Source organism: Salimicrobium halophilum (genome assembly GCF_900100295.1).
Lineage (GTDB): Bacteria > Bacillota > Bacilli > Bacillales > Halobacillaceae > Salimicrobium > Salimicrobium halophilum.
The window spans coordinates 1-46,531 of sequence record NZ_FNEV01000014.1 but is presented as its reverse complement, the minus strand read 5'-3'; the positions used below and the strand labels follow the sequence as shown (position 1 = coordinate 46,531).

Sequence of the window (46,531 nt, the reverse complement as noted above, 5' to 3'; positions counted from 1 at the left end):
ATGCACCGCGCCGTTCCATTCCTGGTCCGGATGCTGAGTGGGTGGCTAACGGATTTGCTGGACACTCGGACAAGAGATCCCCTCTTGAACGGCGCGCAAACGCGGCACTGGGGTGATTCCACTTTTCCATATAAAAAACAGGCATCTGCCACGTATGACATCTGCCTGTTCTCTGTAAACTCTCCCGCTATTAGGAAAGGTTGTATTTTTTCTTGAAACGGTCTACACGGCCACCAGCTTTGTCCGCTTTCTGTTTACCTGTGTAGAACGGATGAGATGCAGAGCTTACCTCTACACGGATCAATGGGTACGTGTTACCGTCTTCCCATTCGATTGTCTCATCAGAAGTCTGAGTAGATCCTGTTAGGAACTTGTAGTCAGAGCTTGTGTCTAGGAATACAACTTTTTGGTATCCTGGATGAATATCCTGCTTCATTCTCTTCCACTCCTTTTTGCCCTGAGCCCTTTTTCAGCACAGAGTTATTGTAAGAGCCGTTTCGGGTGCACGTGGCACCTTGACTGAAACTCACATAGAGTGATTATATCAGGTCCCCTACGTTAATGCAACAGCTAATAATTCTAGCGGTTTCCGGCTCCCTGGTTCATTTCTTTGTCCATCAGATCGAAGAATTCCTGGTTGTCTTTCGACTTCTTCATGCGGCGCAGGAAGCGTTCGTAGAAGTCCTGAGACCCGGACATCGCCTGGCGAATCGCCCACATTTTGTCGAGTTGTTCTTTCGAAAGGAGCAGTTCTTCTTTCCTCGTTCCGGAACGCTTCAAGTCGATGGATGGGAAGATGCGTCGCTCAGCAAGAGAACGGTCGAGATGGAGTTCCATGTTGCCGGTACCCTTGAATTCTTCATAAATAACGTCATCCATCCGGGATCCTGTATCGACGAGAGCCGTTGCCAGAATCGTCAGGCTTCCGCCTTCCTCAATGTTACGCGCCGCTCCGAAGAATCGTTTCGGACGGTGGAAGGAAGCGGGATCGATACCACCGGAAAGGGTACGCCCACTTGGCGGAATGACAAGGTTGTAAGCTCTCGCCAGACGCGTGATGCTGTCCATCAGTACGATGACGTCACGCTTATGTTCCACCAGGCGCATAGCCCGTTCGAGTACAAGTTCAGAAACTTTGACATGGTTCTCCGGCACCTCATCAAAAGTGGAGGACACCACGTCGACGTCTGCCGCGACGGAGCGTTCGATATCCGTCACTTCCTCCGGACGCTCGTCCACGAGAAGAATGATCAGTTTCGAATCCGGATGGTTCTTCGAGATACTGTTGGCAATCTGCTTGAGAAGCATCGTCTTCCCGGCTTTCGGCGGCGCAACTAGAAGACCGCGCTGTCCATATCCGACAGGTGCCATGACGTCCATGATCCTTGTCGCAAGCTGGTTGTGCGCTGTTTCCAGTCTCATGTGGCGTTCCGGATAGAGCGGTGTGAGTGCAGGGAAGTGCACCCGTTCTTTCGCCGTTTCCGGGTCTTCTCCATTTACGGCATCCACGTGCAGCAGTCCGTAATACCGCTCATTTTCTTTTGGTGGACGTACTTTTCCGGATACTTTATCCCCGTTTCTCAGATCAAACCTGCGGATCTGGGAAGCGGAAATGTAGATATCTTCAGCACTCGGGGAGTAATTGATCGGACGAAGGAAACCGAAGCCTTCCGAGGGAATGATCTCGAGGATCCCGTCCATGAACAGGTATCCATCCTTTTCCGCCTGCGCTTTCAAAATAGCGAAAATGAGCTCGCGCTTCGTCAGTTTCGAATAATAGGAAACTTTGTATTCACGCGCTTTATCGTACAAGTCTTTCAATTTCAACGTTTCTAAGCTGGAAATATTCAATTCAGCCACAAAATCACCACTTTATATAAATTTTGGAATCATATATGTCTCGAAAGCTCTGTAATAGGAAGTTAGATAGTGAAGGTTTAGAGAAGCAAACTTTCTGAAGCTTACCGAGGCTGTAAACAAGCTTATTCTACATCTTAACACATCTCAGTTCAATAGGAGGTTTGTGAGACTTTTAGCATGTTGTGTGAGTTTCGAGCGTGTTCCGATTGAAATTCAGCATGCTGCCGTGAATTTCGGTCATGTCTTTGCAAAAATCGAGCAATCAACCACCCACGGTATCATACCAATAAAAGAAAACTCAGGGGAGACACGTCCCCTGAGTACTATTATGAGTTCTGGAATTGTTCTTTCTCCAGTTGGGACATTTCTTCGTACCAGATATTAGCTCCCAGATTATTCAGTTTCTCGACTATATTCTCATACCCACGTTCGATATGTTCGACGCCGGTGATTTCCGTCGTTCCTTTCGCCATCAGTCCGGCAATGACGAGCGCCGCACCTGCACGAAGATCGGACGCTTTTACACGGGCCCCGTGTAAAGGAGTAGGTCCCTGTATAATCGCAGAGCCGCCTTCTCCCTTGATCTTAGCGTTCATCCGTCTAAGTTCATCCACGTGTTTGAAACGGGACGGATAAATCGTGTCCGTCACCACCGCGTTTCCTGTAGCATTCGTCAGAAGGGAGGTGAACGGTTGCTGCAGGTCCGTCGGGAATCCTGGATGAACGAGCGTCTTGATGTCGACGCTGGTCATTTTCTCAGGAGGTCGGATGTACATCTGATCATCTTTCGTCTCGATCGTTACTCCCATCTCCCGGAGTTTCGCAAGTAGGGACTCGAGGTGCTGCGGTATGACGTTATCAAGAATGACTTCCTCTCCTTGAGCCGCTGCTAAAATAGCATACGTCCCTGCTTCTATACGATCCGGAATGATCGTGTGCAGGCAGCCGGACAGACGCTCCACTCCTTCGATACGGATGACATCTGTTCCAGCCCCTTTGATCTTCGCGCCCATGTTGGTCAGAAGCGTCGCGACATCGATGATTTCCGGCTCTTTCGCCGCGTTCTCGATGATCGTCTTCCCTTCGGCACGGACTGCTGCAAGCATGATATTGATCGTCGCCCCGACACTTACCATATCCAGATAAATGCGTGCTCCTCTCAATTTCTCCGCCCGAAGATAAATGGCTCCCTGCTCATTCGTGACTTCCGCTCCGAGCGCTTCGAACCCTTTGATGTGCTGGTCGATCGGCCGTGGCCCCAGATGACAGCCACCCGGAAGACCGATCACCGCTTTATTGAAGCGACCCAGCATCGCCCCCATGAAATAATAGGAGGCGCGCAATTTCTTTACACGTCCGTTCGGAAGCGGCATATCTTCCATTTCGGAAGGATCGATGTATACCGTCCTCCCCTCCTGGGACACACTGCCTCCGATTTCCCTTAACAGCTCTGACAGCGTTCCGACATCCGAGATATCCGGAAGGCCCTCGATCGTCACCGGGGAATCCGCCAGAATGGCTGCCGGAAGCAGAGCTACTGCACTATTCTTCGCACCACTGACACGCAAGGTCCCCCGAAGCGGCCTCGCGCCTTCTACCATTAGTTTGTGCATGCCTAACTCCTCACTTTACACATTCTTATGCTGTTAGTTTACGCAATTCCCGGAACCTCACTCACTTATTCGTCGCATTGTTCCAATCGTTCAGGAATTTCTCGATTCCCTGATCGGTAAGCGGATGCTTCACGAGCTGATTCAGGACTTTGAAAGGAATCGTCGAAATATGCGCTCCGTGTAGAGCCGCTTCATGTACATGCATAGGATGACGTACGGAAGCTGCGATGATTTCCGTATCGATTCCGTGGCGATCGAACACTTCAGCGATCTGCGAGATCAATTCCATTCCGTTATGGCCAATATCATCAAGACGCCCGAGGAAAGGAGACACGTAAGAAGCACCGGCACGAGCTGCAAGCAGCGCCTGGTTCACCGAGAATACAAGCGTCACGTTCGTTTTGACATTCAGATCGGAAAGCTGCTTCACTGCCTTTAACCCTTCCATCGTCATCGGAACTTTCACCGTGATGTTCGGAGCGATGGCTGCCAGTTCCTTCGCTTCTTTCATCATACCTTCGACATCTTCTGAGACAACTTCCGCACTTACTGATCCATCGACCTCCGTAGTGATTTCACGAAGACGATCGTGGAACGATACGCCTTCTTTCGCCACAAGACTCGGGTTCGTCGTCACCCCTGCCAATAACCCCAATGCATTCGCTTCTTTGATTTCGTCAATATTCGCTGTATCAATGAAAAATTTCATGCGACTGTCTCCCCTTTTCGAAGTTATGATTGCGTTTTCAAAAGCATATAGAAAGGAAACCGCTACTACAGTAACGGCTTCACTTTTTCCTGAAAAAACTTACGCCTGGTTGGAAGAACCGAATTCGCGCATTTTGCCGATGACGGTTTCTTTGATTGCGTCACGTCCAGGTCCTAGATATTTACGAGGGTCATATTGCTCAGGCTGTTCCGCAAGAACTTTACGCACCGCGTCGCCTTGAGCGATCTGGTTTTCTGTATTCACATTGATCTTCGCTGTACCGAAAGAGATTGCTTTCTTGATATCAGCAGAAGGAATGCCTGTACCGCCATGAAGTACAAGTGGCTTGTCGACAAGTCCCATGATTTCTTCCATGCGGTCGAAACCAAGGTTCGGTTCTCCTTTGTAAGGGCCGTGAACAGAGCCGAGAGCCGGAGCGAATACGTCTACGTTCGTTTCGTCTACGAGCTGTTTACACTCGGAAGGAATCGCGTACGCTGCTTCCGCGTCATCTACGATAAGATCGTCTTCCTGACCACCGACACGGCCAAGTTCCGCTTCTACGGATACGCCGTGGATGTGAGCAAGCTCTACGACTTTCTTCGTAACGGCAATGTTCTCCTCAAGCGGATCATGAGAAGCATCGATCATTACGGAAGTGAAGCCGGCATGGATCGCCTGGGCACATTTCTCGAAGCTGGATCCGTGATCGAGGTGGATTGCTACCGGTACGGTTGTACCATAAGCGGTCATCAGTGCTTTCACCATATCAACGACTACGTTGAAACCACCCATGTAGCGGCCTGCACCTTCGGATACACCAAGAATTACCGGGGACTGTTCTTCTTCTGCAGCCTGAAGAATAGCTTGTGCGTATTCCAGGTTGTTCAAGTTGAACTGACCTACGCCGTAGCGATTCTCTTTAGCTGTTTCAAGCATTTCTTTCATCGAAACTAAAGGCATGAAAGGGTTCCTCCTTATAACTATTACAAGCATGACGGCAGAGCGACTCTGAAATCACACACGTTCGTTTATTTACAACTATAAGAATACCAGTCCCTTTCTGAAGGTGCAATACTGCCTGATCAATGTTTACGCTTACATATAAAAATTATTTTCGGTAGTCACTAATTGTTCTGCTAAAGAGAAAATTTCTTCCAGATCAAAAGGTTTCTCCATAACTCCTTTCACCTGCTTGTACTCAAGCGTGTCTTTGATTTCTTCTCTGGAAAAACCGGTAGTCATGATCACCGGCCTGTCCAATTTCCTTTCGTCCATGAACGAAAGGAGTTCGCCCGCGCTTCTTTTGGGCAGATGGTAATCCATCAGTACAACATCATAAGCAGCGTCCGCAAGCATTCGTTCCGCTTCCAGGCCATTGGTCGCCGCTCTCACTTCCCAATCCTTCGATTTGAAGAAGTGTTCCAGCATAAGCTGTATACCTGATTCATCGTCAATGACTAATACCGTCGCCATTCTTTCTTTCACCTCTACTGCACATATTTCTCTCCCATCCCTTTTATTTCCACGCGAAATGGTTCAATTCCTGCCGGGATGGGGAGAAAATTATTACTTGGGGGTCGTTCACGAGCGTGACTCCTGCCCGAGCGTCCAGCAAATCCGTTTGCCTCCCACTCACAAATGGGAAATAGGCTTGAACGGCGCGGTGCATACAATTGCGCGACACTCAGGCGTAACGCTCCGACTTGAGCGTCCCGCAACCCACCTCGGCCGTGCTCCAAGATCTTGATTGCCCTTGGGCGCCGTTCATAGACATGATTCTTGCACGAGCGTCCAGCGAATCCATTTGCCTCCCACTCACGCACGAGATAGAGTCTTTAACGGCGCGGTGCATAAAAAGCGCGACACTCGGGGACCGGTGCTCCGGTGTGAATGTCGCGCAAAATCTTCATAATAATTTTTTAAACGAAAGTCGCTCCGATGAATCCATTGAACAATTCCTGTGGACGCGTCGGGCGTGATTTGAATTCCGGGTGGAACTGGCTGGCTACGAACCACGGGTGGTCTTTCACCTCGATGATTTCCACAAGACGGCCGTCCGGGCTTGTCCCGGAGAATTGGAACCCTTTCTCTTCCATCTCTTCGCGGTAGTGGTTATTGAATTCGAAACGGTGACGGTGACGTTCATAAATCACTTCGTCCTGGTACGCTTCCATCGCTTTCGTTTCTTCTTTCAGACGGGATGGATAGATTCCAAGGCGCAGTGTTCCGCCAAGGTCCTCTACGTCTTTCTGTTCCGGAAGAAGGTCGATGATCGGATGTTCCGTCGTCGGATCGATTTCCGCAGAGTGCGCGTTCTCGTACCCGAGTACGTTACGTGCGAACTCAACCGTAGCGAGCTGCATGCCAAGGCAGATGCCGAGGAACGGAATCTTGTTCTCACGGGCATGGCGGATCGCTTCGATTTTCCCTTCGATTCCGCGGTGACCGAAGCCTCCCGGTACGAGGATGCCGTCCGTGTCTGCAACGAGCTCGGAAACGTTCTCCGCCGTAACTTCTTCCGCGTTCACCCATTTCACTTCTACATCCGCATCATGCTGATAACCGGCATGCTTCAATGCTTCGACGACCGAGATATACGCATCCGGCAGCTCGACGTATTTTCCGACAAGAGCGATCGTGCGCTTCTCCTTCAGATTCTTCACACGGTCGACGAGTTCATTCCACTCCGTCATCTCCGCCGGCTGGCAGTTCAGGCTGAAGTGATCGCACGTGAGCTGGTCGAGTTTCTGTTCCTGAAGCGTGAGCGGCACGTCATACAGCGTTTCCGCATCGATCATTTCGATGACCGCTTCTTTTTTCAGGTCACAGAAAAGAGAGATCTTCTCTTTCATGTCTTCGGAGATTTCCGTTTCCGTACGTAGCACGATGACGTCCGGCTGAATACCGAGAGAACGCAGTTCTTTGACACTGTGCTGTGTCGGCTTCGTCTTAAGCTCTCCTGCTGCGCGGATATACGGCACGAGCGTACAGTGCAGGTACATCACGTTGTCACGGCCGATGTCGCTCTTGATCTGACGGATCGCTTCAAGGAATGGAAGAGATTCGATGTCTCCCACCGTTCCGCCGATTTCTGTAATGACGACGTCCGCATTCGTTTCGTGTCCGGCACGGTAGACGCGCTCTTTGATTTCATTCGTGATATGCGGGATGACCTGGACGGTTCCACCGAGATAATCGCCGCGACGTTCTTTCTTGATGACGTTGGAGTAGACTTTTCCGGTCGTCACGTTCGAAAATTTGTTCAGGTTGATATCGATGAAACGCTCATAGTGGCCGAGGTCAAGGTCCGTTTCCGCACCGTCATCCGTTACGAAAACTTCTCCGTGCTGATATGGACTCATCGTACCCGGATCCACGTTCAAGTACGGGTCGAACTTCTGAATCGTTACGCTCAACCCTCTGTTTTTCAGAAGGCGCCCGAGTGAAGCCGCCGTAATCCCTTTTCCTAATGAAGATACTACACCACCAGTAACAAAAATATACTTTGTCACATTCATCCCTCTTTCCTTGTTGATTTGCCTTAAGCTTCTGTCCCATGTATGAAATAGAGAAAGGGCGGGTTTGAAGCCGCCCTGGTCTTACAAAAAAGAAAAGCTCCCCAACCGAAATTGGGGAGCTTCTCGAAGGTCGTTCTTTTTTAAGAGCCCAAATAGAATTATAAAAAGGTTCGACCGCAAAGTCAAGAATCGGAAAAAATTATTGGTCGTCGTCATCCTCATCTTCATCACCGATGAAACTTGTGTCCTCGCTGACCATTTCTTCTTCCTCTTCATCCAGGTCATCTTCTTCATAATCCCCTTCGAAGTCGTCATCGTCATCCAGGTCGAGGTCTTCATCTGTCAGATCGAGGTCTTCCATGCCATCTTCGTCATCATCAGAGTCATACTCGGAAACGCCAAGTTCGTCTTCAAGCAGCTTGGACGGTTTCTTTTTCTTCTTCTTTTTCTTACGTACCTTCGGAAGGTTCGCAATGTCTTCTTCCATCTGTTCAATCGGGTACCACTTACGAAGACCCCACTGGTTCGTACCGGTCGTCGTAAAGCGTCCGTCCAGGTTCATGTCCGTATAGAACTGGGCAATCGCGTCTTCTTTACGGGCCTCGGAGAACCCTTTCATGTCCGCAATCTGATGGAACAGATCATTGAAATCATAAGTCTGATGCTGGTCTTCCAATACTACATAAGCCATTTCAAGCATCGATGTTTCGTCTATTTGTTGTTGGGTCAAATCTTTTAAACTCAAGCTTCAGCACTCCTTTGTACAAGCGTAATCACATACGACTCTCATTGTAACCATACCCTTTATTATAGAAAGAACGGGAGGAAAAATCAATAACAGAGATTTTTTTGGAATTCCCTCGCTTTTTTTCGTACAATATGAACAGAAGCCTTAGCGAAGGAGAGACACTCAATGAAGCATAAAATGAAGTTGCACCGATTAAAAGAACTGCATCCGGTGACCTGGACACTGATCGCTTTCATCGCCGTGATGTTCCCGACATGGATGTATACAAGCTACGGCATGATCCACGAAGAACACCTCACGGAAGCGACCGTATCCGAGAAGTATCACGAAGAAGAAGATTATTATATCGTTGTCGACGACCAGAAAATCAAAGTGAAAGATACAAGTAAGTGGATGCTCGTCGAAGCCGATGAAACATACGAGATCACATATGAATGGTATGGAACGAAAACGCCTCACGTAGTGTCCATCAACCAGGCTCACGATGACGATAGCGTCGGTGGCAGTCACTAAGTAAGGATAATGTTTATCTCAAATTTTCAGAGTTTGTCTCAAAAAGTGGCGCGTTTATCTCAACTTTTTCCGTTTTATCTCAAAAAGTTCAGCGTTTATCTCAAAAAGTTCAGCGTTTATCTCAAAAAAGGAGACACCTTCCGATCGGGAGTGTCTCCTTTTCCTGTTACTTCAAAAATCTCCATAAATCGGCGGCGACTCCAGCGGGAACAGCACGAGCTTAAGATCCATTTGATCAGGTGCCTTTCCTGGTCAAGTTAGCTTAAGCCGTGCCCGCGGAAAGCGTCCGCCGATTTTATGTTTGTTCTGCTATGATTCTAAAGTTTCTAAGCGGTGCTTCTCCGCTTTTCTTGTCTAGCTGCGACATCCAGAAACTCGAGCCATAAGCAACTCGGATTAAAGAAAGGAAAAAGCACCTTTGTCTGACAGTCCTGCTTATGACTAAGGTTTCTAAGCGGGGTAGCTCCACTTTTGTCCTTACATATTCCGTCGATACTGCCCACCGACTTCGTACAACGCGTGGGTGATCTGGCCGAGGCTGGCGACGCGGACGGTGTGCATGAGTTCTTCGAAGATGTTGCCGCCGGAGGTCGCTGTTTCTTTCAGGCGTCTCAACGCTTCATCGGCTTCACTCTCATGCGACTGCTGGAAGTTCCTGAGCTCTCTGATCTGATGCTCCTTTTCTTCCTTCGATGCACGGGCGAGTTCCATGGAATCGATGTCTTCCTCTGACGTCGGATTCGGATTCAAATAAGTGTTCACGCCGACAATCGGCAATTCGCCGGAATGTTTCTTCCCTTCGTAGTAAAGAGATTCTTCCTGGATTTTGCCACGCTGGTATTGGCGCTCCATGGCTCCTAGCACTCCGCCGCGGTCGTTCATCCGCTCGAATTCCTGCAGGACGGCTTCCTCCACGAGATCCGTCAGTTCTCCGATGACATACGATCCCTGCAGCGAGTTCTCGTTTTTCGTCAGGCCGAATTCTTTGCTGATGATCATCTGGATCGCCATCGCACGGCGCACCGATTCTTCGGTCGGCGTCGTGATCGCTTCGTCATAAGAGTTCGTATGGAGCGAGTTACAGTTATCCTGCAGGGCAATCAGTGCCTGCAGCGTCGTGCGGATATCATTGAAGTCGATTTCCTGCGCATGCAGAGATCGGCCGGAAGTCTGGATATGATACTTCAGCTTCTGGCTGCGCTCATTCGCTCCGTATTTATTTTTCATGACGATAGACCAGATTCTGCGGGCTACCCGGCCAAGCACCGTATACTCCGCATCCAGACCGTTGGAGAAAAAGAACGACAGGTTCGGCGCGAATTTGTCGATATCCATGCCGCGGCTCAGGTAATACTCGACGTATGTGAACCCGTTCGCAAGCGTGAAAGCGAGCTGCGTAATCGGGTTCGCTCCTGCTTCCGCGATATGATACCCGGAAATCGACACAGAGTAATAGTTACGCACGTCATGATCGATGAAATACTGCTGGATGTCCCCCATCATACGAAGCGCAAATTCCGTGGAGAAGATACACGTATTCTGCCCCTGGTCCTCTTTCAGAATATCGGCCTGCACGGTTCCGCGGACGACGTGGATCGTTTCTTCCTTGATCCGCTCCGCTTCTTCCGCTGTCGGCTTCCGACCTTCGTTGTCTTCGAACTTCTGCAATTCTTTATCGATGGCCGTGTTGAAATACATAGCCAGGATGATCGGCGCTGGACCGTTGATCGTCATGGAGACGGACGTTTTCGGATCGACGAGATCGAAGCCATCGTACAGCTTCTTCATATCCTCGAGCGTACAGATGTTCACGCCGCTCTCGCCGACTTTCCCGTAAATATCCGGACGCTCATCCGGGTCTTCCCCGTACAGTGTCACCGAATCGAATGCCGTACTCAAACGCTTGGCATCATCGCCTTCCGATAGATAGTGGAAACGGCGGTTCGTTTTCTCCGGAGTCCCTTCTCCGGCGAACTGTCGCTTCGGATCTTCCCCTTTCCGTTTGAAAGGAAAAACGCCTGCCGTGAACGGGAAAGCCCCCGGCACATTTTCTTTCATCAGCCACTGGACCCGGTCGCCCCAGTCCATGTATTTCGGAAGCGCCACTTTCGGCACCTTCGTTCCTGAGAGACTCTCGGTCGTGAGGTCCATCGTAATCTCTTTATCCCTGACTTTGAACGTGTACGTGTCGCCCTTATATCGTTCGTGAAGCGCGTCCCAGTCTTCGAGCTTCTCTTTCACATCTCTGTCGATGTCACGGACTATGCTTTCCTTTGCTTCGGTAACGGCTTCCGTTTCCCCGATCATGTTCTCGGTTCCTTCAAGCTGATACCATTTGCGTGCTTTGTCCGCCTGTTCAGCGGTGAACTCATGATAGCCGCGCACTTCTTTTACGATATCCCTCAAATACTGCTTACGGTCGTTCGGGATGATGACATTCTGCTTCTCGACTTTGGACACGCGCTCAAGCGATGTCTCATCATCCCAGCCATAGCGTTCATTAATAGTATCAAGAAGCGCTGCAAACAACGTATTCGTACCCGGATCGTTGAACTGGCTGGCAATCGTACCGAAGACAGGGAATGATTCATGGTCTTCGTGAAAACGCATATGGCTACGCTCATACTGCTTCCTTACCTGCTTCAATGCGTCCTCTGAGCCTTTCTGTTCAAACTTGTTGATGACGATGAAATCAGCGAAGTCGATCATGTCGATTTTCTCGAGCTGCGAAGGAGCACCGAACTCTGCCGTCATGACATACATGGACAGGTCCGTGATTTCCGTAATCTCCGCATCACCCTGACCGATTCCGCTCGTCTCGACGATGATGAAGTCGTAGCCGGCCTGTTTCACAATCTGGATCGCATCCTGGACAGCAGTCGATATCTCGGTCCGGGCATCACGCGTCGCGAGGGACCTCATGTAGACATTCGGGTGGAAAATCGCGTTCATCCGGATGCGGTCGCCGAGCAGCGCTCCCCCGGTCTTTTTCTTCGTCGGGTCGACGGACAGAACCGCGACTTTCTTTTCAGGGACTTCGTTCAGGAAGCGGCGGATCAGTTCGTCCGTCAGGGAACTCTTCCCTGCTCCTCCTGTTCCGGTGATACCGAGCACAGGTACGTCTTTATCCGAATTCCACTTTTCCCTCCACTTCGAAAGCTCCGCTTCACCCAGGCTCTCCGCCTGAGTGATCATACGGGCGATGGTCGTCACTTCTCCGTCCCCCGTTTCCATGCCTTCTTTTACCTGGGGAAGAAAGTCAGCTTCCTCCATCATGTGATTGATCATGCCCTGAAGCCCGTGTTCCCGGCCATACTCCGGAGAAAAGATGTGAGCGACACCGTAGTCGTGCAGTTCTTTGATTTCACGAGGCAGAATCACTCCACCTCCGCCTCCGAACACGCGTACATGCGAAGCACCTTTTTCGTTCAGAAGATCGATCATGTATTTGAAATATTCCACGTGACCGCCCTGATAAGATGAAATCGCGATTCCCTGCGCATCTTCCTGGATGGCGGCATTCACCACATCCTCCACGGACCGGTTATGGCCGAGGTGGATGACTTCCGCTCCGGTCGCCTGCAGAATACGGCGCATGATATTGATCGATGCATCGTGACCATCGAACAGACTGGAAGCGGTTACAAAACGAACGGCATGTTTCGGTTGATATACGTCCAACGCTACTCCTCCTTGCTTTTTGTAAATGACTGATGTTCCGATACTCCGTAAAGCAGTACATTCACCTGATGATCGATGTATTCTTCAAGGGAAAATGAGCGCTGCAGGATCCATCTCCGGAAGCCCCACATCTGGCCTTCGACGAAAATATTGTTGGCGATGACAGCGACTTTCCCCGGCGGCATGTCAGGCAGGCTATGGGATATGACTTCTTCGAGCATCCCTACCATTTCCCGCTCCTTTTCCAGAATGTAACTTTTCGCTTCTTTCGGCAGGGCTTTCACTTCCTGATAAAGGACGATGACTTCTTCCTGAAGCTCATCCATCAAGTGGAAATAAGCGCGCACCGCTTCTTCGAGAGGGGTCTCCCCGGGAACAGAAGCGATGACGACCTCCTTCATCCGGACGTTCACCTGCTCATAAATCGAATCGCAGACGAGGAAGAGGACGTCCTCTTTCGTACGGATGTATTCATAAAGTGTGCCGATGCTGAAGCCGCTCGCCTTGGCGATTTCGCGTGTCGTCGTTTTATGGAACCCTTTTTCCCGGAAAAGGGAAACGGCTCCCTGGATCATCTGGTCCCGCCGCTTTTCGACGAGGGCTCTGTTTTTGATTGAGGAAGGAACCTGTTTACTCTCCATCGCTACTCTTCCTTTCCTTCTTCCATTCGTCGAACCAATGCTTCGCGAGGGCATATGGATCATAGGACTGCTGATTAAGCTCGGCGGTGCGACCGCCTTCTTCCACCCATCGCTTCACGTCGCGCCAGATTTCTTCGCGGATGAGTTCGTACACTTCCATTTCGCGCTGAAGCCGTTTTTTCTCCTGGCCGGAAGCGGTCTCTTCGAGGTAGGTTCTGTGACGCTTCATCTCTTCCCACATTTCGGGGAGACCCGTTTTCTTCGTGGATACGGTTTTGACGATCGGCGGATACCACCCCTTCGGATCCGCGATCATCATGTAGTCTTCAAGTGTAATCTTCAGCTTCTCCACATCCGGAAGGTCCGCTTTGTTGATGATGAAAAGGTCAGCGATTTCCATGATGCCTGCTTTGAATATCTGCAGAATATCTCCGCTGTTCGGCGTCAGCACGAGTCCCGTCGTATCGACGACTTTCATGACATCAAGCTCGGACTGACCGACGCCTACCGTTTCGACAAGGACGACATCAAAACCGGCGGCATCACACATCCGTATCGCATCTTTCGTCGCACGGGCCAGGCCCCCGAGACTGCCGCGGGTCGCCATACTTCTGATGAAAATACCGGGATCGACGAAATGCTGATGCATCCTCGTCCGGTCCCCGAGAATCGAGCCGCCGCTGAACGGACTCGTCGGATCGATGGCGATGACCGCTACCGTTAAGTGCTGCTCCCGTAGAAGGTGGAGAAGCTCGTTGATGAGCGTACTTTTCCCTGCGCCGGGTGAGCCGGTAATGCCGATGTGATGCGCATTCTTTTCCATGGAAAAGATGTCGCTCATGAGGGAAAGTTTTTCTTTATCTTCCCGTTCTGCGAGGGTGATCGCTCTGGCAAGGGCCCGGCGATCTCCGTTTTGAATGCGTTCTGCCAGCGGATGCATCGAATCGTCCTTTCTTCTGTCGGATGAAAAGTTCTTTTTTTGCGATAAATGGCTCAAAAGTTACGATAAATATGCTTGCCCATAAGAATTTGAGATAAACACTTGATTTTTTGAGATAACTCGCGCATTTTTTGAGATAAACCAAAAAAATTTGAGATAAGCTTTCAACTTTTTGAGATAAACCTCTAAACGGCGCCTGCCACTTTTCTTTGTCCAGTTCCAGGCACCAGAAATTCGTGTCATAAGTAGCCCGGATCAGAAAAAAGAAAGATCGCTTTTGTCTGACCGGTCTACTTATGCCAGTATTTCTAAACGGCGCCTGCCACTTTTCTAGCTAGTCACCATTCTACCAATAACAAGACGCTGAATCTCGTTCGTGCCTTCGTAAATCTGGGTGATTTTCGCGTCGCGCATGTAGCGTTCGACCGGGTAGTCTTTCGTATAGCCGTAGCCACCGTAGACTTGCACCGCTTCTGTCGTCACGTCCATCGCTGCGTCGCCGGCGAACAGTTTCGCCATAGCCGAAGCCTTGGCGTACGGTTTGCCTTCAGATTCCAGATAAGCGGCCTGATACGTCAATAAGCGTGCCGCTTCCACATCGGTAGCCATGTCGGCGAGCTTGAAAGAGAGGCCCTGGTGCTTGGCGATCGGTTTGCCGAACTGCTCGCGTTCTTTCGCATAGCCGATGGATTTATCGAGAGCCCCTTGAGCGATACCGACAGCCTGGGCTGCAATGCCGTTTCGTCCACCATCAAGCGTCTGCATGGCGATTTTGAATCCTTCGCCTTCTGCACCGAGAAGATTGTCTTTCGGTACACGGCAATTTTCGAAAATGAGTTCCGTCGTCGGAGACGAGCGGATACCGAGTTTCTTCTCTTTTTTCCCGAAAGAAAAACCTTCCGTCCCTTTTTCTACGATGAAAGCACTGACTCCTTTGTGCCCTGCCTCCGGATCGGTCTTGGCGAAAACGATATAGATATCCGCGACGCCGCCATTGGTGATCCATACTTTGTTGCCGTTCAGGATGTAGTCGTCGCCGTCTTTTTTCGCCTGCGTCTTCATGGAAGAAACGTCACTTCCTGCGCCCGGTTCGGACAAAGCGTAAGCACCGAGCGCTTCCCCGGTCGCGAGACGAGTCAGGAAATTCTTCTTCTGCTCCTCACTGCCGAACGTGAAGATCGGCCAGCTGGCAAGAGAAATATGAGCGGATAACGTCACGCCCGTAGATGCACAGACGCGGGAGAGTTCTTCTACCGCAATCGCATAGCTTACGAAATCCGATCCGATGCCGCCGTACTCTTCCGGCCACGGAATCCCTGTCAGCCCGAGCTCGGACATCTGATCGAAAATCCCCCGGTCGAACCGTTCTTCTTCGTCGCGCTCCGCGGCTGTCGGTTCCACTTCGTTTTCCGCGAAGTCACGTACCATTTTCTTCAGCATCTGCTGTTCTTCTGTCAATGTAAAGTCCATGTCGCTTTCCCCCTTTTATTTCATCAGGTGATTGCCGATGACAATCTTCTGAATTTCACTCGTTCCTTCATAAATTTCACAAACTTTCGCATCCCGGAACAGGCGCTCCACCGGATAGTCTTCAGTGTAGCCGTATCCCCCGTACACCTGCACCGCTTCGATGCTCGTATTCACGGCAGCTTTCGAAGCCCACAGCTTCGCCATCGATACTTCTTTGCCGCACGGCAGCCCTTCCTGCTGAAGACGGGCCGCTTCATAGACTAGGAGCCTTGCCGCCTCTACTTCGGTCGCCATATCGGCGAGTTTGAAAGAAAGACCCTGATGTTTGGCGATCGGTTTGCCGAACTGCTCGCGTTCTTTCGCATAGGAAACGGAGTACTCGAGAGCCGCTTCCGCAATCCCGAGCGCCTGAGCTGCAATGCCGATGCGTCCGGTGTTCAGGTTCGCCATCGCAACCGAGAATCCTTTTCCTTCTTCACCTAGCAGGTTCTCTTTCGGCACCCGGCACTGATCGAAGTTGATCGTACATGTGCTGGACCCGTGCATGCCCATCTTCCGCTCCACACTGCCGACGGAGAATCCAGGCATGTCTTTTTCCACGATAAACGCACTGACACCTTTACTTCCGGGTTCATCCGGATTCGTACGGGAGAAGACGATGAACGTATCGGCCGCTTCCGCATTCGTGATGAAGGCTTTCGAACCGTTCAGGATGTAATCGTCCCCGTCTTTCACCGCACGGGTCTTCAGACTTGCCGCGTCGGACCCGGCACCCGGCTCTGTCAGAGCGAAGGCACCCAGATATTCACCGCTTGCAAGCTTCGGCAGATATTTCTCTTTCTGCTCTTCGGTTCCGAAGTAAAGAATCGGGTTCGTACCGACGGAGGTGTGGACAGAAAGGATGACCCCTACCGTCGCACTGACTTTCGACAGCTCATTGATTGCAAGGATGTAAGACGTGAAGTCCATTTCCGACCCGCCATACTTTTCAGGAATCGGAACACCCATCAATCCAAGCTCTCCCATCTTTCTGACGACTTCGATCGGAAAGCGATCCTCTTCTTCCATGCGCTCCACCGCCGGAGCCACTTCCTTCTCTGCGAAATCGCGAACCATCTTCCTCATCATCTGCTGTTCATCTGTAAAAGCCATGAGCCTCTCTCCTATTCGTAGATGTAAAAGCCGCGGCCGGATTTCTTCCCGAGCCAGCCTGCTGCTACGTATTTTTTCAACAATGGACATGGACGATATTTCGAATCGCCGAATCCGTCAAAAAGAATCTCCATAATCGACAGACATGTATCGAGACCGATGAAGTCCGCGAGTTGCAATGGTCCCATCGGATGATTCATCCCGAGCTTCATGACCGTATCGACGTCTTCTTTCGACGCGACTCCCTCATAAACGGTAAAAATCGCTTCGTTGATCATCGGCATGAGCACACGGTTCGAAACGAAGCCAGGATAGTCATTCACCTCGACCGGAGTCTTCACGAGCTGCTTGGCGAGTTGTTCTACCCGTTCGTATGTTTCATCACTCGTTTGAATCGCACGGATGACTTCGACAAGTTTCATGACCGGTACCGGATTCATGAAATGCATCCCTATGACCTGGGATGGCCGGTTCGTCACAGCCGCTACATCTGTGATAGGGAGCGAAGACGTGTTCGTCGCTAGAATCGCATGCTCCGGCATGATTTCATCGAGCTGACGGAACACTTTCTCTTTGACGTCCATATTCTCGACGACCGCTTCAATGGCAAAATCACAGTTCGACGCATCCTCAAGGGTTGAAGCTGTTTCCAGATGCGCTTTGGCCTGTTCCGCTTCTTCCTGGGTCATCCGTTCTTTTTCCACGGAACGGTCGAGACGTTTATGAATGCCTTCCATTCCTTTTTGGAGTGCTTCCTGGTTTACATCGAACAGTTTCACGGAAAAATTGTGCGTTGCGAATACTTGCGCGATCCCGGCACCCATCTGGCCGGCACCGATAACGAAAATATACTTCATGATTACGCTCCCTCCACTTCAATCAAGACTGCGTCACCCTGGCCGCCTCCGGAACAGATGGCAGCAATACCAAGTCCGCCTCCGCGGCGACGAAGTTCATACGCTAGTGTCAAAAGGATCCTTGCGCCACTGGCTCCGATCGGATGACCAAGAGCGACCGCTCCGCCGTTGACGTTCACTTTCTCTGTCTCGAGTCCGGCGATTTTCCCGCTGGCGAGCGAGACGGCAGCGAAAGCTTCATTCACTTCGAACAGATCAATGTCTTCAAGTTTTTTTCCGGTTTTTTCTAGAAGTTTGTTGATGACAAGTCCCGGTGTCTCCGGAAAGTCCTGCGCTTCCACCGCGATTTCATCGTGAGCGAGGATGGTCGCAAGAGGCTTGATGCCGTCGCGCTCCGCTTTTTCATCAGACATGAGAACCATCGCACACGCCCCGTCGTTGACGCCAGGTGCGTTACCCGCAGTGATTGTGCCGTCTTTATCGAAGACCGGTTTCAGTTGGGACAGGCGTTCGACCGTCGTATCGAGACGTGGTGCTTCATCGGTATCGACCTTGATCGGATCGCCTTTTCGCTGAGGAATCTCGACAGGAACGATTTCTTCTTTCATCACTCCGGAATCGATCGCCTTGCCGGCAAGCTGATGACTACGATATGCCCAATCATCCTGCGCTTGGCGGGTGATGTCGTGATTGTTGGCGGTGCGGTTTCCGTACGACCCCATATGCACGCCTTCAAAGGAACAAGTCAGTCCGTCGTGGATCATCATATCTTTCACGGCGCCGTCTCCCATCCGGAATCCGAAACGGGCTTTCGGCATGAAATAAGGAGCACTGCTCATGCTTTCCATTCCTCCGGCGACGATGATCTCTTCTTCCCCGAGACGAATGAACTGATCCGCCATCGTGACACTTCGCATGCCGGACGCACACACTTTATTGACCGTTTCCGTTTTCACATGCCACGGAATACCTGCATTCCGTGCCGCCTGTCTGGATGGCAACTGTCCCTGGCCACCCTGGAGCACGGTACCCATGATCACCTCGCCGATGTCCTTGCCTTCAATTCCGGCGCGTTGCATCGCTTCGGCAATCGCTTTGCCTCCGAGCTCGGAAGCGGATAAAGAAGCAAGGCTTCCTCCAAGTTTCCCAAATGCTGTACGGGCTCCTTCCACAATCACTGTTTTCGTCATACCTGATTCCTCCTTTTATTTGATAACGCTTTCAAAATTGGCTATCGAACGCTCGCTCAATTTCTCTTCATAAGGAAAGTGTACAAAACTTTTTGTACACTTTCCACTGTTTTCTTCCAATTTGTTTTTTGTTATGGGACATTCTTAAGTAATCAGATTGATGAAAGTATCGCATAATATTTGATATGCGATACTTTCTTCTTCACTTTCTATCAAAAGCATCGGATATCTTTATTTATGAAATGCTTTCTTCTCTTTTCTTCTGAAAAACTGTCGCATAACCAGATACCTGACCTGGTTTCTAAACGGCCTGCTCCGCTTTTTCTTTTTCAAATATAGATTTAGCAAGAATCTCTGCGATATCCATCGTGCTTACGGTTTCTTCGACTTCCTTCGCTTTCGTTCCGTCAGACAGCATCGTCAGACAGAACGGACAACCACTCGAGATCATCGTAGGTTCCACTTCAAGCGCCTGTTCGGTACGGGCGAGGTTGACGCGGTTTCCGGATTTCTCTTCCATCCACATCATACCTCCGCCGGCTCCACAGCACATGCCGTTCGAGCGGTTACGCTTCATCTCGACGACTTCGACGCCCGGAATCATCTCAAGCACTTCACGCGGCGGCTGGTACACTTCGTTGTAACGGCCGAGATAGCAGCTGTCGTGATAGGTGATCTTCTCGTTGACCGGTGCTTCCGGTTTCAGACGACCTTCCTCGAGCCATTTCGCGAGCATTTCCGTATGGTGGTACACTTCCGCTTCGAATCCGAAGTCCGGATATTCGTTTTTGAAAATGTTGAACGCATGCGGATCGATCGTAATGATTTTCGTTACATTGTTCTTTTCGAACTCTTTGATATTCTTCTCGGCAAGCTCCTGGAAGAGGAATTCGTTCCCCATACGGCGAGCCGTATCTCCGGAGTTCTGTTCTTTGTTACCGAGGATGGCGAACTTGATGCCCGCTTTGTTCATAAGCTTCGCGAAATCCATCGCGATTTTCTGACTGCGGTTGTCGTACGATCCCATCGAGCTTACCCAGAAGAGATACTCGAATTCTTCGCCTTCTTTCTTCAATTCTTTCACAGTAGGGATGTACGCATCCTCATCAAGCTCACGCCAGTCTTCGCGCTCTTTCTTCGATAGTCCCCAAGGGTTCCCCTGGCGTTCGATGTTCATAAGGGCACGCTGACCATCCGGATCCATTTTTCCTTCTGTCATCACAAGATAACGGCGCAGGTCGATGATTTTATCGACGTGTTCGTTAAGTACCGGACAAGCATCCTCACAGTTACGGCACGTCGTACAAGCCCAGAGTTCTTCTTCTGTGATCACGTCACCGATGAGGTTCGTTTCGTTGACACGATCGACTGCCTCATTCTGTTCACCGCGGGCCATCGAAGCGAGCATGTTCCCTTCCGTTCCGGAGAAGGCATAGGAGGGTACCCACGCTTCCCGACCGGTAACGGCAGCTCCTTTATGCGTCAGGTGATCACGGATTTTAACGAGAAGGTCCATCGGAGACAGCATCTTCCCGGAACCGGAAGCCGGACACACATTCGTACAGCGTCCACATTCCACACAGGCATACAGATCGATCATCTGCAGCTGGTCGAATTCTTCCACTTTTCCGACCCCGAAGGATACTTCTTCTTCATCCGTTTCGTCATCGATATCGAAATTGATCGGCTTCAGCTTGCCGGGTGCGTCCTCACGACTGAGGAATACGTTGACCGGTGCTGCGATAAGGTGAGCGTGCTTCGACTGCGGCACGTAAACGAGAAACGACAGCAATGCCAGCAGGTGGATCCACCACATTACGAAAAACACGGCAGCGGCCCCCGTTTCAGGAAGCCAAGTGAATGCGAGCGCAATAGTACTTGCCACCGGTTCAAATAACGTCGGTTCATGGCCATGCCAGAGGATATTCATCGCGTTTCCGGCAAGCACTGTCACCATAAGCGTTCCGATGAAAATAAGTACAAGTCCTGCTTTGAAACCGCGCTTCAGGCGTACAAGCTTCTCTATGTAGCGACGGTAAAACGCCCACACGACCGCTACGAGAATCATGAGTGTCACAAGCTCCTGGAAAAATGTGAATGCCGGATAAACCGGACCTAGCGGCAGGTGCGAATCAGGCGCAAGTCCTTTCCAGATGAAATCGATCGCTCCGAACTGGACGAGCAGAAATCCGTAGAACATCATTACATGAATCGCCCCGGATTTCTTATCTTTCAATAATTTTTTCTGACCAAAGACATAAATCCCGATTTTTTGAAGACGACGCTTGATTTTTCCATCGAATTCAAATTTTTTCCCCATCTTAATATAAGCAATTCTCGTCTGCACGATACGGGCGAATAAATACACGCCGTAAAACGTCACACCGAGGAACAACAGCCAGTTGACCAGCAATAAAGGATCCATTCCTTCTCCCCCTCTTTCTGTTTTGAAACCCTTTTCCTGTTTTGAAACCCTTTTCATAATACGTTATCTATACTATAAATTATGAATGAGCATTCAGTCAACAACTTTTGACTTTTTCCCTGCTTCTTTGTGACTTATCATGAGTGTAGACACCTTTATTCGGGTACACACCGATATGGGTAGTTATGGAGGTGGAAGGTTGAAAGCACTGAAGATATTCCTAAGCTTACTGACGTGGGTGGTGCTGGACGTTTTTATCGGAAAACAACAACACAAAAAACACCACCGGACGCTCGTCTTCGATGAAACGAAAGGGGACTATCGTTTCTACAAGAACGGCTCTCCCCTGTTCGAGGATATGTTTGAAGAAATTACGCAAGCCCAGTATCAGATCGATGTTTACTTTTATCAGGTCCGACGGGACAAGTTCAGCCGGAAGTTCCTCGACCTTTTGAAAATGAAAGCGGAAGAAGGGATCCAGGTTCACCTGTTGGTGGATCAGATGGTGAGTGCCCCCGTCCGCTTTGAAATGGATGCACTTGAAGAAGCCGGTGTTCATATCGGATTCGCTGAAACACCGAGTTTCCCTTCGTTCTTTTATACGTTGAACCGCAGGAACCACCGCAAAATGGTCGTGATTGACGGAGTGATCGGCTACGTAGGTGGGTTCAATGTCGGCCGGGAATATATCGGTAACAGCTCAGAGTTCATGGACTGGCGGGATTATCACCTACGATTGACGGGATCGATCGTCCGTGATCTTCACCGTATCATCGTCGATGACTGGAGCTATAACACAGGAGATGTCATTCCTTCTGTGTCGTACAGAGAAGGCGGCTCTTACCCATTCCAGATCGTGGCCTTCGATGGCATAGGTGTAGAAAATACATTCCTTACGATGATCCGAAAAGCGAAGCAGGAGATTTTGATCGGAAGCCCTTATTTTATTCCTACTCGCAAGATTCACCGCGCCCTGCTCGATGCTCTCGACCGGGGAGTGGCAGTTCATGTTCTTGTGCCGCGCAAACGTGATCACGCGCTTGTTAAAGAAGCAGGGTTCCCTTTCAAGAAGGAACTGGTTGATAACGGAGCTTATATCCACTATTACAATGCAGGTTTCTATCACGCCAAGCTTGTGATGGTTGATAAGGAAGCCACGGATATCGGCACCGCGAATTTTGACAGAAGAAGTATGTTCCTGAATAAAGAAGTCACGATTTCAATCTTTGATCCAGCGTTTGTTCAACACTTGCGTGAAGAGTATTTCAAAGATATCGAGAATTCGCTTCCTTTCGAGGAAGTGGATGCTCATTTGACTTTTGGAGAGAAACTGAGAATTCAGATATCCAAACCGTTCCGCGGTATTCTTTAAGTTAAAAGACCGCCCTATTCACTGGTGTGAAAAGGGCGGTCTTTTTGTTGATTCTTCAGGTTTTGCGCGACACTCAGGTTGCGGCTATTCGCATGAGTGTCCTGGTACGTCCGTACGTGGTCGTTCCTGGGGTGAGGCTTTGCGTGAGCGTCCAGGAAACGAATTACCGGGACACTCGGGAAAGGAACGGCCTTCTGAACGTCTCGCCGGACAGTTGCGGGAGCATCCTTTGCAGAATTGAGCCTTTGGAAACTCCCGCTTTCAGGTTGAACGGTTCGTTTATTCAGAAACGCACCGTTCATGCTGGGTAACTGAGTACTGAATGGTTCATTTCGCGATAATTGAACCGTTCGTGTGAGAACTTCGTTTCATGAACGTTGCCAAAGACTATTATATGGACTTGGCTCCTCCGCCTAAGTTCGGACGGAAGAGCGTATATGAAGGACAGAAGCCCGAAATGACTGAGGTTTCTAAGCGGGCCTGCTCCGCTTTTCGTGATCTAACTGCGACACCTAGCCCTTAGCGACATAAATGAAAACCATCCTTAAAGAAGTAGAGCGCTTCTTTAGGCTGATTTTCACTTATGCGAGAAGGGCTGAGCAAGGTGTCTCCGCTTTTCACTCCATGTCTAGTTGCGAAGAACAGAAGCCCGAAATATAAGCGGCCAACCCTGCTTTGAGAAAAACCACTCAAAGCTAGGCTCGTCCGCTTATATTTGAGCTTCTGAACGTTCTTCTTCACTTTCCTTTTTTACATCTGATCAGGAGCCTGCACACCTACAAGGGCCAGAGCGTTTTTGATCGTCTGTTTGACGGCTTGCATGAGTTGGATACGGGATGCCGTGCGCACCGGGTTGTCTGCGTCGAGTACTTTTTCCGCGTTGTAGAAGCTGTGCAGGTTCGATGCGAGATCGAAGGCATACTGGGTGACGCGGTGCGGTGTACGGTTCACGGCTGCGTCATCTACAATTTGCGGGAATTCTCCGAGACGCTTCAGAAGGTCGATTTCTTTTTCCGAGGTCAAGAGACTTCCATCGAATCTTCCGGTGTGAAGGCCTTTTTCCTCTGCCTGTTTCAGCATCGTCGCGATACGGGCATGGGCGTACTGGATGTAGTAGACCGGATTCTCGTTCGATTCGGAACGCGCCAAGTCCATATCGAAGTCGAGATGAGAGTCGCTCGAACGCATAGCGAAGAAGTAGCGCATCGCATCGACACCGACTTCATCCATCAGCTCACGGAGCGTCACGGCTTTTCCGGTACGTTTGCTCATCTTCACTTTCTCCCCGTTTTCGAACAGGTTCACCATCTGGATGATTTCCACTTCGAGCGTGTCTTCTTCGTATCCGAGCGCCTGGATGGCCGCCTTCATACGAGGAATATATCCATGGTGGTCCGCTCCCCAGATGTTGATCAGCGTATCAAAGCCGCGGTCGAGCTTGTTCTTGTGATAAGCGATATCCGGAGCCAAATACGTGTAGGATCCATCATTCTTCACAAGAACGCGGTCTTTGTCGTCGCCGAATTCGGTCGTCTTGAACCACGTGGCGCCTTCTTCGTCATAAACGAGACCTTTTTCCGTAAGGACGCCGATCGCTTCCTGGATGTTATCTCCTTCATAGAGCGATGTTTCGGAGAACCACTCATCGAAGGTCACGCGGAAGTCCTGAAGGTCCGTTTCGATTTTCTCGAGAGCATAACGAAGTCCGGTTTCGCGGAAATGACGATGACGTTCCTCTTTATCTGCATCCGCCCACTTTTCCCCGTCGACTTCGACGAGTTTTTTGCCGAGCTCGATGATATCCGCGCCGTGGTAGCCGTTCTCCGGCATGTCCCACTCTTTGCCGATCGCCTGCATGTAACGGGCTTCTACGGAATAAGCGAGATTAGTGATCTGATTACCGGCATCGTTGATATAATACTCCCGCTCCACGTCATATCCGGCAGCATCAAGAATGTTACAGAGAGCGTCTCCGATGGCAGCACCGCGGGCATGGCCGAGGTGAAGGGTACCGGTCGGGTTCGCAGAAACGAACTCTACCTGGATCCGTTCATTGCGCTTCTCCCCGCGCTTACCATAGGTCTCGGCCTCCTCAAGAATCGACGGTACGAGATCAGCAAGATACGTATTGTTCATGCGGAAATTGATGAAACCGGGCCCTGCGATTTCCATGTCTTCAATAGAAGCTTTCGATTTATCGAAATGCTCCACGATATCTTCTGCGATCTGACGAGGGTTCTTCTTGGCGATCCGTGCGAGCTGCATCGCCATATTCGTCGCGTAATCCCCGTGCTGCTTATCCTTCGGTTGTTCGAGCACGACCGATGGCATGTCTTCCGGAGATGCAAGCTCTGCCGCTTCTACGGCACGAACGATTTCCTCTTTGATTCTCGCTTCCGTCTTCTCTACAATGTTCATTCCGTTTCCTCCTCCAGTGTCAATTTCAGCTTATGCTTCTGCGTGACATCCTCATTGACTGTCAACTGATACTCGATGAATAGTTCGCCGCTTGCTCCGGCATCAGGAGCCTGGTACTCAAGCGAATCTGTCCATGTCGTCATAAACATTTTCCCGTACTCGTGTACGTACGTATTCTGCGTTTCTGCCTGTGGTTCAAACAGCTGGCGCATCTCTACGCCTCCGGAACGTTTGATACTCACGTGGCCCGGCTTGATCGTAACCATCGTATCCACCGGATCCCGTCCTTCCGGATATTCCGTGAATGTCACAACGTCCATATTCCCTTTGGTGAAAAACCGTCCTTTTTCCGTAAAAGCCATCCGCTCGGATTCTTCTCCGTCCCGGATGTATGTCTCCAACGTAACAGCTACGTCCGTCATGCTGTAATCGCTCCTTTTTCGTTCCATCTATAACTTATCCATTATAAGAAGAGTCCGGAAAAAACTCAAGACACTTCCCATAAATAGTCGATCGTCTCTTTCAATTCCGCGTGGATGTCCATATGGGTACTGATGCTGAATATTCCATAAAGAACAACCAATCCTAACGTAAATCCGATATAGGCCCCGTAAGGAACTTTGTTCCGGAACGGTCGGTGTTCTTTATGCAAAGCGAAAAGGACAAACGGCAGAAGCGCCCCGATCAGAACGATATCCTGATTCCACTGGTCATGCTCGCGGTTGTTGGCAAGAGACGCCTGAAGTGCCTGGTTCACATGTTCTTCGGCGCTGACTTCCCACGTCTCTCCTTTATACGTCACGGTCCACGTGTTGTCTTCGATTGTGTGATCATAAGGAATCGGGGTGTACGAAAACCCGATCGTAGCAACGAGAAGAATTCCCATAATCAACGCATACACGGCGGGAATCCATAATAATTTTTTATTCATCATGTCTTTCCTTTCTTTGGTCGGGCTGCTCAGATACTATGAGCCAAAAGCCTTCTCCGACAAATATCCTGTCACCCCACCCATTCTAGCATGAGTCTTCTTGAGACCAAAACGTTTAAAAATACTACGTTCATCCATACTAACAAGAAGAAAGATACAAAGGATGGGAATGCGATGATGAAGTGGTGGAAACGGATCTTCCGATTGATGGTACTTCTGCTTTTGGCAGGAGCAGGAGCGTTTGTCTACCTGCTTTCTCTCGGCCCTCCCTCTCTCGAAACGGAGCAGACGACCGTCTATTACGATAGCAGCGACGAACAGATAGGGGAGGACCACGGGACCGAAGAGCGTTACTGGATTCCGCTCAAAGAAATGCCGGAATCGATGATTTCTGCCACCATCGCCATCGAAGACCGGAATTTCTATGACCATTTCGGCTTCGATTTCAAACGGATGGCAGCAGCTATGTGGAAAAACATCTCCTCTTTCCGTCTCGAAGAAGGAGCGAGTACACTGACCCAGCAATACGCGCGTAACCTTTTCCTGACTCATGAGAAGACATGGACGAGGAAAATGAAAGAAGCGGTGTATGCTGCCCGGCTCGAGCTATTCTACTCGAAAGATGAGCTGTTAGAAGGGTATCTGAATACTGTCTACTACGGGCACGGCGTGTATGGAGTAGAAGCGGCGAGCCGCTATTTCTTCGACAAACCGGCAAAAGAACTCTCGACGGCCGAATCTTCCATGCTTGCAGGCATTCCGAAAGGGCCGACGTATTATTCTCCGCTCAACGATAGGAAGCGGGCGAAGGATCGTCAGGAGCTCGTACTGAAAGCGATGAAGCGGAATGGTTGGGATGGGGACGTAGAGAAGACGGTCTTAGAGTCTCTTGCGTATCGTGAGGAAGAGGATACGTCTGAAGAAATCGCCTCTTATTTTCAGGATGAAGTAGTCAAGGAAGCGGCCCGCGTTCTTGAACTCACGCCGGATGAAGTCGAGACGAGCGGTCTTCATATATACACGACGCTGAACCGGAATCACCAGCAGGCCCTCGAGAAAAGCGTCCAGGAAACGATCCCTTCCCATTCCGGGGTCCAGACGGCAGGAATGATCGTCGATCACGGAACAGGCGCCATCACAGCGATTCTCGGAGGCAAAGACTATGAAACAAGTCCTTTCAACCGGGCGACCCAGGCGAAGCGTATGATCGGTTCCGTCATGAAGCCATTCCTCTACTATACAGCTCTGGACAGGGGATACACCCCGCTGACCATGCTTGAGAGCAAACCGACAACGTTTACCTTAGCAGACGGAAAAGTATACGAGCCTTCGAATTTTCAAGGATACTATGCGGACCGCCCCGTCACGATGGCGCAGGCCCTCGCCGTCTCCGATAACATTTATGCGGTTAAAACCAACATGGACATCGGTCCGGAAGCTCTCGTCCAGACGTTGCATTCTTTCGGAATGGACGGGGACATTCCCGCTGTTCCTTCACTTGCCCTCGGATCCGCTTCGATTCCACTTAAAGAGGTGAGCGAAGGATTCGCCAAGCTTGCTTCCGGTAGTGGGGACAACTATGTTCATACGATTTCCAGAATCACGGATAGAAAAGGGAACGTCTTATACGAATATGCCCCGACCTTCGAGAAAACGAACGTCGATCCGATCCGTTCATTCATGGTCACCCATATGATGACAGGCATGTTCGACACCAACTTGAGCAGCTATATGAGTGTCACCGGTTCCGGCATCAAGGATGAACTCACCCATTCCTACTCCGGCAAATCGGGAACAACGGAATCGGACAGCTGGATGGCCGGGTCGAGCACGGATGTAACGACCGTCATCTGGAACGGATATGATGACGCGAGGAATCTGGAGATGCATGAGCATTTCGCCAAAGATATATGGGCGAAAGCCATGGAGGACATTCACTCAAACCTGGAAAACGAAGGATTCCGTCCTCCTCCCACGTTGCGCGGGGTATATATAGACCCGGAATCAGGAAAACGATCCGCCCCGGGATGCGGCGCAGAAAGACTCGTCTACATGCGCCCGCAAAACGTCCCGACCGCCACCTGCAAAAACGAAATCATCGACGAAGACACCGCCCGGGAAGACCCTTGGCTTCATAACATTGCGGATTGGGTTTTTTAGAATGAAAAGCGAAGAAGGCCCGTTTAGAAACTCAGTCATAAGGAGAACTGTCAGACAAAAAGCGCTCTTTCTTTTTTTCTGATCAGTTCTCCTTATGGCTCGGGTTTCTGGCCTTCGTAGCTAGACATGAGAGCGGAAAGCGGAGAAGAACGTTCAGAAGCTCAAATATAAGCAGACGGCTCTGCTTTCGAGTGATCTTTTTCGAAACAGAGGTGGCTGCTTATATTTCGGGCTTCTGTTCTTCATAGCTAGACAAGGAAAGCGGCAGGCGCCGTTTAGAAACACTGGCATAAGTAGACAGATCTTCCCTAACCGCTCCTTCGCCCGAACTTGGCGGAGGAGCAGTGCATTTGAATGCCCTTAGGCACCGTTCACCAAGCTGATCTCCCGCACGAACGGTTCATTTATGGCGGAATGAACCGCTCGACCCGCGTTCCTCCTGCATGAACGGTGCATTTCTCAATAAATGAACCACTCAACCTGAAAACCAAAGGAACGAACGGTTCTATATTCCTCTTAGGAGCCACCACCTTCTGCGCGACGTTCAAGCTGGCACTACTGCGCCGAGTGTACCGCTATTACGTTTCCCACCCATTCCGGCCAGAGAAATTTTCTGAACGTCGCGCTATCCATTTACCGGAACACTCACTCATGACACACCGTCATGAGCGTCCAGCAAAAACTCAGCACAGAGGAACCACGACCTATTTTTCCCATGAAAAAGACCGGCTGACGAATCAGCCGGTCCTTTCCTGTCCTAGTAAAAGCATTTGTCCATGCCTTGTTTAAATATATTATCAGATGCCGTTTTTTTCAAGTCGGGAGCATCCATAAAAGTGAACATTCTGTGACATCATATCGTCACATCTGTGATATCGCTCCATGCGAGTTCGTACGTCTCTTCTCTATTCAAGGCACGACACTCGAGCGTCTGCTTCTGTTTGTGAAGACGCAGCGGAATTACTTCGTGGATCTCGAAATCGAATCCGTTGTGGACCTTCACTTGCACGGGTTGCTTCTCATTGACTGCGTGTTTCAAAACAAAATCGATGCCGGCCGCCTGCTGTTCTTCCATCCAACCCCGCTCGACCCGCTCATCTTCTTTCCATAAATTACGGAGCATATCGACATGCTCCGGCAGCATCAGCGAGGTCCATTTGATAGAACCACGATCTTTCGGTTCCTGCTTCATTGCCATCCCTCCGAATACGAACGTTTGTTCTCATAATACCACAACCTAATCACCTTTGCACGTGGAAATATCAGGAAACAGGACGCATCTCTTGGATGAAAGCCCAGGCTTCTTCGAGTTCCTCCGGCTTGTAGTTCTGCTTGCTTTTCACCGTATAGATTTTCTCTTCAATTTCATCTTTCGGCAGATGCTCGAAGAATAACATCGTCGAGACCAATTCAAGGAATCTGGAACTCTTTTCGTTCATCCCGTCGATATAGCCTTTGAGTTCAGGGAGGTCGATGTCCGAGTGCGACAGGAAATCATTCCCGGCGTCTGTCAGCTTGTACCGGTACTGATAGTAATTCTTCTTCTCTTCCATCGCTTCCGATATGAACCCGAGGTTGCACATCTCTTCGATACGTAGCGTCAGTTCTTCTGAGTAAGGGCCGTAAAAATGGAACTCATAGCGCTCTTCGAAGTTCACCCCGCACTTCTTCATAATGTACACCATTTTCTGGAGACGTTTTCGTCCCACCACTTCATCGCAGCTGGCGAAAAAATGCATCAATTTCGCGTGGTTCTCTAACATTACTGCTCCTCCTTGCCATACAAAATACCCAAAATCCGCTGTTTCACTTCACTATCTTCAGGCATGCGCCTCAGTTCATCTGCAGGAAAATACAGTTTATGATCGGTCCGCTTCTTCCCGGAAATCGATTCTACAATGTCCGACAGACGCGATAATTCTTTCAGTTCCTTATTCGGCTGCAGCAGGTGGATCGGAAGTCTTTCCCCTTCTTCCCCGGGCCTGTAAAAATCGTAAGGGAGATCGGAACTCGAATCGACCTCCAGGTAATATCGCGGGTTCAGATCCGCTTCCCTGAATAGTTCATAAAGCTCCCGCCACTCATTCATCTGAAGGTTCGGGTTGAATTCGATATATTTGAAAAGACGCCTGTTTACGAAGCGTTCACACAAATCACTCAGAATCGGATCATCCTCATCCATCCACGTCTGGAAATAGTACATGACTACATTCTCATCCAGTGCCAGGTACTCCTTCAACGTAGGAGAGCCTTCGAAGAAAGAGAGGAAATGGACAGGTTTCAATTTGAATTCATAATGGTTCTGGTACAACTCCTTGGCGCGGTGAAGGATTTTCGATAAAATCACTTCGGCACTCCGGGTCACCGGGTGGAAATATACTTGCCAATACATCTGATACCGACTCATTATGTAATCCTCGACCGCATGCATACCACTTTCTTTTATCACGACCTGGTCCTCCATCGGGCGCATCACCCGGAGAATCCTCTCCATGTCGAAATGCCCGTAGCTCACACCTGTAAAGTACGCATCCCGCTGCAAGTAATCCATCCGATCCGCATCGATCTGACTCGAGATCAGGCTGACGACGAGTTTATCGGAATATGTCTTATTGATGACGTCCGCCACCTTCTTCGGAAATCCTTCTTCCACATGCGTAAGAATACGGTTCACTTCGGTATCACCCAGAAGAATCTCCTGAGTGAAGTCTTCATGGTCGAGCTTGAAGACCTTTTCGAATGAATGGGAAAACGGTCCATGGCCCAGGTCATGTAAAAGAGCCGCACACAAGCATAACAAACGCTCTTCTTCATTCCAATGCTCACGATCACGGAAATTCTCCAGGATCCGACGGACGATTTCATAAACGCCCAGAGAATGATTGAAGCGGCTGTGCTCCGCTCCGTGAAACGTAAGGTACGTCGTTCCGAGCTGCTTCACACGGCGCAGTCGCTGGAACTCACGGGAACCGATCAAATCCCATATAACACGGTCCCGCACATGAACATAGCGATGGACCGGATCTTTGAACACCTTTTCTTCTTCTAATTTTTCGTCGCGATAAGCCATTGTTCTGCTCCATTCCTTTTTGTTCAGTATATCCCCTTCTCGTCTGGAAAAAAACGTCTTGACAACCGCAAGAAACAGCAGACTCCGCTTGTCTTCCCCATCCTCCCCGAAACAAAAAATTTTTTGCTATAATAAGGCCAGACTGAACGAAGAAGGAGAACGTTTCATGACACCATCTATTTTATATCAGCCAACCTATCGAATCGTCGACCACAGCGATCCTGATGTCCATACATCCGCCCTGCCCTCTTTCGCCTATGACGACACGCTCGCCACCTCTGTCGGAGAAGGAGAAAGCCCTGCTGTCGCCAGACTATGGGTTCATCCGAAAACCGTTGTGCTCGGAATTCCGGATGCCCGCCTCCCCTATATCCAGGAAGGCATCGACTACCTGCACAGTCAGGGGTATGATGCTGTCGTGCGTAATTCCGGGGGCCTTGCTGTCGCCCTTGATGAAGGGGTCCTCAACCTGTCGCTCATCTATAAAGAAACGAAAGATGTGAACATCCACGGTGGATATGACGTGATGGTCGATTTCATCCGCTCGTTGATTGATACCGACATCGACGTGTATGAAATTACACGCTCCTATTGCCCGGGAGACTATGATTTAAGTATCAACGGAAAGAAATTCGCCGGAATCTCCCAGCGCCGCGTCAAAGGCGGGTTTGCTGTGCAGATCTACCTAGATGTAACCGGAAGTGGAAAAGAACGGGCAGAGCTGATCCGTTCCTTTTATGACATAGCGAAAAAAGAGGAAGAGACGAAGTTCACCTACCCGGATATCGACCCGGAAGTCATGGCTTCTTTGAATGAACTGCTCGACGAACAGATGACGATGGAAACGATCATCACCCGTATTACCGACAAACTACGCGACTACAGCGAGGAAATCGTCTCTTACCCCCTCACGGAAAAAGAGGAACAGTGGCTCGACAAACGCACGAAGCAGATGGTGGATCGTAACAAAAAGTTTTTGGAAGAATAATTAAAGCAAAGTCCCCGCTCAGAAGCATCTATCGTAAAAACACAAAAAGAGCGTGATACCAGCCTATCAGGTGCTGACATCACGCTCTTCTATTATTCAATATTATTCAGCAGACTGCGCTGCCGTAATAATAGCAAGCTTATATACATCGTCTGCATTACAACCACGGGACAAATCGTTCACCGGCTGGTTCAATCCTTGAAGAACCGGTCCAACCGCGTCGAAGTTACCGAGACGCTGGGCAATCTTGTACCCGATGTTCCCTGCTTCAAGACTCGGGAAGATGAACGTATTCGCCTGGCCTTCCAGCGGGGATTCCGGTGCTTTCTTCTCGGCTACAGATGGAACGAATGCTGCATCGAATTGGAATTCACCGTCGATAAGAAGGTCGCTTCTCTGTTCTTTCACGATGCTAAGTGCTTCTTCCACTTTTTCCGTTTCCGGAGATTTCGCAGAACCTTTTGTGGAGAAGCTCAACATAGCGACACGTGGATCCACATCGAAAAGCTTCGCCGTATCCGCACTTGCCATTGCGATTTCCGCGAGATCCTGGCTGTCCGGGGAAATGTTGATGGCGCAGTCGGCGAAAACATATTTCTCTTCATCGCGTACCATAATGAATACGCCAGATGTCTTCTTGATGCCTTCCTTCGTCTTGATGATCTGAAGCGCCGGACGTACCGTGTCCGCTGTAGAGTGGACCGCGCCGCTCACAAGACCATCCGCTTCGTTCATATAAACGAGCATCGTACCGAAGTAGTTGCCGTTTTTCAGGATGTCTCTCGCCTGTTCGTCGGTCGCTTTTCCTTTACGGCGCTCTACGAAGCTTTCTACCATCGCATCGAATTTCTCGTAATTGTCAGGATCTACGATAGTCGTGTTGCTGACGTCGACTCCATACTCTTCTGCTTTCTGTGTCACTTCTTCTTTATTTCCGACTAGTACAGGTTCTACATAACCTTCCGCTCCAAGTTTACTCGCAGCTGCCAAAATCCGCTCATCCATCGCTTCCGGGAAAACGATACGCTTTCCCTGACCTTCGATTTTCCCTTTCAATGTATCAAAAAGATTACTCATGTGTACCCCTCCTGTTTTGAACTCTGTACCATATGATAAAACCTGCAATCCAAAAAGAAAAGCGATTCACTGTGACTTTTTCAAAGCAAACGGTTCCAATTTTCTTATTCCCTACTACTGCTTCATATATGTGACAGAAAACGGAAAACTTCTTTACAGAAAAGGTCTTCACATGCCTCACAGGAACAGGTGTGTTATATTGGAGAAGGATTAAAGGATTATCTTTTTAAAAGGAGCGATTCGACTATGCCAGAACCGGTAGTGACAATGGATGGCTGGTACGCCCTGCATGATTTCCGTACGATGGACTGGACAGCTTGGAAATATGCCAGTGCCGAAGAGCGGGATCAGGCCATCAGCGAATTCCAGGCACTTATAGAGGAATGGGAAACGAAAGAAGAAAACCGCGAAGGAAGCCATGCGGTTTATACGATCGTCGGTCAGAAGGCCGATCTGATGATGATGGTTCTCCGTCCGACGATGGAAGAACTGAATGACATCGAGACAGCTTTCAATAAATCGAAGCTCGCAGAATTCATGACGCCGTCGTATTCCTACGTTTCCGTCATTGAGCTCTCGAACTACATGGGTGGCGACCAGAATCCGGAAGACCCGGAAATCGAAGGCCGCCTGAAGCCGAAACTCCCGAAATGGGAACACATCTGCTTCTACCCTATGGATAAACGACGTGAAGGAAATGACAACTGGTACGTGCTCGAAAAAGACGAACGCGCCAAGCTTATGTATGAACACGGCATGACCGGACGACAGTACGCCGGGAAAATCCGCCAGTTCATCAGCGGCTCCATAGGTTTCGATGACTGGGAGTGGGGCGTTACGCTATTCGCCCACGACGTGCTTCAGTTCAAGAAGCTCGTATACGAGATGCGTTTTGACGAAGTGACTTCCCGTTACGGGGATTTCGGTTCCTTCTATATAGGAAACCTTCTGACAAAAGAAAGAGCGGAGTCGTTCTTCGCTGTATAAATGAATGAAGCCTGAACAATCGCTACGCGGTTGTTCAGTTTTTTTGTGCTCATAGTAGGATGACTCATCGTTATTTGAGATAAATCCTTCACTTTTTGAGACAAACGATGAAGAAGTTGAGATAAAAAGAATTTTTTTGAGATAACGGACAAGAAATTTGAGATAAATCCAAAAAAATTGAGATAACCCAGCCAGGGTTTCTCCGCTTTTCTTTGTCCAGTTGCGACACCTAGCCCCCAGCGACATAAGCAGGCCGGTTTCTGAGAAAGGAAAAGCGCCTTTCGTCTGACCGGCCTGCTTATGACAGAGTTTCTAAGCGGGAATCTACCGCTTTTCTTTTCATATCTCCCAAGCAGGGTCATATACATACAAGAGAAAGGGAGGTGACCGGATGGCGGTTGTCCCTTACAACGAAGCTGACGTGAAGTTGCTGGCAAGACTGATGCGGGCAGAAGCGGAAGGCGACGGGAAGCTCGGGATGCTGATGGTCGGTAATACCGGCGTCAACCGGGTACGGGCGGACTGCACGGACTTTGGCGGAATCCGTTCGATACGGAACATGGTCTATCAGAGTCCGGGCGGGTTTGAAGCGACGCAGAAGGGATACTTTTATCAGCGGGCCCGCCAGCAGGATATCGACCTCGCCCGTCAAGTACTCCGAGGCGGAAGATACCACCCGGCGACCAATTCTCTCTGGTTCTTCATGCCGTCAGGAAGTTGTCCTGCCCAATGGTTCGGGCAATGGAACACCGGGCGCTTCAAGTCCCACTGCTTTTTCGCACCGACCGCGGCCGAGTGCCCGCGGGTATTTTGACGATAAGGAGGACGAAACATGGATCCGATGTATTATGGGGGGTATCCGAACTATCCGGGAGGCTACCCTTCCCAGCAGAGCATGGGTATGAGCATGGGGCAAATGCCTCAAGGTCAGCCCCCTCGAGAAGAAGAGTCGTATATCGAGAACATTCTTCGCATGAACCTGGGTAAAATAGCGACCGTGTACATGACGTTCGGAGAAAGCGAGAAATGGAACTCGAAAATTTTCAAAGGGCGCGTCGAAGCAGCAGGAAGAGACCACCTGATTCTGAGCGATCCTCAGACAGAGAAACGATACCTTCTTCTCATGATCTACCTCGACTACATCACATTCGATGAAGAAATCAATTACAGCTATCCATACAATAATACCCCGAGGTGAAACCGATCCACTCGAAATTGGAAGAATGGCAGGGCTTCCTCCTTCTATTCATCGGGGCTGGAAGCATTCTTGTCATCTTCAACTGGAGAACCCTGTGGTTGTACGCCCTGCTTTTCTATACCGTCAGTGTGAGCATCGGGCTCGACGGTCTGTTCCTCTATCAAAAAAAACAGCTGAACGGAAGTATCCGTCAGCTGCTCCAGGCGTTCCTGCTGTTTCTTTTTACGACCCTTTGGTTTCTTACAATACTTTTATAGCTGCGTAACCGAGAAGTACCCAGCCGATGAGAAAAGCGACACCACCGAACGGTGTAATCATCGCCAATGTCTTCACGCCGGTCAGCGCATAGGCATACAGGCTTCCGGAGAACAGAAGGATGCCTGCGAAAAACAGCCAGCCGGCACCCGTAAGCATGCCACTCGCTTCTTTACCGAGAAGTAGCGCGGTGATGAACAGGGCCATCGTGTGGAACATCTGATAGTTCACCGCTTTCTCCCATTGGCCGAGACTCTTCTCTGATAGTTTCCCTTCGAGGCCATGTGCCCCGAACGCTCCTAGCGCCACAGCCAGAAAGCCGTTGATTGCTCCTAGTAATAAAAACAGTTTCATGTCCTATCCCCCTAACTCGGCTTCACGCCGAGAGCTTCAATTGCACGTATGCAACAGTTCTTGTTAAAAGTCTAATAGAGAAGATCCGTTAGCGTCGTCATCGTCCGGGTCTTCTTTTTTCTTTTTCGATGACGGAGGGTCTCCGCCCATCATTTTCCGGATTTCGGCAGCTGTCGGTTCCGTGTTGCTCCCGCTCGTGATGGATGTCCCTTTTTCAGAAGAAGTGCTTTCTTCCTCTTCCAAAAGCAGATCGCACAACATTTTCACCGCACGGACATGCTCCCTCATCCGCGAAGTGTCCCCGTGCTTCGCCATCGCTTCCTGCACTTCTTTATTCATACGTTCAAGCATTTGCTGATTTGAAATCGTCACTTGTGACACGCCCTTTCCTACGACATTTTATCATATTGGAAAAGCGGAAGCACCCCGTTTAGAAACCTCAGTCATAAGTAGACAGGTCAGACAAAAGTGATCTTTCTTTTTTCTGATCCTGTCTACTTATGGCTCGGGTTTCTGGGTGATGTAGCTAGACTGAGAAAGTGAAGACACCTTGTTCAGCTCTTCTCGCATAAGTAAAAATCCCTCTAAAGAAACGCTCTTTTTCTTTATAAGGGATTTTTACTTATGTCGCTAAGAGCTAGGTGGCGCAACTAGATTGGAAAAGTGGAATCACACACAATCACCCATCAAAAAAATGCCCTCTCTATTGAAGAAAGGGCATCTCTTTTTCACCTATTACAAACTGCTGACGAAAATGATCAGGATCACGACCGGAACGATGAATTTCACAATCCCGTACCAGGTGCTTCCCATCAGATCGTCCTTCAGGTCCACAGCTTTCAAAGCAGTGGCCTTCTTGAAATACCAGCCTACGAACAATGCCATCGATAGTCCCCCGAGCGGAAGTAGGATATTCGAGGCGATGTAGTCCATCGAATCGAGAATATTCTTCTCTCCGATCGGCGTTACGTCTGACCAGATCCCGAACCCGAGAGAAACGAAGATTCCGAAGAAGAACATGATGGAACCTACGATGATGCTGGATTTCTTCCTTGACCAGCTGAACAGTCGCATGAAATAAGCTGTCGGTACTTCGAGAATCGAAATCGCCGAAGACAACGCAGCCAGCGATAGCGCGAAGAAGAAAATCAGTCCTACGATTCCTCCAAGCGGCATCTGTTCAAATATCGTCGGCAGTGTAATGAATACGAGAGGCGGTCCCGAAGAAGGATCGATGCTGAAAGCAAAGACCGCCGGGAAAATCACGAGACCGGAAATAACAGCGAAGAATGTGTCCATCAGTCCGATACCGACAGCGGCTCCCGGCAACTTTTTATCATCCGAAAGATAACTTCCGTACGTCAACAACGCCCCCATCCCCAGACTAAGGGAGAAAAAGGCCTGCCCCAGCGCCTGAACATAAATCGACGGCTGGGAAAACGCGGACCAGTCCGGCTGGAACAAAAACGCCAGTCCTTCCATCGCTCCATCGAGAGAGAGACTGAAAACAGCAAGCACGATAAGAAGAAGAGCCAGCAGCGGCATGAATATCTTATTCGCCGTCTCAATTCCCTTCTTCACCCCACTCACTACGATGAAGATCACCATCGCCATGAACAACGCCGTCCAGAACAGCGGCTGCCATCCCTGGGAAATGAATCCTCCGAATACTGCACCGAAACCGGCCTCGGCAGGAGCCTCGAAGAAATTTCCTGTTACATAATTAAAGAAATAATACAGCGACCATCCGGCGACGACCGCGTAAAAACTCAAAATCAAAAAGGCACTGAAAATCCCGAAGAATCCGGTGAAGAACCACGGCGTTTTCGGTGCGAGCTTCTGATAGGACCCTACGACATCACTTTTCGCTTTGCGTCCGATACTGACTTCCGTCAAAAGAAGCGGAATTCCGATCAGGAAAACACAACCTAAGTATAAGAGCAAAAAAGCTCCGCCTCCATTGTTACCGGCGACAAACGAAAAGCGCCATATATTTCCTAAGCCTACAGCCGATCCCATCGCTGCAAGCATGAACCCGAGTTTCGTTCCCCATTGTTCACGAGCCATATGAAACCTCCTCCACAATAAATATGCCTCATCATACCACACATTTCCCCCTGTTACGACACGTTTCAGATAATTTCAACTACTTCCTTTTTCAGGGTATTAAAGGTTTGGACAAAAATGCCGATACTAAGACTCAGGTAGGAATAATTATATAAGCCAAAAGATATAAGGGGGACGTTTGTATCATGTGGAAAAACTTGAGCATCGGGAAAAAATATGGCATAGGGTTCACCATCACCATCGCTCTGTTCGCCATCGCTATCATTCTTGTATTCATTCAGCTCCAATTTGCAAAAGACGAGGTGACCATCCTCAATGAAAAGGGGATGACGGCAGTAGAGGTATCTGAAATGGCTTCCCTCGCCCGCTCCAAAGACATTCGGGTGGCTGATTACATAGAAAGTCCTTTGCAGGCATATGTCAACCAGTTTGAAGACAGACGGCAGACCTTCAATGAATTGCAAGCGGAGTACCAGAGTTTTTATGAAGGTACCGACCTCGAGGATGTATTCAATAATATCAGCGACATGGATTCACAAGTGAACAACCTATTCCTGAATAAAATCGTCGGCAACTTGAGCAATGAAGGGGAAGTGGAAGCAGCCCGGGCCAGAATCCAGACGCTACGAGGGAATCTGGTGGAGCAACTCAATACCCTTCAATACGCTGCAGAGGAAGATATGGCCAATGCGAATACCTCCACAGGAAACGCAATTCAGTCGACCCTTATGACGCTGGTGATTGCAGGAATCATCGCCCTTGTCATCGGATCGCTTATCATGGCAGTCGTCTCACGCATGGTCCGCAAGAATATGAATGCTCTTGTTCAAAAAGCCGATCAGATTGCAGATGGAGAATTGTATCATGAAGACTTCGATTACGACAGTAAGGATGAAATCGGACAGCTCGGGGCTTCCATCAATGCTATGAAAGGAAACTTGCAGCAACTGATCCGTGAAATCTCCACTCTTTCCAATCAAGTCGAAGAACAGAGCCGCGAGCTAAGTCACTCGTCTGCAGAAGTGAAAGAAGGGTCGGAACAGATTGCTTCCACGATGCAGGAGTTGTCTTCAAGTTCCGAGCAGCAGGCCTCCGATGCTTCGAACCTTTCCGAAATGATGTCCACACTCACAAGGAAGATCCGAAGTGCCAATGACGAAAGTTCCAAAGTCTCCACCGAAGCGAAAGGTGTGCTGGATAACTCGAATCACGGGAAAGAGCTGATGGATACGTCCGTTACTCAGATGAGAGAAATCCACTCCGTTATGCAGCAGGCGGTCGAACGCGTGCATCGTCTGGACAAACAATCCGGCGAAATCTCGAAACTCGTTCAGGTGATCCGGGATATCGCTGACCAGACGAATCTGCTCGCCCTGAACGCAGCGATTGAAGCGGCGCGCGCCGGAGAGCACGGAAAAGGATTCGCCGTCGTTGCAGAGGAAGTGCGCAAATTGGCAGAACAGGTGTCGGATTCCGTTGGTGAAATCACCGGTATGGTAGACGGCATCCAGACAGAATCCAAAGAAGTCTCACAATCTCTTGAAACCGGCTATAATCAGGTGGAAGAAGGGACGACGCACATGGAAGAAACAGGAGCCACCTTCTCAGAAATACAGACGTCGATCGGGGATATGGTTGCGAGTATCGATGTCATCTCTTCCAACCTTGACGATATTGATGAAAGCACATCGAATATGAATCAATCGATCGAAAGCGTCGCTTCTTCTTCAGAGGAAGCGGCAGCAGGCGTCGAAGAAACGACCGCCTCCGTTGAACAGTCCAACAGCTCCATGGAAGAAGTCAGCAGGAGATCCGGAGAACTTTCGGATATGTCCAATCGTCTGAGCGGGCTTGTCGGCCAGTTCCGTCTTGATGACTCGAACGCTTCTATAGAAGAGCAACCAGAGGAAGAAACAGAAGAAGATGAAGAAAAATGGGATCATCCGGCTTAAGAAGTGGTGGTCACGGTAGTTTATCCGGCATAATTTCAAACGCACAATCAGGAAACCGTCACATAAAATCCGTTATGCACCACTTCCTGTGACGTTCCATCACCTAATACGTCATAACTATTTTTATCAGCTTTAGGCGAGAAGACTCCCTCCTCAACGACGTAGGGGGGAGATGAATCGCCTTCGGACGAGGAGACATCTTTGATGGTATCCGATGTCCGACAGAAATATATTTTTTTGACCTAAAAACGAACATACATTCTCGTTTTTGGGGTATATACCTCTATCAAGCATTCACGCTAGAGGAGAAGGAGGCAGCGATATGGTTCACAAAGCATATAAGTTCCGTATCTATCCGAATAAAACGCAGGAGATACAAATCGCAAAAACCATCGGCTGCTCTCGCTTTGTCTTCAATCATTTCCTCGAAGCATGGACTACGACCTACAGGGAAACGGGTATAGGGATGTCTTACCGTGCCTGTTCGAAACAACTGCCAGCTTTGAAACAGGAACGTCCCTGGCTGAAAGACGTGGACAGTATCGCTGTCCAGACCAGTGTCCGGCACCTGGCCGACAGTTTTCAGCGCTTCTTCAGGAAACAAACCCAAGCCCCACGATTCAAATCCAAAAAGAACCCGGTGCAATCCTATACGACGAAACATACGAATGGCAACATCGCGATTCTAGACAATAAAATCAAGTTGCCAAAGTTAGGGCTCGTCCGTTTCGCCAAAAGTCGGGAGGTGGAAGGACGGATCCTGTCCGCGACCATCCGACGGAACGCTGTTGGTAAACACTTCGTTTCTATTCTTACAGAAACGGAGGTCGAAGCGTGGCCGAAAACCGGGACCACCGTCGGGATTGACGTCGGTTTGAAAACCTTCGCCGTTCTTTCGGATGGGACCATCCATGAGATCCCCCATGTCTTCAGATCGTTGGAGATGAAACTGGAAAAGGCGCAGAAGAAATTGTCCAGACGCTATGAACAGGCGAAAAAAGATGGAAAGCCCCTGCATGAAGCGAAGAACTATCAGAAACAACGACGGAAGGTCGCTCGTATACACGAAAAAATCAAAAATATCCGCACCGATGTCCTGCACAAGTTCAGTACCGACATCGTCAAAAACCACGACGTGATCGGGATCGAAGACCTGCAGGTAAGCAGCATGGTGAAAGACAAGAACCTGGCCAGAGCCATCAGTGACGTCAGCTGGTCTACCTTCCGTGACATGCTTGCCTACAAAGCAAAATGGTACGGGAAACATCTCATCGTCGTGGGAAGAACCTTTCCTTCCAGTCAATTATGTTCTTGTTGTGGCTATCAGAACAAAGCAGTAAAAGATCTAGGGCTCCGGACATGGGCATGTCCTTCCTGCGGGACCCATCATGACCGGGACCTGAACGCAAGCAGGAACATCGAGGCGGAAGCGATCCGCCTTCAAACTCTAACCGGTGGGACGCCGGGGTTCGCTTAGGTGGCATCTGTTCGATAGAACGGAGGTTCTAAGAATCCCCCACCTCTTAGCGAATGCGTAGGTGGGGGTAGTTCAACAGGGATTTTGTAGTAAGGGATCTCTAAAAACATTCCATAACATACCCAAGAAACAAAAGAAGCTGTCTCTCCTATCTAGGAAAGGCAGCTTCTTTTCACTATCTTATACCCCTGTTGTCGGAGGACCTTCGTCTTTCTCTTCATGAAGCTTCTCCAGACGCTCCACGCGAGCTTCGAGCTCCCGGTAATCTTCTTCCGGGACAAATCCCAATTCCTTCACACGTTCCTTCATCATCGCTCGTGACTGATTCGTCCAGTCCCTGTCGACGGATTCTCCTTTTCGGACCCATTCGTCCATGAGCGATTTCGCCTCTTTCGGAGTCATCTCTCCTTTGTCGACCATATCCTGCACCATTTTCTCAAAACGTTCCTTCCCACTGACAGCGGCACCGATCCCTAAATGGAACCCGCGCTTCAAAAGATTGTTCATCATACTACCATCCTCCTACGTAATATTTTTGATCATCCTTACATGCTTCATGGAAAACAATAGCGTCCCGGCGAAACCGAGACCGGAAATGGTGTAGAACACCCAAACGGGAACCTGTTCCCAGGCCGGTGGCATAAGAAAAGACAGGAAGAGAGTCACAAAAGCAATAACAAATGAAATCCCGGCATAAAAGAAATAGTAGTGGTGTAATAACTGATGCTGCTGTTTTGTTCTCTGCCACTCCCTTTCTCTGTCTCCGTCTTCGAGATACTCGATGATAGCCCTCGGAAGAGACAGAAGGGGTTGAGAGGTTTCTTTGACTATGTTTTTATAAAAACCGAATTTCGACTGGTTCCCTGTCATCCATTCATTGATGACAGGTTTTCCCCAGGCTACAACGTCCATCTGTGGATAGACGACCATGAGCACTCCGAGAATCATCGACATCGCCCTACCAAGAAATGCGTAGTCAGCAGGTAGCTGGATCGGCTGTCCTTTTACGAAATCCTGAAGATCCTCCAGTATTTCGTTCATGACCGTAGCATCCATATTGCTCATATCTTCGCTCAAATACATGGAGAGGAGGCGGCGCATCATTTTCTTCATCGCTTCGGTATCAGCGTCATCCAAAAGGAAATCCATATCTCTGAGAGAATCGACGACCCGGTCGTAATCGTCCATGATGAACCCTTCGATCATCGAACGAATGGCATCGACATCTTCCCTTTTCACCTTGCCGACCATACCGAAGTCGAGAATAACGACTGTGCCGTCTTCTTTTACCATTATATTTCCCGCGTGGGGGTCTGCATGAAACATACCCGCATTGACGAACTGTTCCACACATAGATCGAAAAGCGTCCGTGCAAGTCTCTCCCTATCAAGGTTATGTCTTTTCAGGAAAGATATATCCGTGATTCTTGCACCTTCCACCCATTCCATGACCAGGACACGCCCGGTAGAAAACTCCGTGAAATATTCCGGAATATAGACGTTACTATGATCCTCGAATCGCTTCCTGAAATAGTTCCCGTTCTCAAGCTCCATTGTGAAGTCCAGTTCGTTACTCATCACCGCAACGACTTCTTTGTATAGAGAGGGGAGATCAGCTTTCTTTCCGAAGATAGTGAAACGATTGAGCATCCAAAATACTACCCTCATCGCTTTGAAATCGGTCTGGAAGATTTCCCTCACCCGATATCGCTGGACTTTAACAGCGACTGGAGTGCCATCATGCAAGTACGCTTTGTACACTTCTCCGATGGAAGCTGAAGCGACAGGCTCTTCCTCAATAGAAGCGATACTGGACTCGAGGGATTGTTGCCAATCTTCTTCTATGATTTCTTTGGAATAAGAAAACGGCACAGGCTGCACCCGGTCGACCAATCCTTCGAGTTCCCGTATAAACGAGGCAGGAAGAAGGTCTCCCCGAGAACTCAGAAACTGTCCGAACTTAATAAGCAGCCCTCCGAGATAAACGGCGCGCTGTCTATATTCCGTGGCCATATCCTTCAATAGGACTTCCCACTTTCTTTCCGTTTCCTGATCCCAGATACGATTCAGCTTCTGGAACCAGAACATTTTCCATAAAAACTTGAACGTCATCCAGATGATGACATACATGCGGTAGATTCCTATGTATTTCTTAGACTCCACTCTGTATCCCCCTTCCCCTCTCTATCTGTGTATCTTACCCTCTTCCCTATTCTCATCTCATTCAACCGTAAAAAAACTTCAAATTGAATCATCCGATCTTATTTTTTACAGTATTTTCTTTTTTGTGAGATGAAGGAATCACACATTCTTCAAATTTCCATCTTTTTTTATGGTAAAAAAATCCTCACCCCTTCATCACAAGGTAATTACTGGTACTTTTTGATTATTGATGGAATTTTGATAATTTTTAAAAAATTATTCATAATAGGTTTCGCATTGAAAATTCTTACAGGGGGTTACAGGAATGAGGAAACTATCCACTTTATTGACTGCCGGTGCGCTATCGCTGGCGCTTGCTGCTCCGACAGTGAGTGCTGAAACCGATTCTCCGGACTATGAGAATTGGAACAAAGATCGCTACAGCGATAAGATCGACATCGACGGAGCGCTGCAGAAGAAATCCGAACAGGAAGGATTTGAGCAGCAAGCGATCGAAACGATCAAAGAAAATGCAGAAAACGTCAATTTCAACGAGGAAGAAGGTTCTGAAGAAGGAAGCGGTGATTCCCACTTTACATACGACGGGGGGACGAAACAGTTTCTGGACAGAGACCTCGGTTTCAAGGAATACACCCTGCGCAGCGTAGGGGATCATGCGGAAGTATGGGTAGCGAACGACCTTTCCTTCCCTGAAGGGGATCCACGCTCAGCTCATACGATTACACAGGAACAGGTCGATAAACTTACTGAGGAATTCGACTCCAACATTTATCCGAAAGCTACGGATTTCTTCGGGAAGCAGGACCCGCTTGATGGCACAAATGCTGTGCTTGAAGATCTCGGCGTCGTGCCTGAAGGGTATTATGCAACGGAAGACGATGAAAAAATAACGATTCTCGTCAACAATATCAAAGACGATAACTATAACGATCCGGAGTATCCGTTCTTTGTCGCCGGTTACTTCTGGCAGACGGTTGAAATGTATACGGACCGCAATATCATCAACATCGATTCCCGCGACTGGGACGAGCGTCTGGAGGAAACGTTCTTCTCTACGACGATCCATGAATTACAGCATCTGATCCATGCGGATTATGATAGTGACGAAACATCCTGGCTCAACGAAGGGATGTCCACCTTCTCCGAATACCTGGGTGGTTATGGAGTGAGCACTGGATCGGTCAACTTCTTCCTCGATCATCCGGAAAACTCGCTCACCGCTTGGGACGAACATGTGAATGCCGAGACAGGACCTGAAACGATCGCCGACTATGGTCTTGTACAGCTGTTCACCCTTTACAATTACGAGCAGTTCGGCCAAGAGTTGATCCGCTCTGTTGCTACAAGTGGCGTCAACAGTATCGAAAGTTTTGAACAGGCGTATGAAGAATTCGGTATCAACAAAACGTTCGAAGAAGTATACCAGGACTTCACTTCCGCACTCGTCATGGATGATAACAAATTCAAAGGCGGTAAGTACGGATTCGAAAACGTTGACCTTCGTGAACTTCCGACTGAAGACGGTGTACGCGGGGAAACTGTGAACTTTGAATCCGCGAAGGATTTTGAAAAAGAAGGCGTTCCTGCCTGGGGTACGGACTTCAAAGAGTTCAACTTCGAGCCGGGAGACAACGTGAAATCCTTTGATTTCAATGGTGTCGACTTCCTTCCATTCCAGTGGAAATCGACAGAAGATCCGCTGAACGAAGGAAATAACGTGTTCTACAGTACGAAAGGCGATGAAATGGACAACGCGATGATTTTCGAAGCGGACCTTACCGGTCTATCGGAAGCGACGCTTTCTTTCGATCACTACCTTCAGATCGAAGAAGGCTGGGACTTCGGTATGGTACAGATATCCACCGATGGCGGCGAAACGTGGACGTCCCTATCCAACGAAAACACGACAAGTGATGTTGTGGAACAGGGATATCCGAAAATCAAGGAGAATGTACCAGGCTTTACTGGAATGACAGACTCTTTCCGCAACGAAACGTTCGACCTGTCTGAATATGCAGGAGAAGAAGTACTCGTCTCTTTCCGCTACCTGACAGACTGGGGCCATATGGAAGAAGGCTGGTATCTCGATAATATCGAAATTCCTGAAGCCGGCATTTCCTACACAGGAGACAGCACGGAAGACTTCACTTCCCAGGCAGAACTGGATGAAGAATACGTGAACTATGGCGTTTCTTTCTTCAAAGAGAAGAACAACGGGAAATATCAGGTCGTCCATGTAGATCCGTTCAATATCACAGATGAAGATGCACTTGAACTTCAACAGGTGTTCCGTCCGGGTAAAACGTACATGACTACTCATTACGCAGCACCACAGGACAGCACGGAATACGTGGATTTCGAATACGAAGTGAGCTACAAAGAAAACGGCAAGAAGAAATAAGCTGAGAAAGCCAGCCTCCGGTAGTGACCCCTAAAAGTTAGAGTTTTTATTATGAAGCTGATTTGCTGGTTTGAGTCCGGTATTGAATAGGACTTAAGCCAGCCAATTTTACTTTTACGCGTTCGTGGTTGTAGTAGTCCATGTATCCCTCGAGCTTTCTCTCAAGCTCTTCATAAGAAACCAATTCTTCTCCGTAATACATTTCCTGTTTGAGAATCCCGAAGAAATTCTCCATCGCCGCATTATCAGCGCAGTTAGCTTTCCTGGACATACTCTGGAAGATACGATGTTTCTTTAAGGTTTTCACCCACTTGCGGTGTTGGTAATGCCAGCCTTGATCA

The 46,531-nt window shown here is 49.4% G+C and carries 40 protein-coding genes; 11 read left to right on the top strand and 29 right to left on the bottom strand.

Features of this window, described 5'->3' with window-relative positions:
• Positions 1-190: 190 nt before the first annotated feature.
• From BLQ44_RS15280 to rpoE, 8 genes are all read right to left on the bottom strand, one after another.
• The gene (locus BLQ44_RS15280) at positions 191-436 is read right to left on the bottom strand and encodes a type B 50S ribosomal protein L31 (protein ID WP_093194762.1); all 246 of its coding nucleotides are present in this window, start codon (positions 434-436) and stop codon (positions 191-193) included.
• A gap of 143 nt (positions 437-579) precedes the next feature.
• A complete protein-coding gene (gene rho, locus BLQ44_RS15275; protein WP_093194761.1) occupies positions 580-1,860 on the bottom strand; it encodes a transcription termination factor Rho in 1,281 nt (426 codons plus the stop codon).
• Between the two features lie 326 nt (positions 1,861-2,186).
• A complete protein-coding gene (locus BLQ44_RS15270) occupies positions 2,187-3,473 on the bottom strand; it encodes a UDP-N-acetylglucosamine 1-carboxyvinyltransferase (protein ID WP_093194760.1) in 1,287 nt (428 codons plus the stop codon).
• 61 nt (positions 3,474-3,534) lie between these two features.
• Positions 3,535-4,182 (bottom strand): fructose-6-phosphate aldolase, encoded by a 648-nt coding sequence (fsa, locus tag BLQ44_RS15265; RefSeq protein WP_093194759.1) that lies wholly within the window; start codon positions 4,180-4,182, stop codon positions 3,535-3,537.
• A 99-nt stretch (positions 4,183-4,281) separates the two neighbouring features.
• Positions 4,282-5,145, bottom strand: coding sequence for a class II fructose-1,6-bisphosphate aldolase (gene fba, locus BLQ44_RS15260; protein WP_093194758.1), 864 nt, complete (start codon positions 5,143-5,145; stop codon positions 4,282-4,284).
• A 135-nt stretch (positions 5,146-5,280) separates the two neighbouring features.
• Complete coding sequence (locus tag BLQ44_RS15255; protein ID WP_093194757.1) at positions 5,281-5,658, bottom strand: response regulator; 378 nt, start codon at positions 5,656-5,658, stop codon at positions 5,281-5,283.
• 446 nt (positions 5,659-6,104) lie between these two features.
• Positions 6,105-7,697 carry a CTP synthase gene (locus tag BLQ44_RS15250; RefSeq protein ID WP_093194764.1) on the bottom strand — a complete coding sequence of 531 codons (1,593 nt, stop codon included), beginning with the start codon at positions 7,695-7,697 and terminating at the stop codon, positions 6,105-6,107.
• A 205-nt stretch (positions 7,698-7,902) separates the two neighbouring features.
• Positions 7,903-8,448: a DNA-directed RNA polymerase subunit delta gene (rpoE, locus tag BLQ44_RS15245; protein ID WP_093194756.1), complete on the bottom strand. Its 546-nt coding sequence runs from the start codon at positions 8,446-8,448 to the stop codon at positions 7,903-7,905.
• Between the two features lie 168 nt (positions 8,449-8,616).
• Here rpoE and BLQ44_RS15240 point away from each other — a divergent pair, with 168 nt between their 5' ends.
• Positions 8,617-8,964: a hypothetical protein gene (locus BLQ44_RS15240; RefSeq protein ID WP_245688178.1), complete on the top strand. Its 348-nt coding sequence runs from the start codon at positions 8,617-8,619 to the stop codon at positions 8,962-8,964.
• A 477-nt stretch (positions 8,965-9,441) separates the two neighbouring features.
• On the opposite strand, the gene icmF is transcribed toward BLQ44_RS15240, so the two are convergent.
• The 8 genes from icmF to BLQ44_RS15200 all read right to left on the bottom strand — a co-directional run bounded on the left by icmF (position 9,442) and on the right by BLQ44_RS15200 (position 21,320).
• Positions 9,442-12,645 (bottom strand): fused isobutyryl-CoA mutase/GTPase IcmF, encoded by a 3,204-nt coding sequence (gene icmF, locus BLQ44_RS15235; protein WP_093194755.1) that lies wholly within the window; start codon positions 12,643-12,645, stop codon positions 9,442-9,444.
• A gap of 2 nt (positions 12,646-12,647) precedes the next feature.
• Entirely contained in the window at positions 12,648-13,286 is a 639-nt protein-coding gene (locus BLQ44_RS15230) for a TetR/AcrR family transcriptional regulator (protein WP_093194754.1), read from the bottom strand.
• Positions 13,276-14,226 carry a methylmalonyl Co-A mutase-associated GTPase MeaB gene (gene meaB, locus BLQ44_RS15225; protein WP_093194753.1) on the bottom strand — a complete coding sequence of 317 codons (951 nt, stop codon included), beginning with the start codon at positions 14,224-14,226 and terminating at the stop codon, positions 13,276-13,278. Before meaB ends, BLQ44_RS15230 begins: the two co-directional genes overlap by 11 nt.
• A gap of 330 nt (positions 14,227-14,556) precedes the next feature.
• Positions 14,557-15,696, bottom strand: coding sequence for an acyl-CoA dehydrogenase (locus tag BLQ44_RS15220; protein ID WP_093194752.1), 1,140 nt, complete (start codon positions 15,694-15,696; stop codon positions 14,557-14,559).
• Between the two features lie 15 nt (positions 15,697-15,711).
• On the bottom strand, positions 15,712-16,848 hold the full coding sequence (locus BLQ44_RS15215) for an acyl-CoA dehydrogenase (RefSeq protein ID WP_093194751.1): 1,137 nt from the start codon (positions 16,846-16,848) through the stop codon (positions 15,712-15,714).
• Between the two features lie 11 nt (positions 16,849-16,859).
• The gene (locus BLQ44_RS15210; protein ID WP_093194750.1) at positions 16,860-17,705 is read right to left on the bottom strand and encodes a 3-hydroxybutyryl-CoA dehydrogenase; all 846 of its coding nucleotides are present in this window, start codon (positions 17,703-17,705) and stop codon (positions 16,860-16,862) included.
• Between the two features lie 2 nt (positions 17,706-17,707).
• Positions 17,708-18,895, bottom strand: coding sequence for an acetyl-CoA C-acetyltransferase (locus tag BLQ44_RS15205; protein ID WP_093194749.1), 1,188 nt, complete (start codon positions 18,893-18,895; stop codon positions 17,708-17,710).
• Between the two features lie 301 nt (positions 18,896-19,196).
• Positions 19,197-21,320, bottom strand: a complete 2,124-nt coding sequence (locus tag BLQ44_RS15200) for a heterodisulfide reductase-related iron-sulfur binding cluster (protein WP_093194748.1) — start codon at positions 21,318-21,320, stop codon at positions 19,197-19,199.
• Positions 21,321-21,519: 199 nt separating this feature from the next.
• Here BLQ44_RS15200 and BLQ44_RS15195 point away from each other — a divergent pair, with 199 nt between their 5' ends.
• Positions 21,520-22,692 (top strand): phospholipase D-like domain-containing protein, encoded by a 1,173-nt coding sequence (locus BLQ44_RS15195; protein WP_176757540.1) that lies wholly within the window; start codon positions 21,520-21,522, stop codon positions 22,690-22,692.
• Positions 22,693-23,442: 750 nt separating this feature from the next.
• Here the strand turns inward: BLQ44_RS15195 and argS are convergent.
• From argS to BLQ44_RS15180, 3 genes are read right to left on the bottom strand one after another with little or no spacing between them, the layout of a single operon-like run.
• Entirely contained in the window at positions 23,443-25,110 is a 1,668-nt protein-coding gene (argS, locus tag BLQ44_RS15190) for an arginine--tRNA ligase (RefSeq protein WP_093194746.1), read from the bottom strand.
• Positions 25,107-25,559: a DUF1934 domain-containing protein gene (locus tag BLQ44_RS15185; RefSeq protein WP_245688177.1), complete on the bottom strand. Its 453-nt coding sequence runs from the start codon at positions 25,557-25,559 to the stop codon at positions 25,107-25,109. The genes argS and BLQ44_RS15185 overlap by 4 nt, the downstream gene beginning before the upstream one ends.
• Before the next feature lie 38 nt (positions 25,560-25,597).
• Positions 25,598-26,041 (bottom strand): hypothetical protein, encoded by a 444-nt coding sequence (locus BLQ44_RS15180; RefSeq protein ID WP_093194744.1) that lies wholly within the window; start codon positions 26,039-26,041, stop codon positions 25,598-25,600.
• A 174-nt stretch (positions 26,042-26,215) separates the two neighbouring features.
• Here BLQ44_RS15180 and BLQ44_RS15175 point away from each other — a divergent pair, with 174 nt between their 5' ends.
• Positions 26,216-28,201, top strand: coding sequence for a transglycosylase domain-containing protein (locus BLQ44_RS15175; protein WP_093194743.1), 1,986 nt, complete (start codon positions 26,216-26,218; stop codon positions 28,199-28,201).
• Positions 28,202-29,054: 853 nt separating this feature from the next.
• Here the strand turns inward: BLQ44_RS15175 and BLQ44_RS15170 are convergent.
• From BLQ44_RS15170 to BLQ44_RS15160, 3 genes are all read right to left on the bottom strand, one after another.
• The gene (locus tag BLQ44_RS15170; RefSeq protein WP_093194742.1) at positions 29,055-29,393 is read right to left on the bottom strand and encodes a YolD-like family protein; all 339 of its coding nucleotides are present in this window, start codon (positions 29,391-29,393) and stop codon (positions 29,055-29,057) included.
• Between the two features lie 70 nt (positions 29,394-29,463).
• Positions 29,464-29,964, bottom strand: coding sequence for a YwgA family protein (locus BLQ44_RS15165; RefSeq protein WP_093194741.1), 501 nt, complete (start codon positions 29,962-29,964; stop codon positions 29,464-29,466).
• Entirely contained in the window at positions 29,964-31,271 is a 1,308-nt protein-coding gene (locus BLQ44_RS15160; protein WP_093194740.1) for an HD domain-containing protein, read from the bottom strand. Before BLQ44_RS15160 ends, BLQ44_RS15165 begins: the two co-directional genes overlap by 1 nt.
• 166 nt (positions 31,272-31,437) lie before the next feature.
• Between BLQ44_RS15160 and BLQ44_RS15155 the strand changes: the two genes are divergently transcribed.
• The gene (locus tag BLQ44_RS15155) at positions 31,438-32,259 is read left to right on the top strand and encodes a lipoate--protein ligase family protein (RefSeq protein ID WP_093194739.1); all 822 of its coding nucleotides are present in this window, start codon (positions 31,438-31,440) and stop codon (positions 32,257-32,259) included.
• Between the two features lie 102 nt (positions 32,260-32,361).
• Here the strand turns inward: BLQ44_RS15155 and pta are convergent, their stop codons facing one another.
• Positions 32,362-33,336 (bottom strand): phosphate acetyltransferase, encoded by a 975-nt coding sequence (gene pta, locus BLQ44_RS15150; RefSeq protein ID WP_093194738.1) that lies wholly within the window; start codon positions 33,334-33,336, stop codon positions 32,362-32,364.
• A 246-nt stretch (positions 33,337-33,582) separates the two neighbouring features.
• Here pta and hemQ point away from each other — a divergent pair, with 246 nt between their 5' ends.
• The 4 genes from hemQ to BLQ44_RS15130 all read left to right on the top strand — a co-directional run bounded on the left by hemQ (position 33,583) and on the right by BLQ44_RS15130 (position 35,778).
• Complete coding sequence (gene hemQ / locus BLQ44_RS15145) at positions 33,583-34,323, top strand: hydrogen peroxide-dependent heme synthase (RefSeq protein WP_093194737.1); 741 nt, start codon at positions 33,583-33,585, stop codon at positions 34,321-34,323.
• A 391-nt stretch (positions 34,324-34,714) separates the two neighbouring features.
• Positions 34,715-35,137: a cell wall hydrolase gene (locus BLQ44_RS15140; RefSeq protein ID WP_093194736.1), complete on the top strand. Its 423-nt coding sequence runs from the start codon at positions 34,715-34,717 to the stop codon at positions 35,135-35,137.
• A gap of 18 nt (positions 35,138-35,155) precedes the next feature.
• A complete protein-coding gene (gene gerQ, locus BLQ44_RS15135) occupies positions 35,156-35,521 on the top strand; it encodes a spore coat protein GerQ (RefSeq protein WP_093194735.1) in 366 nt (121 codons plus the stop codon).
• On the top strand, positions 35,518-35,778 hold the full coding sequence (locus BLQ44_RS15130; RefSeq protein WP_093194734.1) for a hypothetical protein: 261 nt from the start codon (positions 35,518-35,520) through the stop codon (positions 35,776-35,778). Before gerQ ends, BLQ44_RS15130 begins: the two co-directional genes overlap by 4 nt.
• Here BLQ44_RS15130 and BLQ44_RS15125 read toward each other — a convergent pair.
• From BLQ44_RS15125 to BLQ44_RS15115, 3 genes are all read right to left on the bottom strand, one after another.
• Positions 35,762-36,130: a DUF423 domain-containing protein gene (locus tag BLQ44_RS15125; RefSeq protein ID WP_093194733.1), complete on the bottom strand. Its 369-nt coding sequence runs from the start codon at positions 36,128-36,130 to the stop codon at positions 35,762-35,764. The two genes, BLQ44_RS15130 and BLQ44_RS15125, sit on opposite strands and share 17 nt — an antisense overlap.
• 63 nt (positions 36,131-36,193) lie before the next feature.
• Positions 36,194-36,502: a DUF5327 family protein gene (locus BLQ44_RS15120; protein ID WP_093194732.1), complete on the bottom strand. Its 309-nt coding sequence runs from the start codon at positions 36,500-36,502 to the stop codon at positions 36,194-36,196.
• Positions 36,503-36,865: 363 nt separating this feature from the next.
• Positions 36,866-38,197: a sodium-dependent transporter gene (locus BLQ44_RS15115; protein ID WP_093194731.1), complete on the bottom strand. Its 1,332-nt coding sequence runs from the start codon at positions 38,195-38,197 to the stop codon at positions 36,866-36,868.
• 185 nt (positions 38,198-38,382) lie between these two features.
• Between BLQ44_RS15115 and BLQ44_RS15110 the strand changes: the two genes are divergently transcribed.
• Both BLQ44_RS15110 and tnpB read left to right on the top strand, forming a co-directional pair.
• Positions 38,383-40,149, top strand: coding sequence for a methyl-accepting chemotaxis protein (locus BLQ44_RS15110; RefSeq protein ID WP_093194730.1), 1,767 nt, complete (start codon positions 38,383-38,385; stop codon positions 40,147-40,149).
• Positions 40,150-40,471: 322 nt separating this feature from the next.
• A complete protein-coding gene (gene tnpB / locus BLQ44_RS15105; RefSeq protein ID WP_093194729.1) occupies positions 40,472-41,626 on the top strand; it encodes an IS200/IS605 family element RNA-guided endonuclease TnpB in 1,155 nt (384 codons plus the stop codon).
• A gap of 180 nt (positions 41,627-41,806) precedes the next feature.
• Here the strand turns inward: tnpB and BLQ44_RS15100 are convergent, their stop codons facing one another.
• Together BLQ44_RS15100 and BLQ44_RS15095 are read right to left on the bottom strand one after the other, a co-directional pair.
• Positions 41,807-42,136 (bottom strand): phasin family protein, encoded by a 330-nt coding sequence (locus tag BLQ44_RS15100; RefSeq protein WP_093194728.1) that lies wholly within the window; start codon positions 42,134-42,136, stop codon positions 41,807-41,809.
• Positions 42,137-42,148: 12 nt separating this feature from the next.
• Positions 42,149-43,789, bottom strand: a complete 1,641-nt coding sequence (locus BLQ44_RS15095) for an ABC1 kinase family protein (protein ID WP_093194727.1) — start codon at positions 43,787-43,789, stop codon at positions 42,149-42,151.
• 304 nt (positions 43,790-44,093) lie between these two features.
• Between BLQ44_RS15095 and BLQ44_RS15090 the strand changes: the two genes are divergently transcribed.
• Positions 44,094-46,190, top strand: coding sequence for an immune inhibitor A domain-containing protein (locus tag BLQ44_RS15090; RefSeq protein WP_093194726.1), 2,097 nt, complete (start codon positions 44,094-44,096; stop codon positions 46,188-46,190).
• A gap of 49 nt (positions 46,191-46,239) precedes the next feature.
• On the opposite strand, the gene BLQ44_RS15085 is transcribed toward BLQ44_RS15090, so the two are convergent.
• Positions 46,240-46,531, bottom strand: a 292-nt coding sequence (locus BLQ44_RS15085) for an IS3 family transposase (RefSeq protein ID WP_143004732.1), incomplete at its 5' end; no start/stop codon positions are given.

Bases quoted from the DNA above. Each gene is read 5' to 3' on its own strand.
- BLQ44_RS15280 (WP_093194762.1), bottom strand. From the start codon at position 436: ATGAAGCAGGATATTCATCCAGGATACCAAAAAGTTGTATTCCTAGAC.
- BLQ44_RS15270 (WP_093194760.1), bottom strand. From the start codon at position 3,473: ATGCACAAACTAATGGTAGAAGGCGCGAGGCCGCTTCGGGGGACCTTG.
- fsa (WP_093194759.1), bottom strand. From the start codon at position 4,182: ATGAAATTTTTCATTGATACAGCGAATATTGACGAAATCAAAGAAGCG.
- fba (WP_093194758.1), bottom strand. From the start codon at position 5,145: ATGCCTTTAGTTTCGATGAAAGAAATGCTTGAAACAGCTAAAGAGAAT.
- BLQ44_RS15255 (WP_093194757.1), bottom strand. From the start codon at position 5,658: ATGGCGACGGTATTAGTCATTGACGATGAATCAGGTATACAGCTTATG.
- BLQ44_RS15240 (WP_245688178.1), top strand. From the start codon at position 8,617: ATGAAGCATAAAATGAAGTTGCACCGATTAAAAGAACTGCATCCGGTG.
- BLQ44_RS15230 (WP_093194754.1), bottom strand. From the start codon at position 13,286: ATGGAGAGTAAACAGGTTCCTTCCTCAATCAAAAACAGAGCCCTCGTC.
- meaB (WP_093194753.1), bottom strand. From the start codon at position 14,226: ATGCATCCGCTGGCAGAACGCATTCAAAACGGAGATCGCCGGGCCCTT.
- BLQ44_RS15220 (WP_093194752.1), bottom strand. From the start codon at position 15,696: ATGGACTTTACATTGACAGAAGAACAGCAGATGCTGAAGAAAATGGTA.
- BLQ44_RS15215 (WP_093194751.1), bottom strand. From the start codon at position 16,848: ATGGCTTTTACAGATGAACAGCAGATGATGAGGAAGATGGTTCGCGAT.
- BLQ44_RS15210 (WP_093194750.1), bottom strand. From the start codon at position 17,705: ATGAAGTATATTTTCGTTATCGGTGCCGGCCAGATGGGTGCCGGGATC.
- BLQ44_RS15205 (WP_093194749.1), bottom strand. From the start codon at position 18,895: ATGACGAAAACAGTGATTGTGGAAGGAGCCCGTACAGCATTTGGGAAA.
- BLQ44_RS15200 (WP_093194748.1), bottom strand. From the start codon at position 21,320: ATGGATCCTTTATTGCTGGTCAACTGGCTGTTGTTCCTCGGTGTGACG.
- argS (WP_093194746.1), bottom strand. From the start codon at position 25,110: ATGAACATTGTAGAGAAGACGGAAGCGAGAATCAAAGAGGAAATCGTT.
- BLQ44_RS15185 (WP_245688177.1), bottom strand. From the start codon at position 25,559: ATGGAACGAAAAAGGAGCGATTACAGCATGACGGACGTAGCTGTTACG.
- BLQ44_RS15180 (WP_093194744.1), bottom strand. From the start codon at position 26,041: ATGAATAAAAAATTATTATGGATTCCCGCCGTGTATGCGTTGATTATG.
- BLQ44_RS15175 (WP_093194743.1), top strand. From the start codon at position 26,216: ATGATGAAGTGGTGGAAACGGATCTTCCGATTGATGGTACTTCTGCTT.
- BLQ44_RS15170 (WP_093194742.1), bottom strand. From the start codon at position 29,393: ATGAAGCAGGAACCGAAAGATCGTGGTTCTATCAAATGGACCTCGCTG.
- BLQ44_RS15165 (WP_093194741.1), bottom strand. From the start codon at position 29,964: ATGTTAGAGAACCACGCGAAATTGATGCATTTTTTCGCCAGCTGCGAT.
- BLQ44_RS15160 (WP_093194740.1), bottom strand. From the start codon at position 31,271: ATGGCTTATCGCGACGAAAAATTAGAAGAAGAAAAGGTGTTCAAAGAT.
- BLQ44_RS15155 (WP_093194739.1), top strand. From the start codon at position 31,438: ATGACACCATCTATTTTATATCAGCCAACCTATCGAATCGTCGACCAC.
- pta (WP_093194738.1), bottom strand. From the start codon at position 33,336: ATGAGTAATCTTTTTGATACATTGAAAGGGAAAATCGAAGGTCAGGGA.
- hemQ (WP_093194737.1), top strand. From the start codon at position 33,583: ATGCCAGAACCGGTAGTGACAATGGATGGCTGGTACGCCCTGCATGAT.
- BLQ44_RS15140 (WP_093194736.1), top strand. From the start codon at position 34,715: ATGGCGGTTGTCCCTTACAACGAAGCTGACGTGAAGTTGCTGGCAAGA.
- gerQ (WP_093194735.1), top strand. From the start codon at position 35,156: ATGGATCCGATGTATTATGGGGGGTATCCGAACTATCCGGGAGGCTAC.
- BLQ44_RS15125 (WP_093194733.1), bottom strand. From the start codon at position 36,130: ATGAAACTGTTTTTATTACTAGGAGCAATCAACGGCTTTCTGGCTGTG.
- BLQ44_RS15115 (WP_093194731.1), bottom strand. From the start codon at position 38,197: ATGGCTCGTGAACAATGGGGAACGAAACTCGGGTTCATGCTTGCAGCG.
- BLQ44_RS15110 (WP_093194730.1), top strand. From the start codon at position 38,383: ATGTGGAAAAACTTGAGCATCGGGAAAAAATATGGCATAGGGTTCACC.
- tnpB (WP_093194729.1), top strand. From the start codon at position 40,472: ATGGTTCACAAAGCATATAAGTTCCGTATCTATCCGAATAAAACGCAG.
- BLQ44_RS15100 (WP_093194728.1), bottom strand. From the start codon at position 42,136: ATGATGAACAATCTTTTGAAGCGCGGGTTCCATTTAGGGATCGGTGCC.
- BLQ44_RS15090 (WP_093194726.1), top strand. From the start codon at position 44,094: ATGAGGAAACTATCCACTTTATTGACTGCCGGTGCGCTATCGCTGGCG.